Raw genomic sequence first — 57,671 nt, forward strand, 5'->3', positions numbered from 1 at the left:
CGGGCGAGGTCGTACCCGCCGGTGTGACGGGGAAGCCGGCGGGCGTGCGGGCACAGGCGCCTGCCCCCGAGTCGCTTCGCCTTGTCGTGCCCTGCATCGTTGCGGGCATAGGGTGCCGTCGCGGTGCGTGCGCCGAAGCGATCGGGGAGGCGCTTCTTCTCGCGTGCGGGCAGGCGGGCATCTCGCCTTCGGCCGTGCGCGAGGCGGCGACGATCGACGTGAAGGCGCACGAGGAGGGTCTGCTCGCCTTCTGCCGCGCGCGCAATATCCCGCTCGCGACGTATTCCGCAGAGGAGTTGTCGCAGGTCGAAGGCAGCGTTTCGCCATCTGATTTCGTGCGCGCGACGGTGGGGGTCGACAATGTGTGCGAGCGCGCGGCGCTCGCGGGCGGGGGCAAACTTATCTTCCCGAAGCTCGCTCACGGCGGCGTGACCGTCGCGTTTTCCAAGGTAACTATCGAACTTTCGTTTAAGGAGCGGTGATGGGAAAGCTCTTCGTGGTGGGGATCGGCCCGGGCGGCCCCGACGGCATGACGATTGCGGCTCGGCGCGCGCTCGAGGCGGCCGACATCGTTGTGGGGTACACGAAATACGTGGAGCTCGCGCTCGCCGCCGTGCCCGACGCGGCGCATCTCGCGACGCCGATGATGCGCGAGGTCGAACGGTGCCGCCTGGCGCTTTCGCGCGCGCAGAGCGGAGAAGCCGTGGCGCTTGTGTGCAGCGGTGACGCGGGCGTGTACGGCATGGCGAGCCCCGTGCTGGAGCTTGCGGAGGACTACCCCGATGTAGACGCGGAAGTTATCGCCGGGGCCACCGCGGCTCAGAGCGGGTCGGCGGTGCTCGGCGCCCCGCTTGCCCACGACTTCGCGGTCGTGTCGCTCTCCGACCTGCTCACGCCGTGGGAGGTCATCGAGCGCAGGCTCGCTGCCGTGGCGAGCGCCGACTTCTGCATCTGTTTGTACAACCCGCGCAGCAGAAAGCGCGCCGACAGGCTCTCGCGCGCGGCGAAGATTATGCTCGAATGGAAGGCCCCCGACACGCTCTGCGGCTGGGTACGCAACATCGGGCGCGAGGGGCAGCAGTCGGGCATGTGCAGGCTCTCCGAGCTGGTGGAGTTCGACGCCGACATGTTCACCACCGTGTTCGTCGGCAACGCGGACACGAAGCGCATAGGCGGCCGTATGGTCACGCCGCGCGGGTATCGGGAGATTCCATGCGAAAGGTAACGATCATCGGGGCGGGGCCCGGAAACCCCGACTTGCTCTCGCGTGCGGCGCTCGACGCGATCGACATCGCCGACGTGGTCATCGGCGCTCATCGCGCGCTTGTCGGCATCGACGTGCCGCCCGACGTGGTGAGATGCGAGCTCGTGAAGACGGCGGACATCGTCGCCGCGCTCACTGATGCGGCGTCGTGGCAGCGCGCCGTGGTCGTGATGACGGGCGATGTGGGGCTGTTCAGCGGCGCGCGCCGCCTGGTGGAGGCGCTCTCCGGCGACGCGCGGGTGGACGTGCGCGTCATTCCCGGCATAAGCTCAGCGTCGTATCTCGCCGCGCGCCTCGCGCGTCCATGGCAGGATTGGCGCTTCGCGAGCGCTCACGGCGTGGCGTGCGACATCGTGGCCGAGGCCGAGCGCGCAGGTGAGCTCTTCCTCGCCACGTCGGGCGGGGAAGACCCCTCGCGTCTTTCGGGCGAGCTTGTGCAGGCGGGCTTCGGGGACGCGCGCGTGACGGTGGCCGAGCGCCTGTCGTACCCCGACGAGCGCATCACCTGCGCGACCGCAAGTGAAATCGCAGGTCAGACGTTCGACGACTTGAACGTGATGCTTATCGAGTTCGCAGGCTGCGCCGGTTCGCCTGCGGGCTCTAGCGCAGCCTCCGAGGCGCCGGCCGGCGCGTCTGCGCCCGCGGCGGCTTCTTTCGCGGCGGACTCTGCGGGCGCATCCCGCGCCGCGAGCTCCCGCTGGCCGTACGCTTCCTCGGGCATTCCCGACGAGCTCTTCATCCGCGGCGACGTTCCCATGACCAAGCAGGAGGTGCGCGCCGTCGCGCTCGCGAAGCTGCGCCTTACCGCGACCGACACCGTGTGGGATGTCGGCGCCGGCACGGGGAGCGTTTCGATCGAGGCGGCGCTCGTCGCGCGAGCGGGGTCGGTATGGGCGGTCGAGCGCAACGCGGCCGGCGTGCGGCTCATCCGAGAGAACGCGGATGCATTCGGGTGCGGCAACGTGCATTCGGTCCCCGGTGTCGCCCCCGAAGCGCTCGCGAAACTGCCCGTCCCCGACGCCGTGTTCGTCGGCGGGAGCGCGGGCGAGCTTCCCTCCATCGTGGAGGCGGCGCTCGAGAAGAACTCGCAGGTTCGCCTGTGCGTGCCATGCGTCACCGTTGAGACGCTCACCGAGGCGTGCGCGCTCCTCTCGGGTTCGCGCTTTAAGGGGTTCGAGGCGTGCCAGGTGTCGGCCGCCCGCGCTGAGGCTGTAGGCTCGCACCATCTTATGAAGGCGCAAAACCCCGTGTTCCTCGTCAGTGCGCGCGGTGCGAGCGCGGATGCCGAGGAGCTTGCCGAAGTCGGCTCGCTTGCTGAGTCGCCTTTCGGGGAGGACCCCTCTGTCGAGGGGAACCCATCCGTTGAGGTGGTCTCGCTTGCTAACTGCAACGCCGCAGGTGGGGAAGGCGGTGCCCGGTGAGCACGTCCATCCCGCGCTTCATGGTCGCTGCGCCCTCGAGCGGGAGCGGCAAGACGGTCGTAACGTGCGCGCTCCTGCGCGCGCTCGCGCGCCGCGGCCTTGCATGCGCGGCCTTCAAATGCGGCCCCGACTACATTGACCCGCTCTTTCATCGCCGCGTCGTGGGTGCGTGCTCGGGCAACTTAGACGGCTTCTTCACTGACGCCCCGACGCTGCGCGCCCTGCTCGCACGCGGCGCCGCGGGCGCGGATGTCGCGGTGCTCGAGGGGGTCATGGGCTTCTACGACGGCATGGCGCCCGGCGTGGCCGACGCGAGCAGCTATCAGGTTGCGCGCGACACGGAAACGCCGGTCGTTTTAGTGGTGAACGGGCGCGGGGCGTCTTTATCGCTCGCCGCCGTAATCCGCGGCATCGCCGAGTTCCTGCCTTGTGCGAACGTGCGCGGCGTCGTGCTGAACAAGACGAGCGCCGCTGCCTGCGCCTACGCGGCGCCTGCGATCGAGAAGCACACGGGCGTCGCGGTTTTGGGGAATATCCCCGCCGACGAGGCTTTCTCGCTCGAAAGCCGGCATCTGGGGCTTGTGACCGCCGACGAGGTCGAGCAGCTCTCCGCGCGCATCGGCAAGATGGCCGAGCTGGTGGAAAAGAGCGTTGACGTCGACCGCTTGCTCGAAATGGCGGCGACGGCACCCGATATCCGCGAGGAACCTTACCGGTTGGAGCCGATCGCGGGAGCGCGGCCCATCGTCGCCGTCACACGTGACGAGGCGTTCTCGTTCTACTACGAGGAGAACCTGCGCGCGCTCGAGGATCTGGGTTGCGAGCTGGCCTTTTTCAGCCCCCTGTGTGATAGCGAGTTGCCCCGGGGGACAAGCGCCCTCTATCTGGGGGGCGGCTACCCGGAGCTCCATGCGCGGCAGCTCTCCGAGAACGCGCCGATGCGCGAGGCGGTGCGGCGCGCGGTGGAATCCGGCATGCCGACGGTCGCCGAATGCGGTGGGTTTCTGTACCTGCAGCGCGAAATCGCCGATAGCGAGGGGCGGCGCTGGCCTGTTGCGGGCGCCCTTGAGGGCGCAAGCGAGAACGGGGGAAGGCTGTCCCATTTCGGGTACGTGGAGCTCACTTCCCAACGCGACGGGCTTTACGGGCCGCGCGGCACACGCATCCGCGCGCACGAGTTCCACTACTGGCAGTCCACCTGCCCGGGCGGCGACTTTTGGGCGCAGAAGCCCCGGCGCGACAAGGGCTGGCCGTGCATGACGACCACCCCGTCCCTGGTGGCGGGCTTCCCGCATGTGTACTATCCTGCGAACCCCGACGTTGCGCGCGCGTTCGCGTCTGCCGCAGCGTCGTTCGCAGAGAGGAGGCGGCATGGCTGAAGCAACCGAAACCGCGCTTGCCTGCATCCGCGAGGAAGTCGAGCGCGCGTTCTCGTCGGCGCCGGGCGCCGTGCTCGAAGCCGCGCTTTCCCGGATCGCGCCCGCAGACGAGTGCGCCCGTGCCGCCGCGTACGCCGCGTGGGACTCCATCGCGCACCCCTTGGGGGGATTGGGCGACTTTGAAGACGCCGTCGCGTGTATCGCCGCAGCTCAGGGGAGCGCCGAGGTGGCCGAGTTTCCCCGTGCGCTCGCGGTATTCTTCTCCGACAACGGGGTCGTTGCCGAAGGCGTGTCGCAAAGCGGGCAAGATGTGACGCGAGCCGTCGCGCGCAACATGTGCGAGGGGGCCGCGAGCGCCTGCCGCATGGCGGCGTTCGCGAGTGCCGAGGTCGTGCCCGTCGACGTGGGTATGGCCCGGGGCATAGAAGACGCGCGCATGGTGCGCGCGAACGTGCGGCGGGGGAGCGGCAACATCGCTCTCGGCTCCGCTATGTCTCGCGATGGGGCCGTGCGCGCGATCGAGGTCGGAATCGCCGTCGCGTGCGGGCTTGCCCGCGCCGGCGTGCGCCTTCTCGCCGCGGGCGAGATGGGCATCGGCAACACGACCACCTCGGCGGCGGTGGCCGCAGTGCTCATCCGGGCGGACGCGCGGAGCCTTGTCGGGCGCGGCGCGGGGCTCTCGGACGCCTCGCTCGCGCGCAAGCGCGACGTGGTCGAGCGCGCTATCGACGCGAACTCGCCCGATCCCGCCGACCCGATCGACGTGCTCTCGAAGGTGGGCGGCTTCGACATCGCTGCGATGTGCGGCTTCTACCTGGGGGCCGCGGTCTCGAAGGCGCCGGCGCTCCTCGACGGGGTCATATCCTGCACGGCGGCCCTGTGCGCGGCGCGCCTGTGCCCCAACGCCTTGGGCTACCTCGTGGGCACCCACGCATCAAGCGAACCCGCAAGCCGGGAGCTCCTTCGCGAGCTCGGCATAAAGGCGCCCCTCGACGCAGGCATGCACTTGGGCGAGGGCGCGGGCGCCATGGCGTATCTGCCCCTTCTGGATTCGGCGCTGCGCGTGTACCGGGGTGGGAAGACGTTCACGGCGACTGGCATGGCTGCTTACGAGCATTTCGAGGCCGGGAAATGACGGTGACGCTCGTCATCGGCGCCGCCGCGAGCGGCAAGAGCGCCTACGCCGAGTCCCTGTGCCTCGGGCACGACGGCCCCCGCGTGTACCTGGCAACGATGGAGCCCTTTGGGGAAGAGGGCGCCCGCCGCATCGCGCGCCATCGGGCGCTGCGCGAGGGCAAGGGGTTTTCCACCCTCGAGCGCACGCGTGACGTGGGCGCCGCAGTGCCCGGGCTTCCGCGCGGCTGCACGCTTCTTTTGGAGGACGTGGGCAACCTGGTTGCGAACGAGCTTTTCGCGGAAGGCGGCTTGTCCCCACGTGACCCCGACGCTGCGGCGCGCGAGGTGCTCGGAGGCATCGAACGGCTCGCTCAGGCCGCTGCGTATACGGTGGTGGTCACCGTCGACGTGTTCGCCGATGGGATGCGCTACGATGAGGGGACCGAGGCATGGAGGCGCGCGCTCGCGCGCGTGAACGCGGGCGTGGCGGCGCTGGCCGACCGCGCAGTCGAAGTGGTATGCGGGATTCCCGTGTGGATGAAAGGTGAAGGACCTACAAGGTGAAGATGGTAGAGGCAATCGGCGCGGCGTTCGGAACGTTCTCGCGCATCCCCGTCCCGAAATCGGCCTGGACCGATTTCGGGTCAACCCATGCGCTTGCCGCGTTTCCCCTGGTGGGCCTGGCGGAGGGCTTCCTCATGACGGTGTGGGGGCATGTGGCGAACCTGCTCGACGTGCCTGCGACCATCGTCGCGGCCGTGCTCTTGGCGCTGCCTGTGGCGGTGACGGGAGGCATCCACCTAGACGGGCTCTGCGACACCTCCGATGCGCTTGCAAGTTGGGCCCCGCGCGAGCGAAAGCTCGAGATCATGCACGACCCGCGGGCGGGCGCCTTCGGGGTCATCGGTGTTGTTGTGTACCTTATTCTGCAGTTTTCCCTGTTCACCGCGCTGCCGCTTACGGCGGGGGCGTTCCTCGCGCTTCTGTGCTCGCTCGTGTTCTCCCGCTCGCTTTCGGGGCTCGCCGTTGAATGCTGGCCTGCCGCGCGGGCGGACGGCATGGCCGCGGGGCTCTCGCCTGCGAAGAAGCGCGCGGCGATCGTCGTGCCGCTTTGCGCTTTCGCTGCGGCTTCGGCTGCAGGGATGGTCGCGTGCGTTCAGGCCGTCGGCGCCCTTATGGCGGTGGCGGGGCTTTTGGCGCTCGCGTGGTACCGCCATGTTGCTCTGTCCCGCTTCGGCGGGGTGACGGGGGATTTGGCCGGATGGTTTCTGCAATGGGCCGAGCTCGCGATGCTTGCCATGCTGGTGGTGGGGGGCATGCTCCTATGATGCTCGTGGTAGGTGGCGCGCATTCGGGGAAGAGGACCTTCGTGCGCGAAAAGCTCGGGTTCGCGGCGGACGATTTCGTCGACGCGGCGCAGCTTGCGGAGGGCGGCGTGCCCGCGGCTTTTGCCGGCCGCGTCGCATACCATGCTGAGGAACTCGTACGCGCGCTCGACGCTGACCGGGCGCTCGAGCGGCTGATCGGCTTCGACGCAGTGATTCTGCCCTTGGTCGGCTCGGGGGTCGTCCCCATGCGTGCGGAAGACGCCCAATGGCGCGAGCGCGCGGGGCGCCTGGGATGCGCGCTCGCTGCGCGCGCTGACGTCGTCGTGCGCATGACGTGCGGGATTCCCCAGGTCATCAAAGGAAACCTTGCCGATGCGCCTCGAGGGACGCAGGGCGCGGGCGCGCCTTTGGAAGTCGTCTTCGTGCGCCATGGTGCCACGGCGGGCACGGAAGACCATCGCTACAGCGGGGCGGGCACCGACGAGCCCCTGTCGAGCGCGGGCGAGCGCGCTTTGCGCGACCTCGCGTGCTATCGTGACGCGTTCCGTGTTATCACGAGCGGCATGGCCCGCACCGACCAGACGGCGCGCATCCTCTTCCCGAACGCGGAGCTTATGGCGTGCCCCGGTCTGCGCGAGATGGATTTCGGCGACTTCGAGGGGCGAAGCGCTGCCGAGCTTAAAGAGGATGCGCGCTACCGCGCCTGGGTAGACTCCTGGTGCGAGACGCGCTGCCCGCATGGCGAGGGCAAGAGCGATTTCACCCGCCGCGTCGTCGCGGCGTTTCGGGAGGCGTGCAAATCGGAGCGCGCCCAGGGGAGGGGGCGCGCCGTCTTCGTCGTTCACGCGGGTACCGTGAAAGCGCTGCTCTCCGAGCTTGCTGTCCCGAAAATGGGATACTTCGACGTGCATACCGAGCCGGGCGGCGCATGGGCCGCCACCTGGGATGGGCGCCGCCTTCGCGACGTTCGCCCCGCTTCGGGGGGCGATGCCCGGTGATGACGATTCTTGCCGTCGCCGCCGGGTTCGCGGCCGACCTTGCCTTCGGCGACCCGCGCTGGCTTCCCCATCCCGTCGTCGCCATGGGGCGCGCGATCACGTGGGCCGAAGGCCGCCTGCGGGGCGCATTCCCGCAAACGTCCGCGGGCATGCGCGCCGCAGGGCTTGTGCTCGCCGTGGCGCTTCCGCTTGCGTGTGGGCTTTTGACCTGGGGAATCCTGCATGTTTGCGGCATGGTTCACTCCGGCTTGCGCTTCGTGGCCGAGGCATGGGCGAGCTATCAGATTCTCGCGGCATGCGAGCTGCGCCGCCAGAGCCTGGCCGTGGCCCGCGCGTTCTCGAAGGGCGGCCTTGTCGCGGCGCGCGAAGCCGTCGGGCTCATCGTGGGACGCGACACGTCTGTTCTCGACGAGCGGGGCGTCGCGCGCGCCGCCGTGGAAACGGTGGCGGAGAACGCGAGCGACGGCGTCATCGCGCCGCTTTTCTACCTTATGATCGGGGGTGCGCCCTTGGGCATGGCGTACAAGGCGGTGAACACGCTCGACAGCATGGTGGGCTACAAAAACGAGCGCTACATCGACTTCGGCTGCGCCTCGGCGCGCCTCGACGATGCGCTGAACTGGATTCCCTCGCGCTTATCGGCCCTGCTCATGATCGCCGCGTGCCCGATCGTCGGGCTCGACGCGCGCGGGGCGGCGCGCATCTGGCGCCGCGACAGGCGTCGCCATGCGAGCCCGAACGCGGCGCAGACCGAGTCGGCGTGCGCGGGCGCGCTCGGGCTGCGCCTGGCAGGACCCGCGGTGTATTTTGGCAAGCTCGTTGAGAAACCGACGATAGGCGACGCGTCCAGCGAAATCGAGTGGGGCGACATCGCCCGGGCGACAAGGCTCATGCTCGCCGCGTCCGTATGCGCGCTCGTCGTCTTCGGTGCCGCGCGCGCGGCGGTCGTGCTCGCCGTGGGGGCGATGGCATGAGGGAAGACCACGTCGCCCCCCGGGCTGCCGGGGGAATCCTGCGCGCCCGTACGCATGGGGGCAGCGCGCAATCGCTCGGCATCGCTTGCGAAGGGGGCGCCTCCGACCTCATTGACTTCTCGGTGAACGTGAATCCGGCAGGCCCCTCGCCGCGCGCCGTCGCCGCAGCTTGCAAGGCGCTTTCTCGAATCGACGCCTACCCCGATAGGGAAAGCCTCGCCCTCGTTCGCGCGCTAGCGCGCGACCAGGGCATTCCCGAAGATACTATCGTCTGCGGCGCGGGCGCGTCCGACATCATCTGGCGGCTCGCCGCGGCGGTGCGCCCGAAACGCATCGTCGTGTGCGCGCCGACGTTCTCTGAATATTCGGAGGCGGCATCGTACTACGGCGCATGCGTGCAGGAGTTCCCGCTCTCCGAAGCGGACGACTTCGACGTGCCCGCCTCCTTCGCCCGCGCGATCGAGGGGCCGGGAGACGTGGCGTACCTCTGCAATCCGAACAACCCGACGGGGCGCCTCGTCGACCCCAGCGTGATCGAGGCCGCGGCTTGCCGCTGCGAGCAGGCGGGCGCGCTGCTCGTCGTGGACGAGTGCTTCCTCGGATTTGCGCCCGACGCCCGCGAAAGGAGCGTGGCCGCACGCGCCGCGTGTTCGCGCCATGTGGCCGTGCTCTCCGCGTTCACCAAGCTCTACGGAATGGCGGGGTTGCGGTTGGGATATCTGATCAGCGGAAACGCCCAACTCATCGAGGGGATTCGCCGGGCGGGGCAGGCGTGGCCCGTCTCCTCGGTCGCCGAGGCCGCGGGTATCGCCGCCCTGGAAGACGTCGAATACGTCTCGCGCACGCGCGATGTATTGGAGGGCGAGCGAGCGTGGCTTTCCCACGAGCTCTCCTCGCTCGGGCTTTCCGTCGTGCCGTCGGATGCGAACTTCCTTTTAGTCCGCACGCCGGCGAAAGACATCCCCGAGCGCCTGTATGATCAGGGGGTTTTGGTCCGCACGTGCGACTCGTTTTCGGTACTGTCCCGTTTCTGGTGCCGCGTCGCGGTGCGCACGCGCAAGGAGAACGCCCGGCTTGCGATGGCGTTCAGCCGCGCGCTTCGGGCGGAAGGCGCATCGGGCGAAGGCGAACCCGACGAACGGGGCGGCGCTTCTTTCAGCGGCGCTATGGCGGGCGCGGATGGCCGAGGCTCGGCGAAGGAGGTCGATACCCGTGGGTAGGGCCAAGCCCATCATGATCCAGGGCACCATGTCGAACGCGGGGAAGAGCCTGCTCGCGGCGGGGCTGTGCCGCGTGCTTTCGCAGGACGGCCTGCGCGTGACTCCCTTCAAGAGCCAGAACATGGCACTCAACAGCGGCGTCACGGCCGACGGGCTCGAGATGGGGCGCGCCCAGATCATGCAGGCCGAGGCGTGCGGCATCGCGCCCGACGTGCGCATGAACCCCATCCTGCTCAAGCCCGAAAGCGGCCACCGAAGCCAGCTCATCGTGGCCGGCAAGGCGCAGGGAGCCTTCGCTGCGAGGGACTACTTCGCGCGAAAGAAGGCGCTCATGCCGCAGATTTTGGAGGCGTTCGATTCGCTCGCGGAGGAAAACGACGTCATCGTCATCGAGGGCGCCGGCAGCCCCGCCGAAATCAACCTTGCCGAAAACGACATCGTCAACATGGGGCTCGCGCGCGCCGTGTCCTCCCCCGTGCTGCTCGCGGGCGACATCGACCCGGGCGGGGTGTTTGCCCAGCTCTACGGCACGGTCGCGCTCCTTGCGCCCGAGGACCGCGCGCTTTTGCGGGGGCTTGTGGTGAACAAGTTCCGCGGCGATGTGGAAATCCTGCGCCCGGGTTTGGCCCCGCTCGAGAAGATGTGCGGGGTTCCCGTCGTGGGGGTCGTGCCGTATCTTACGCTCGACCTGGACGACGAGGACTCGCTCGCGCCGCGCCTATCTGCCCGCGAGGCGCGCGGCGTCATCGACGTCGCCGTCGTGCGCCTTCCGCATCTGTCGAACTTCACCGACTTCGACCCGCTTTCGCGCGTGTCCGGCGTGGGCGTGCGCTACGTTTCCTCGACGACCGATCTGGGCCGACCCGACCTGGTGGTGCTTCCCGGCTCGAAGACTACGCTCGACGACGCGCGCTGGCTTGCGGCTAGCGGCATCGGAGCCTGTGTACGCGCGCTTTCGGGCGCGGGCACGCCGGTGCTCGGCATATGCGGAGGCTACCAGCTTTTGGGAGACGAGCTTTCCGACCCGCACGGCAGGGAAGGCGCTGGCACCGCGCGCGGGCTCGGGCTCATCCCTGCAAGTACGGTGTTCAAGGAGGAAAAGCGCCTTGCCCAGTCGGAGCTGCGCATCACGGGCGCCCAAGGCGCGTTCTCGGCGTGGAACGGCATGACGGCGCGCGGGTACGAGATTCACGACGGCGAAACGACCGTCTCCTGCGCCCCTGCGGGCACGATTGGCGGCAAACCAGAAGGCGCGGCCTGCGGAAACGTGTTCGGAACCTATCTCCACGGCCTGTTCGACGAACCGGGGGTGGCGCTCGCCCTCGCTCGCTCGCTCGCGCGCATGCGCGGCCTGCCCGAGAGCGTCGTGGGTGCTGCGGGCGCGGCGTCCGCGGCCGATCACCGTGCGCGCGAGTTCGACCGCCTGGCCGACGTCGTGCGCGGGGCGCTCGACATGGAGTATGTCTACCGCATTATCGAGGAGGGCGTATGATCCACGTGTATCATGGCGACGGCAAAGGCAAGACCACGGCGGCGATGGGCCTCGCCCTTCGCATGCTCGCTGCAGGCCGCCGCGTCGTCGTCGTGCAGTTCCTGAAAGACGGCGATAGCGGGGAGGTGCGCCTGCTCGCCGAGCATTTCGGCGTGCCCGTGTTCGCGGGGAAGGCGTCGGACAAGTTTACCTGGTCGATGACGTCGGAAGAACTTGCCGCGACGTGCGAGCTGCACGATGGGAACCTCGCTTCCGCGCTCGCCGAGCTCGAGGGCGCGCAGGAGGGGCTGCTCGTGCTCGACGAGGCGCTCGACGCGCTTTCGAAGGGGCTTGTCGACGAGGCGCTCGTGGACCGCGCGCTCGATATGTCCGCGTGCGGCGTCGAAGTAGCGCTCACCGGGCGCGCGCCTTCCCGCAAGATCGTGGAGAAGGCCGACTACATAACCGAGATGCGGTGCGAGAAACACCCCTACGAGCAGGGGATATGTGCAAGGGAAGGAGTGGAGTACTAGATGGATTCCAAGGAGATGGCGCCCGGCGACATCGAGCGGCGCAGCTTCGAGATCATCACCGAAGAGCTCGGCGGCCGCACGTTCCCGCCGCTCGAAGAGCCCGTCGTGAAGCGCGTCATCCACACCACTGCAGACTTCTCGTACGCCGATTCCCTCGTGTTCACCCATGACGCCGCGCACTGTGCGCTCGACGCACTGCGCGCAGGGGCCACGGTGCTCACCGACACGAACATGGCGCTCGCAGGCATAAGCAAGCCCGCGCTCGAGAAGCTCGGCTGCAAGGCCGTGTGCTACATGGCCGACCCTGATGTCGCCGCGGCTGCGCGCGCCGCGGGCACGACTCGCGCCGTTGCGAGCATGGACAAAGCTTGCGACATCGAGGGTCCGCTCATCGTGGCCGTCGGCAACGCTCCCACAGCACTTCTGCGCCTCGCCGAGCTCATGGACGCGGGGAAGATCGCGCCCGCGCTCGTCGTTGGGGTGCCGGTCGGGTTTGTGAACGTGGTCGAGGCGAAAGAGGAGTTACTCGCGCGACGCGTGCCGGCCATCGTCGCGAGGGGTCGCAAGGGCGGCTCGACCGTGGCGGCCGCCATTATGAACGCGCTGCTCTACCAGATCACGCGCCCAGGCGGCCCGAAGTGACGGCGCCCGCATCCGCGCCGGCGCTGCGCATCTTCGCCGGCACCACCGAGGGCCGCCTTCTGTGCGAATGGGCGAGCGGGGCGGGCATCCCCGCCCGTGCCTACGCGGCAACCGAGTACGGAGGCGAGCTTTTGGGCGAGCTTCCGGGCATCGAGGTGCATGCGGGCAGGCTCGACGAGGCCGACATGGAGCGCGAGCTTTCCGGCGCGCGCATCGTCGTCGACGCCACGCACCCCTTCGCTACGCTCGCAAGCGGCAACATCCGGGCCGCTTCGCTCGCCGTGGGTGCACGATGCCTGCGCCTTGCGCGCCCGGCCGAGGCGCTGCCCAAAGGCGTCGTGTCGGTCGCGTCGATCGCCTGCGCGGCGCGCTTTCTCTCCGAGAACCCGGGTCGCGCGCTTCTCACGACGGGGAGCAAGGAGCTTGCTCCCTACACGCGCGTCGCCGATTTCGCGGAGCGCTTCTTCGTGCGTGTGCTCCCGCTGCCCGGTGCTATAACGAAGTGCATCGACGCGGGGTTTTCGCCGTCGCACGTCATCGGCATGCAGGGGCCCTTCACCCGCGAGCTCAACGAGGCGATGCTTCGGCAGGTGGGCGCCCAGTGGCTTGTGACCAAGGACTCGGGAACCGTAGGCGGCACGGCCGAGAAGATCGCCTCCGCGCGCGACGTGGGAGCGCGCTGCATCGTGGTCGCCCGTCCCGCCGAGGGAGGCGGGGCCCTTTCGCTTCGGGAAGTGGAAGACGCGCTCTTACGGGAGTTCGCGCGCTAGGCGCTTGCCGCGCCTAGCGCGCGAACTCCCGCCCGCGAGGAGGAGCGCCCCGAGCAAGCTCGACCCGTACAAGCCCGTCATCCATCAATAGCTCGAGGACGACGCCCAGAACTGGCGCAAACAGCTCTTCAATAAGTTGCGGTGAAATAGTGTCTGTTTTTGCTGCTAGATAGCATATTCAGTCCCTAATTCACCGCAACTTGTTGGTGGTGGCTTACTGGTAGCGTAGGCACTCCACCGGGTTGAGCTTTGCCGCGCGGCGAGCGGGGTAGAAGCCAAAGATTACGCCGATGCCGACGGAGACGGCGAAGGCCAGCAGCACCGTGGCGATTGAAAAGCTCGGTGTGATTTGCCCGCTGGCGCCGAGCTCGCTGAGAACCCCTGATCCTGCGGCAAACATCGCGAGGCCCCAGGCCAGCAGATAGCCAATCAGGACACCCAGCAGGCCACCGGTGACGCACAGTGCCGAGGATTCGGCCAAAAACTGAGAGGTGATATCACGTCGGCTTGCACCAAGCGCGCGGCGAATACCGATCTCGCGGATGCGCTCGGTCACGTTGGTGAGCATCATATTCATAATGCCAATACCGCCCACGAGCAGCGAAATGCCGGCAACCGCTCCCATGATGAGCGAGAAGGCGTCCATAAAGGAATTGAGGGAGTCGATAGCGCTTTTCATGGAGCTTACCGATACGCTATCGTACTCGTCGTCCTTCGAGATGCCCTTTATGCTACGCACCTTGGACTCGATGGTCTTGCAGAGCCTATCCATATCCGTGCCTTCGGCGGCGAGCGCCGTCACGCTCGGAAACGACGGATTGTCATCGCCGTAGAGCTCGGCGATCGCGGCCCGTGGCATGTACAGGTTCAGCGAACCCATGGATTCGTTGCCACCATCGATAACGCCGACAATTTGCACTTCTCCGCTCGACACCTTGATGGTCTTGCCGAGTGCGTCCTGTTCGTTACCGTACAGCTGCTCGGCACCGCCGCGGCCGATGAGCGCCACGCGCGCACCGGATTTTGACTCGATACCGTTGTAGGTGCGCCCTGCGACGATCTTGCTGGCGCCCACGGCATCGAGCATGTCGCTATCGACGCCGTGTGCCATGACGGTATAGCTTTTATCCCCGACCTTGTACTCGGAATAGGCGCTATCGACGATGCCGATCTGCTCAATCTGCGGCACCAGTTTGCGAAGCTTTTCCACATCCGAATCGGTGAGTTCTTGGGACGAATAGATCTCTACCATGCGGGCTGCATTGAGGCCCAGGCTGTTGACCAGGCTGTTTTGGATGCCGCCGATGAGCGAAGTCATGGCGATGACCGAGGCGATGCCAATGACGATGCCAAGGATGGTGAGCAGGCTGCGTCCCTTGTTGGCCTCGAGCGAGTGAAGGGCTTCTTGGACAAGATCGCGGGTGCTCATGCCTTCGCTCCTTTCGGCTGATTGGTGGTTGCAGAAATCGCGGGCAGGTTGTTGACGGCCCCTCGTAACGTATTCGGTGTATGCGCGACATATGCGCCGTCATGGATTCGCCCGTCACGGATGGTTACGGCTCGATCGGCCTCGGCGGCGATGCCGGGGTCATGCGTGATGAGTACGATGGTCTTGCCGCGTTTCTGGAGCTTGTGGAAGGTTTCCATGACGAGCGCTCCAGTGGCGGAGTCCAGGTTTCCCGTCGGCTCGTCAGCCAAAATGATAGGCGGATCGTTGACGAGGGCACGTGCGATGGCGACACGCTGCATCTGGCCGCCCGAGAGCTCGGATATGCGGTGGTCCCAGTGGTCGACGGGCAGCGTGACGGCCTGCAGCGCGTGCACGGCGCGCATTTCGCGCTGGCTACAGGGTACGTTGGTGTAGGCCAGCGGCAGCATGACGTTTTCGATAACCGACAGGCGCGGCAGCAGGTTGAAGCTCTGAAAGACAAAGCCGATGCTCAGGGCGCGGACTTCGGTGAGCTCGTCATCATCGAGCTCGGCCACGTTGAGCCCTTGCAGGTAGTAGTCGCCCGCCGTCGGCTTATCCAGGCAACCTAGGATGTTCATGAGCGTTGATTTGCCCGAGCCCGAGGGGCCGGTAATGGCGACGAACTCGCCGGGATCTACCGCCAGGCTCACGTTGTGCAAGATGTGGGCGCAACCCGCTTCGCTCTCAAAGATGCGGTGCACGTTGCGGATGTCGATGACGGGACGCATTACTTGCCCTCGTCGGCAGGCATGTTGTCGCCGCCGTCTGCCGTCATGCCTGTGCCGGTATCCGTCACGATGGTGTCGCCGTCGCGTAGCTTGGTAACCGGGACGTCTGGATTGATCTCGTTGCCCTGGTCGTCGCGCTTGACCTGCGTCTTACCGACAACAGCCTCGTTGTCGTTTTGCGTCACGACGGTCACCTTCACGCGGCGCGTCTTTTTACCCTCCGAATCGGTGGCCAAATTGACGTAATAGTGCTCGCCATCTTCGGTCATCAGCGCCATGGTCGGCACCATCACCACGTCGTCGAGCTTTTCGGTCACTACCGAGACCTCGGCAGTCATACCCGGCTTAAGGCGACTGTCAGGTGCTTCGATGAGGATGTCGACGTTAAAGGTCACGCTGCCGCCGCTCCCGGAGGAGGAGTCGGAGTTTGCCACCGAGGCGATAGCCGTGACGGTGCCCTGGCTCACGATATCGGGAAACGCGGGATAGGTCACGTTGGCGCTCTGGCCCACGGCGATCTTGGCGATATCCTTTTCGCCCACCTGAACCGTTACCTTCATCTTGGAGAGGTCGGCGATCTGCATGCACTGCTTGCCGCCGCTCGTATCGCTTTCGCCCATGATCATGCCGCCTGTTACCGTAGCGCCCACCTTGGCGTTGAGCTCCACGATGCTGCCCGAGCTCGGCGCCGTAACCGTGCGCCCGGCGGCCTTGGCGTTCGCCTGATCGAGGTTTGCCTGGGCCGATGCGAGGCTGCGCTGTGCGGCCGATACGGTGTTCGTGTCGGCGGACCCAGCGGAGGCGCCTGCCGCTGCGGCGGAAGCTCCATCGACGTCCGTCGTTGGGGTGGCCTGCGCGGAAGCTGCGGCTTTCTGAGCGTTGGCGAGGTCTTCTTGAGCGGCTGCTACTGCACGCTGCGCCTCGGCAACGTTGCGATCGAGCTCGTCGTTTTTAATGGTCATGAGCACGTCGCCCTCGTTGACGGATTGGCCTGCCTGCACGTTGATCGAATCGACCGTGCCGTCGACAGAAGGGGAGACCACTGAGGACGAAATGGGTTTGAGCTGGCCTTTCGCTTCGACCGTTGTGGTAAACGTGCCCTCGGTCACCATGTCGGTCACAGGCCCGCTGGCGCCCTGCGGCTGCGCATTGATAACCAGGGTTGCGACAATGGCAATGAGTGCGATGGCACCCACGACGCCGGCGGCAATACCGCGTCGAATCAGCTTTTTGCGCCGACGCTCGGCACGCTTTGCCTTGAGCTTTGCATAGGCTTCTTCATCGGAGATATCGGTCGAATCGTCGAGACTCGTTTGGGGCTGCTTGGTGTCTGCAGCGCTGATAATCGGCAGGGTCTCGGTGGCATCTTGGGGCATGCGAACGGAATCGTCAGGACCCGGATTGATCGTGGGGACCTTGGACATAGCGTCTCCTTTATCGATATGGCTCCGATAAGTATATACGCCCGTCGCGATAGGCGGGCGTATAGAAGTTGCGGATGACGGTACTGTAAGTTTTGTCGCCGTGCTGTTTACTTGTTGTAGACGTTAGCTGCGTTACGAGTGCACGACCACGCAGAGGCCGACTTTGATGCGCTCGTGGAGCGACTTGGCATCGGCCAGACGCAGGTTGATACAACCGTGGCTACCGCACCACTTGTACGATTCGGCGTTATCGAAGCTCTTGTCGTTTTGCCAGGTGGCGTCGTGGAATCCGACCATATTGCCCTCGAACGGCATCCAATAGCTGACCGGGCTCTCGTATTTGGGCTTGCCGGTCTCGGGGTCCTTGGCACCGATAAGCTTGCTGGCGCCATTGTTGCTGTTGATCTGCCATACGCCCTCGGGGGTGGCATCCTCTCCCGGCTTGCCAGAAATAAAGTTGGCCTCCCAAACGATATTACCGTTCTCGTCATAGTAGCGCGCGTGTTGCTCGGACAGATCGACGTCGATATACGCCTTCCAGTCGGGCTCTCCCTTTGCGGTAAAGGTGTCGGCCTTCTGGGAGTACTTGATCTCGATTTCGCCGGTCTGCTTGTTGTTAATGGCGTCCTCGACCTGCTTGGCGAGCGAGCTGCTGTCGATGGACCAACCAAAGTCACCGCCTTCAACGGCACACTGCTTGCCATCGGCGCGCGTCCACCAGCGAGTGGAGCCCACGGTATTAAAGCCGTTGGCGAGCTCGGCTGCCCAGCTGCTGATCTGCGACGTATCGAGCGTGGGGTTGGCCGGATCGGCAAAGCTGATCCACTGCAACACGGAGCTGCCATCAACCTTGCCGGCATCCTCGCCGTTGAGCTTGAGGGTCACGTTGACGCCCAAGAAGTTGTTGGCGGCATCGCATGCGGCCTGAATCTGATCATCGGTCAGCGTTCCATTGAGCGGCTCATAGGCATCGTTGCCGAGCTTGGAAAGATCTACGGTCTCGGCCAGCGAGGCAAGCTCGAGCTCGGCATACTTAATGACATGCTCGCGGTTGAGTTTTTCGTTGGAGCGCGCCTTCTCGACGGTAAACTTGCCGGCCTGCTCGTCATAGGAGCTATTGGCCTCGAACGCGCCCGAACGCCCCTCGTTAAACTCGTCGATGGCGGCGCCCAGATCCTTCTCAAACTGCTTTTGGTCAAAGGTGTCGGAGAGCATGGACAGGTCGACGTCTTGATCAAGATCGACTTCGTTGGAGCTAGCGGTTGTTTTGGTCTTGCCGCTTAAGGATTCTACAAGGCGAACCGGCCATACAATGGCTTCGTTGCGGCTGATAATCTCTTTTGCGGCAGCTTCGCCGTCGACAATGGGCTCATCGGACTCGGGCTGATAGGTCCAGCTAAAGTCATCGCCTGTCACGGTGAGCTTATAGTGCTTCCAAGCCGAGTTGACCTTGGTGGCGGCAGACGAAGCGTTGGAGAACGAGACATCGACGCCGGCGATAGTGGTGTTGGGGTAGGCTACCTGCGAAAACGCTACGACGCCTACGATATAGACAATGACGATAAGACCCAGGACGACAAAGAGCGTCGTCTTTTTGCCCGACTTATTGTTCTCGGCGGGTTTGCGTGCGGGGCCGCGATCGCCTCGAGCGTGCGTGGGGGGCTGCTTGGGCGCATTGCCATTTGCCTGGCGCTGCTGATGCTGCTTGTTCGGACGTTGGGAAACGTTTGCCGCACCTCGCTGCTGACCGCGGCTCGGCGCGATAGGACGCGGCGACTGAACGCCGCCTGTGTGCCTGCTCGGCTGCTGCGGATCGGGAATCAGTTGAGTTCGATCGTTTTGCGACATCGTATGCATATCCTTCGAATTTCGCCTTGCGGCTCATCGTGTTTTTACTGGGCTTGCATTATAGCGATTACCCAGTTGTTTGTGGTATGGAAACGGTGGCATTCAAAAGAGGTGGGACATTTGTCCCACCTTCGAGTCGTTCTTTGTCGCTATCCGCACACACCGCATTTTGCACAGGCCGAAAGTGCGGCCGGAGCCTGCGCGATGCCGCCCTTTGCCGTCTCGCGCAGCGTGACCGGCAACGCGTGGCCCACCGAAAGCATGACGTGTGCCATCTGGTCAAACGGCACCAGGCTCTTAATGCCGGCGAGGGCGAGTTGTGCGGAGCTAAAGGCGGCTGCCACGCCGATGGCGTTGCGGTTTTGGCAGGGCACCTCCACGAGGCCACCGACGGGGTCACAAACGAGGCCCAGCAGATTACTCAGCGCGATGGAACTGGCGTCGAGCGCCTGCTCGGGTGTGCCGCCGAGCATCTGCACTAGCGCGGCGGCGGCCATGGCGGCCGCACTTCCGACCTCGGCCTGACAGCCGCCCTCGGCGCCGGCAACGCAGGCGCTCGTGGTGAGGTTGAGGCCGATGGCGGCGGCGCAATAAAGGGCATCCATGACCTGCTCGTCGTCCAGCTGCAAATGGTCTGCGAGCGCCAGCACGCAGCCGGGCACAACGCCCGCGGATCCTGCCGTCGGAGCTGCGACAATCACGCCCATGGTGGCGGAGCGCTCGAGTACGGCCATGGCGCGGGCCACGGCGTCGGTCTGGACGGCGCCCATCAGGCTTATGCTCAGATCGTTTCGGCTGGTGGCATCGACAAGCTTTGCCTCGCCGCCGATGAGGCCGCCGAGCGAGCGCTGTGGATTGGAAATGGGGGCTGTGGTCTCTTCGCGCATGACGTCGAGTACGCGGCGCATGGCGGCGATAGCGTGTGCCTCGCCGGTCAGACGTGCCTCGCGCACGGCCATGACGGCGCCGATGTTGAGCCCCAGTTCTTCGCACGCATTGAGCAGCTGCTCGCCGTCGTCGAAGATTTCCTTTGCCGAGACGCCGGGGGAGAGCGACGAGGCAGAACCGGGGAGCTCGATAAAGGTCGCGTAATCGACATTGTCGAGCTTGCGGAGCATGGGGACGACGGTGTCGTCGGGGGCGCCGTCGGTCTCAAAGACGGAGTAGGCCTGGCCGCCCACTTCGGTGCGGTAGGTGCGGCAGAAGGCGATGTTCACATGGGCGTAGGCGAGCAGGTTGGTGAGCGCTGCGAGCACGCCGGGGACGTCCTGGTGCGCCACGAAGAGCGTGGAATACATGCCCGAGATGTCGACGCCGACGCCGTTAATGCGGCTGATGCGCATCTTGCCGCCGCCCAAGCTCTCGCCGCGGACCTGCGCCGTGGCGCCCGTGGCGTCGACCATATCGATGTCGACGGTGTTGGGGTGGATGGAGGCGTCGTCGCCCTTGATGTCAAAGTGATATTCGAGGCCCTGCTCACGTGCGAGGTCAAAGGCCTGCTTGATGTTCTCGTCATCGGTGTCGAGGCCCAGAATGCCCGCGACGAGCGCGCGGTCGGTGCCGTGGCCGCGGTAGGTGTGGGCGAAGGAGTTCCACAGGCCAAAGGTGACTTTGGTGATGCGGCCCTCGAGCAGGCTGGCGGCAACTTGGGCGCAGCGCAGGGCGCCGGCGGTGTGCGATGAGCTGGGGCCGACCATGACGGGCCCCAAAATCTCGAATGCCGAGGTCGTAGCTAGTGTTTGCGGCTTGCCTGCCATATGCGCTCCTGTTCTATCCCGTCGTCCCGAGGGACGGGGCATAAGGTCGCCTGCTCGGACAGTCCTGACTCGCACGGAGAGCACATTAAGTGCTCTCCGGCTCGTGCGGAACTCGCGATCGACCTTATGCCCCGCCCCTCGGGACTAAGGATACATGGTTGGAGTTGCTAGATGGCAAAATTCATTAGCTGGGGACGCAGCGTAGACTCATATCGAAGCATCTTCACCACCGGATTAATAAAAAAGAAGTACCGCTTGGGGGCGGTACTTCTTTTGAAAGCGTGTGCGTGTTGTGACCTTGGTGGTTCCCAATTACAGGCCACAGGCTGCTTTGAGTTCTTCGACTCGGTCGGTATTCTCCCAGGTGAAGTCGGCGTCTTCGCGGCCGAAGTGGCCGTAGGCTGCCGTCTTCTCGTAGATCGGTCGACGCAGGTCCAGGTCGCGGATGATCGCGCCCGGGCGCAGGTCGAAGGTCTTCTCGACGGCCTCGACGATCTTGTCCTCGGCAACATGCGCGGTACCGAAGGTGTCGACCATGATTGAGAGGGGCTTGGAAACGCCGATGGCGTAGGCAAGCTCGACTTCGCAGCGGTCGGCCAGACCGGCGGCGACCACGTTCTTGGCGACCCAGCGCGCGGCATACGCGGCGGAGCGGTCAACCTTGGTGCAGTCCTTGCCGCTAAAGGCGCCGCCGCCGTGACGGCCGTAGCCGCCGTAGGTGTCGACGATGATCTTGCGGCCGGTGAGGCCCGTGTCGCCCATGGGGCCGCCCACGACAAAGCGACCGGTGGGGTTCACGTAGATGTCCGCGTTGTCCCACGGCATGTTCTCGGCGGCCATGACCGGGGTGATGACGTGTTCGATGAGGTCGGCCTTGATCTTGCCCATGTCCTCAATCTCGGCGGCGTGCTGCGTGGAGATGACGATGGTCGTGACCTCCACGGGCTTACCTTCCTCGTAGCGCACCGTGACCTGGGTCTTGCCGTCGGGGCGCAGGTAGGGCAGGGTTCCGTCATGGCGCACGGCAGCCAGGCGCTCGGCCAGGCGGCTTGCCAGGTAGTGCGGCATGGGCATGAGGGTCTTGGTCTCGTTGGAGGCATAACCGAACATCATGCCCTGGTCGCCGGCGCCGATCAGGTCGATCGGGTCGGTGGTAGCGCCGGTCTGGGTCTCGAAGGACTCGTCAACGCCCTGGGCGATATCGGGCGACTGCTCGTGGATGAGGCTCATAACGCCGCAGGTGTCGCAGTCAAAACCGAACTTGGCGCGGTTGTAGCCAATGCGGCGGATGACGCCGCGGGCGATTTCCTGTACGTCGACGTAGGCCTGGGTGCGAATTTCGCCGGCAACGATGACGGTGCCGGTGGTCACGAGGGTCTCGCAGGCGCAGCGGACGTTCTCCACGTTGGCAGGAACGCCGTTGGGGGCGATGTAGCCCTGCTCCTGGAGCTCTATTTCTTTGGCGAGGATTGCGTCGAGGACGGCGTCGCTGATCTGGTCAGCGATCTTATCGGGATGACCTTCGGTCACCGACTCCGACGTAAAAACAAAGGACCCGTGTTGGGGTGGAATGGAACGAAGTTCTTCTGACATGATTGTCCTTTCAAAAACGTGTCCCGGCGACCGTTACCATTCCGCCGGGCTCTCTATGCAAGGGCACATCATAGCGCGTAAATCAAACATTCACACCCTTTCCGCACCCACTCATTGGGGACAGACTTAAATGACCAGTCGGGTGCTCATTGGGTAGTCATTTAAGTCTGTCCCCAATGAGTGGGTCGGTGCCCTTTGTGCGGAGGTTGCTTTGTTGCTTTATACTGATGCGGTTAGACATCCATCCTGCAATCGAGGAGATTTCCATGGCATCAGACGTTCGCGTCCGCTTTGCACCCTCACCGACGGGCAAGCTGCACATCGGCGGCGCCCGCACCGCTATCTATAACTGGGCTTTCGCCCGTGCTAACGGCGGCACGTTCATCCTGCGCATCGACGACACCGATCCCACCCGCTCCACCGACGAGAACACGCAGATCATCCTGCGCGCCATGCGTTGGCTGGGCCTGGACTGGGACGAGGGTCCCGAGGTAGGCGGCGACTTTGGCCCCTACGCCCAGACTGAGCGCCTGGACCTGTACAAGCAGGCCGCCCAGAAACTTTGGGACGAGGGCAAGGCCTATCCCTGCTTCTGCACCAAGGAGCAGCTCGACGCCGACCGCAAGGCCGCGCAGGAGCGCAAGGACCCCTTCCAGGGCTATCAGCGTCGTTGCCGCGATCTTGATCCCGAGGAGGCCCGCCGCCGCATCGAGGCCGGAGAGTCCTACGTCCTGCGCATCAAGGTGCCCGAGGACCGCGGCGACGTCGTCATCCACGACGCCGTTCACGGCGAGGTGACCTTCGACGCCAAGGAGCTCGACGACTTTGTCATCTTCCGCTCCGATGGCACGCCCACGTACAACTTTGCGACCGTCGTCGACGACGCCATGATGAAGATCACCCATGTCATCCGCGGCGACGACCACCTCTCCAACACCCCGCGCCAGGTCATGGTCTACGAGGCCCTCGGCGCGCCCGTGCCCACGTTCGCCCACATCTCCATGATTCTGGGCGCCGACGGCAAGAAGCTCTCCAAGCGCCATGGCGCCACCTCGGTGGAGGAGTACCGCGACGCCGGCTACCTGTCCGACGCTTTCGTCAACTATCTGGCGCTGCTCGGCTGGTCGCTTGACGGCGAGACCACGATCATCCCGCGCGATGTCCTGGCCAGCAAGTTCTCACTCGACCGCATCTCCAAGAACCCGGCGACCTTCGACCCCAAGAAGCTCGACTGGGTCAATGCCGAGTACATCAACGGCATGTCCGACGCCCAGTTTGCCGACGAGATCATGGTCCCCGAGCTGCACGAGGCGGGTCTCATCGAGGGTAATGTCGAGTACGGCGAGGACTGGATTGACGCGCTTGCCGCCATCGTCAAGCCGCGCACCAAGATGCCAGCCGACGCCGTGACCGTCGCCGCTCCCATCTTCGCTACGGCCGAGACGCTCGAGTATGACGAGAAATCCGTTAACAAGGGCCTGGCTAAGGAAGGCATGGGCGTCATTCTGGATGCCGCCAAGGCCGCGCTCGAGGGCGTGGACAAGTGGACTGCCGAGTCCATCGACGCCGCGCTTGAGCCGCTGCCCGAGCAGATGGACCTTAAGAAGCGCGTGGTGTTCCAGGCCGTGCGCGTCGCCGTCTGCGGCAACATGGTGAGCCCCCCGCTGGGCGAGACCATGGCGCTCGTCGGCCGCGACGACTGCCTGGCACGCATCGACCGCGCCCGCACGATGGCGCTATAGTAGACGCGTAAACGCATGTATCCGAGCCCCGTTCCCCCGAGCGGGGCTCTTGTTTCTGTACCGATGAGTGGGTTGCTGGGACAAAATAATCAGTAGTGTTTGTCCCATGTTCGAGTGACGCAACAAGCTCGACACTCGTATCGGCCATGGGACAAACTCTACTGATTATTTTGTCCCACCCCTTTCAGGTCCGTTCGTTAGAGGTGGTGTATGGCTCAACAACTGTCGCTGTTTGGTTCGCCGGAACCGGAGGAAGCTCCGGTGAAGCCCAAGCCTGCCGCTGCCTCGGCTCAGTCTAAGCCTGCGCCCGAGCCCCCTGCCGCCTACGCGAGCGTGGTCCTCGATATCCCCACCCGTGCGCTGTCGGAACCGTTTGCTTACGGCATCCCCGAGTCCCTTGCCAACGGGGTCCAGGTCGGATCGACAGTCCTGGTCCACTTTGGTAACCGTGCCGCCGCGGGCTATGTCGTCGACATTGCCCCTGAGCTGGGCGACCTGCAGGGCAACAACGCCCTCGACCCCGCACGCATTAAACCCATCGAGGCCATCCTCAGCAAACCGCTCTTTACCGCCGAGGCTGCCCGCATCGCACGCTGGATGAGCCGCGAGTATGTCGCGACGCTTTCCGAGTGCCTGCGCCTGTTTTTGCCCCCGGGCGGCAGCCCGCGTGTGGTCAAGGGCGACGACGATGCGTGGACTGTTGAACGGCCCGCCGTCAAGCCTATCCAAAATCGTTGGGTGATGCTTACGCCCGAAGGCTTTGACTATACGCCGCCCAAGACCGCGGTCCGTCAGCGCCAGCTCATCGAGGCGCTGCAGTGCGGCCCGGTTACGACTCGCGACCTTAATCTTCTCTATAACAGCATGTCGGCGACCATCAAAGCGCTCGAAAAGCGCGGCGTCGTGGTGGTGGAGGAGCGCCGCGCCTGGCGTGGCTGCAGCGAGCAGACCACGCTGTCCTCGGCAAGCGGCAAGGCGCCGGTCTCCCTTACCAACGGCCAGCAACGGGCACTCGCGCAGATTGAGCGCGCCCGTCTGGACGCTCATGGCGACGTGGTGTTGGTCGACGGCGTCACCGGCTCCGGCAAAACCGAGGTTTACCTCTCCGCCATCGAGCGGGTGCTCGCAGCCGGTCGCTCTGCCTGCGTGCTGGTGCCCGAGATCTCGCTGACGGCCCAGACCGTCGGCCGCTTTCGCTCGCGCTTTGGCGAGACGGTGGCCGTTTTCCATTCGCGTCTTTCTGCTGGCGAGCGTCTCGACCAGTGGGATATGGTCGCCAGCGGTGCGGCCCGCGTGGTGGTCGGCGCCCGCTCGGCGCTCTTTTGCCCGCTCAGCGACTTGGGCCTCATCATCATCGACGAGGAGCACGAGACTAGTTACAAGCAGGGCTCCAGTCCGCGCTACCACGCTCGCGAGGTGGCGGCCGAGATGGCGCGCCGCTACCGCTGCCCACTCGTGCTGGGCTCGGCCACGCCTTCTGCCGAAGCGCTCGACCGCTGCCGTCGCGGAACGTACGGCGGTGCCACGTGGACGCGCGTCGAGATGCCCGAACGCCCGGGGCACGCGGTCCTGCCCACGGTTCGCATTGCCGACCTGCGCCGCGAGTTTTCGCACGGCAGCCGCTCAATGTTCTCTAAACCGCTGATGGAAGGCCTGGAGCGCGTTGTAGAGCGGCGCGAGAAGGCCGTGTTGCTGCATAACCGTCGTGGCTTTGCGCCATTCCTGATGTGCCGCGAGTGCGGCTGCGTCCCCACCTGCAACCACTGCTCCACAGCGCTTACGTATCACGAGCGCACGCACACGCTGCAATGTCACACCTGCGGTTCGTCTTGGCGCGTGCAGCCGTATCCCGCGCCCACGAGCCGTTGCCCCAAATGTGGCAGTCGCTATCTGGCAAAAATGGGTCTGGGCACTCAGCAGATCGAGGACGCACTGCGCCAGATGCTTCCCGAGGACGTCGCCATTATTCGCATGGATGCCGATTCCACGCGCGGCAAGGATGCGCACAAAAAGCTGCTCGAGCAGTTCGATGCCTCCGATTGCGCGGTGCTGTTGGGTACCCAGATGATCGCCAAGGGCCTCGATTTTCCCGAAGTCACGCTCGTGGGCGTGGTCAATGCCGACTTCGCCCTCAAGCTGCCGGACTTCCGCGCAGGGGAGCGCGCCTACGATCTGCTGGAGCAGGTCGCGGGCCGTGCCGGTCGCGGCGATCGTCCCGGCGAGGTCATCATCCAGACCTACCTGCCCGAGGATCCGGTCATTCGCGCCGTCGCTAAGCACGACCGTTCGATCTTTACCGACTACGACCTGGACCAGCGCCGCGACGCCCTGTATCCACCGTTCGTGCGTCTGGTCAACATTTTGGTGTGGTCGGCGAACCGAGACGACGCGCAGGACTACATTGGGCGCATTGCAAAGCTCCTTAAGCGCCGCTGGCATGCCGCCGCGCTCGACTTTTTGCGGGCGGGGAGCGCCGTGCCGCAGGTGCTGGGCCCGGCTTCGTGTGTAATCGAGAGAGCCAAGGACCGTTACCGCTTCCATCTGCTTGTGAAGTCGCCGGTAGGGTACCATGTCTCTGATGATATCGACGCCTGCCTCAAAGAGGTAGGCTCCGTGCGCGGCGTGAGCGTGAGCGTTGACGTCGACGCCTATGATTTGATGTAACAACCCGAAAGGATGGCCATGGAAGCCAACGGAATCGTACTGTCGCCCGACCCTCGTCTGCGCCAGGAGTGCGCCGTCATCGAGGAGATCACCCCGGCGATCGAGGCGCTTGCCGAGAAGATGAAGAAGATGATGTTCGACAACGGCGGTTGCGGCCTGGCCGCCCCGCAGATCGGTGAACTCATCCAGCTCGTCACCATCGACTGCGACTACAGCGACAAGAACGACTACGATCCGTACGTGCTCATCAATCCCGTGATTGTGGAGCAGAGCGACCATCTCGTGCCGTTTAGCGAGGGCTGCCTGTCTATCCCCGGCATTAGCTGCGAGATCGAGCGTCCCGACCATGTCGTCGTCGAGGCGTACGACTTGGACGCAAACCTGATTCGCTATGAGGCTTCGGGCGATCTGTTCTGCGTGTGCCTGCAGCACGAGATTGATCACCTGCACGGCAACACCATGTTCGAGCGCCTTAAGCCCATGCAGAGGATCAAGGCAGTCAAGGAGTACCAGGACGCCCTGGCCCGCGGCGCTCGACCGGGCGAGACGGAGTAGGTTAATTGTCCGTCCCTGGGATGGGGCCCACACATATCATCCCGTGCTCAAACATTCTCGCTTTGCTGCGAAACTGCGCGCGGGACGATATGTGTGGGCCCCATCCCAGGGACTACGTTGTCGCTCTTCGTTTCGCCCGAGTGCCGTCGGGCCAGGGAGGGGCGTCTTCGCTGATAGGTGCTTTGTTGGGAGGGCTGCTTTTATGCGGCTCTTTCTTTGTTTTTGGGTATATTTATTTCTGTTGAACTATTCTTGCGGCTGGGCGCGCTTGCGACCAAGAACGCTTTTTTGTAGCCGTCTCGGCTCGTTATTGAGAGGAGACTAACTTTTATGCGTATTGTGTTTATGGGTACGCCTGATTTTGCTGTGCCTTCGCTGACTTCGCTTGTTGAGGCTGGGAATGAGATTGCGCTCGTAATTACTCGTCCCGATGCTGTTCGTGGGCGTGGTAAGAAGCTGGAGCCGTCTCCTGTTAAGGCTAAGGCGCTCGAGCTTGGTCTGCCTGTTGTTGAGGCTAATCGTATGACGCCTGAGGTTGTTGAGGTGCTCCAGGCTGCCCAGGCTGATATTTTCTGTGTGGCTGCCTATGGTTGCATTTTGCCCGATGAGGTGCTGCATATGGCGCCGCTTGGTATTGTGAATGTTCATGCGTCCTTGCTGCCTCGTTGGCGTGGGGCTGCTCCTATTCAGCGTGCCATTCTTGCTGGTGATGAGGTTGCTGGCGTTTCCATTATGCGCATTGGGCATGGCGTGGATACCGGCGCTTATTGCGCCCAGGCGTCTACGTCGGTTTCAGGCAAGCATGCCGAGACACTGACTACGGAGCTTGGCGAGCTGGGCGGCAAACTGCTTGCCGATACACTTCCTTCTCTTGCCGATGGCACCGCCGTGTGGACTGAACAGGATGAGGCGCTCGTTACCCATGCTGCCAAGATCTCCAAGCAAGAGATGCGTCTGGATCCGCAAATGGCGGCGCTTGATTGCGTGCGTCATGTGCTGGCTTCGTCCGATACCGCGCCTGCTCGTTGCGTGATTGCCGGCAAGACCGTGCGTGTGCTCGATGCTGCGGCGGCTGATGTGTTGCTTGGCGAGGGTCAGGTTCTCGTTAAGGCCAAGCGCGTTTACCTTGGCCTTTCCGATGGCTCGGTTGAGTTGCTTGAGGTTAAACCTGATGGCAAGCGTGCTATGGCCGCTTCTGCCTGGGCCGCCGGCCTGCAGTGCGCCGATCTTTCGTGGGGTGTTTTGTCATGAGCAAGCTGTCTCCTGCGCGCAAGCTTGCGCTCGATGTGCTGATGGAGGCCGATCGCCGCGGCATGTATGCGCGCGACGTGCTGTCCTCTCGCGCATCGGCCAAGGCTATTGACCAGCGCGATTCCGCTTTTGCCGCCCGCTTGGCGCTGGGTGTGGCCGCCACGCAGGGTATTTTGGACGAGCTGCTCGATCAGTTTCTTGATAAGCCTAAAAAGGTTGCGCCGCGTGTTCGCATGGCGCTTCGTATATCGGCCTTCGAGATGCTCTACCTGCATACGCCGGGCCGTGTTGCCGTAAGTCAGGGTGTTGAACTGGTTCGTTGCGGTGCTAAGTCCGCCGCCGGCTTGGCCAATGCTGTACTGCATAAGGTTGCGGACAATGTTGAGGACTTTGCTACTGCGTCCGATGTGGATGAGTCTGAGCGACGCTTGGTTCGTCTGTCGCGCCTGATGGGTCTTCCGCGCTGGCTGTGCGCTCGCATTATGGCGTCGTTTGACACGCCAGAGGGTGCGCTTAACTTTGCCGGCAATCTGGCCCCCGCGCCGCTGGCCCTGCATGAGAACGCTTTTGCTTCCAAGCCCGATCCGTATATCCTGCAGCTCGTCGCACCTGTCTTCCCGGGCTGCCATACCCCGGTTGATGCCCAGGTTACCGTTGCTTCGGGTGCGTTTGAGCGTGCTGCCGCGGTGGCATCTGATCTCAACGCGCAACTTATCGCCACAGCTGCCACGCGCCCTGGTAGCTGCCTTGAGATTGGTGCCGGTCGTGGCACCAAGACCTATGTGATGATGTGCCAGGCCAAGCGTACGGGCTATGAGCGTCAGCATACGGCGCTCGATCTGCATGATCGCAAGTGCGATCTGAATCTCGCTCGCCTGCATAAGGCCGGTATTCAGGGCGTTCGTACGGTTTCTGGTGATGCTTGCGAGCTTGATGAGGTGCTCACATCGTTTGATGCCATGCTTGGCGAGCCGGTTAAGTTCGACACAGTCTTTATCGATGCGCCGTGCTCTGGCACCGGAACCATGCGTCGTCATCCCGAGATCCCGTGGCGCCTGACCGAAAAGGATGTGACGGTTGAGCTGCCCAAGCTGCAGCTGACGATGCTCAAGGAAGCCGCTGCGCGCGTGGCTGCCGGCGGCGAGCTCATCTATGCCACCTGCTCGGTCTTTGAAGAGGAGAACGCGCAGGTCGTGGATGCCTTCCTGGCTTCTCCCGAGGGTGCCGGCTTTACCGTGGCGCCGCTCTCTGAAGCGCAGATTCTGCAACTCCCCGAGTTCGATCAGGCCAAGAAGCTCGTATCCGTACGCCAGAACGATCGAGGCCTCTTCCAAAGCGTGCCGGTAAACGCCGATTCCTACGACGGCCACTTCTGCGCCAGGCTGGTCCACAAGTAATTACTACGTTGCGGTGAAATAGGGATTGAATAGCGGCATCTACCCGCCAAAAAGTCCTTATTTCACCGCAACTCATAGAGCCACCTATAGCGCAAAGAATCAGCCCCGCGATCGATGTCGGTCGCGGGGCTGCTTGGTTTCTAGTGGCTGTGCGGGCAGTTGGCGCAGCAGCCGCTCGTGGCGCTGGTGCTGGAGCCGCCGCTTCGCTGGTCGGTGTTGTAGAAACCGCTGCCCTCAAATTTTATGCCGCTGGCTGAGAACGTCTTGGCCGCCGGGGCACCGCAGCTGGGGCACACGACCTCGGGGGTCTCGGACATGGGATGCTCAACCTCAAACACGTTGCCGCAGCTCGAGCACTTGTAATCGTAGCGCGCCATAATACTTCCTTTTCAGCACAAAGCGGGCAGATTACTCTGCCCGCAAAAATTCAAACGTCTGTAACTGTACCCTATATCGGGGGTTTTATCACGCTTCGCCCCAGAATCTATGGTTGTTGCGCAGGAGCCGCGCGGTTTTGCCCTCGGCGGCTGCAATGTCCGCCTCGTCAGCCTGCCAGGTCCAGTTGCCCGTGGTCACGCCCGGCACGTTCATGCGTGCGTCGTCGCCCAGTCCCAGCACGTCCTGCAGCGGCATCATCACCAGGGGAGCGTCGCTTGCCAGTGCGTCGCTCATCAGCTTGGCCGCCACCTCAACACCGCTCGGTTCATCGCCGCCCGCAAAAGAACGCGTACACCAGCCGGCGAGCGTCGACGTGTCGTGCGTCGAGGTGTACAGAATCTTGCCGGGCGTGGGATGCACACCGCAACGAACGTCGTAGTCGCTAAACTCCAGCACGTCCATGCCGGGGAAACCGCAGGTCGATGCCATGGCGCGAACACCGGGCGTCAGATAGCCCAAGTCCTCAGCGATAAAGTTGAGCGGACCCAGCTCGTCATAAGCGGTCTGGAACAGGTCCTTGCCCGGTCCCGCCAACCAGCGACCTTCGGCGCAAGCCTTGCCTGCGGGGATACTAAAGTAACTGTGGAATCCCAGGAAGTGATCCAGGCGCACGCGGTCGTAGAGCGAAAACGCACGACGCAGGCGATCCATCCACCAGCTATAGCCGTTCTGCTTCATGTGGTCCCAGCGGAACGTCGGGTTGCCCCACACCTGGCCCTCGGGCGCAAAGTTGTCGGGCGGCGCGCCGGAAATCTCGATTGCCTTGCCGGTATCGGACAGCCAGAAGTTCTCAGGTTCGCTCCACGCGTCTGCCGAATCGTCCGACACGTACATAGGAATATCGCCGATAACCTCGATGCCCTTCTTGTGCGCATAGTTCATGAGCTCGCACCAAGCCAAGTCAAAGCGGTACTGCATGTACGCCTGAAGCTCGGCCTCGTTGTGGAAGCGCTTGTCGTCGATCAGATGCTCGTTGTAGCGCGCGACATCTGCCGGCCAATCGTGGCGCGACTCGCCCTCAAAGTACTTTTTGACGGCCATATAGACGCAGTATTTCTCGAGCCAATCGGCATTGCGATGCTTAAACGCGGTGTACAGCGGGTCAGCATCCTCGCCGCCGCGGGCCTTCCAGGTCTCAAAGTCGGCTGCCAGCTCCTCGTGGCTCTCGGGTAGGAGGTCGATATTGCCTGCAAAGGCCGAAGGACCGGCGTAAGGGGAGCGGAAGAAGTCCGTGGGGTTGACGGGAAGAACCTGCCAGTAGCGCATGCCCATGGCGGCCAGATGGTCGATAAAGCGACGTGTGGGCGCACCGATCGTACCGGGTTTGCCGTCGTCGGTCGGCACCGATGTGATATGGCACACAACACCCGCACCGTGATCGAGCGGCTCCTGCAGGCGCTGCTCGGCGTGGTGATAGATGATCGACGAACCCAGTGGGTACAGGTCGAGCGTGACCGTACCGTTGTGGATCTCGCACTCGTGACCGCTAAGCACATCGCTCGCGCATTCGCCGAGCGCCGGAATCGTCACGCGGTGTGAATTGCGCAGGCTGCGGTTGATGATGACGGTCGCGGACTCGCCGTCTTTACCGGTACGGTTGTAGGCCAGCACCTCGTCATTGAGCGCGAAGGCCTTGATTTCACCGTCGATCATAAACGGCAGCGCGCGGCGCACAGCAGATGCGTTCTTGACGATCGCGAACGTATCGAAGTCGTGCAGGTCTTCCTTGGTCGGCATGGTGCGGCGATTACCCGGATCGGTGAGTCCCTCCAAGCCGTACTCGTCACCGTAATAGATTGAGGGAACGCCCGGGAACGTCATCTGCATGAGCGTCGCCAGCCAAAAGCGGCTCTTGGCCAGGCCCATGGAGTTCTCGTCCAGGCGCCATTTGCTGCGCTCGCACTCGGGCAGCTGCGACTCATCGGGGCCGCCGCCGAGCACCGAGATAATGCGCGGACGGTCGTGGCTCGAAAGCAGATTAAGTGCGCAGGACAGGGCCTCACGGGGATAGTTCTCGCGCAGGGTTTCGATATCCTCGGCTGCCTGGTAGGCGTTCTTGTAGCCCATCAAAAAACCGATGACCATGTCGCGGAAGGGATAATCCATGGCCGAGTCCAGCTCGGAGCCTTGCAGATAGCGGCGCAGATGGCCGTAGCTGATCTTGTTGGAGGCGTCTTCCCAGACTTCGCCGAGCAACAGTGCATCAGGCTTCTCGGCGAGCACGGCCTTTTTGATCTCGGCCAGGAAGTCATCGGAAAGCTCGTCGGCCACGTCTAGGCGCCAGCCATGAGCGCCGGCACGTAGCCATTTACGGATCACGCCGTCCTTGCCCAGGAGCCGCTCGCGTACCAGCTCAGAGCTCTCATTGATGGCGGGCATATTGCCCACGCCCCACCAGCAGTCGTATGAGCCGTCCTCATGGAAATAAAACGCATCGCGCCATGGAGAATCCTCGCTCTGCCACGCGCCCACGCCGGGGTAGTTGCCGTAGCGGTTGAAATAGATGGAGTCGTCACCCGTGTGGTTGAAGACGCCGTCCAGAATGATGGAGATGCCCAGCTTCTCGGCCGCCTGGCACAGCTCGGTAAAGTCCTGCTCGGTGCCTAGGATCGGGTCGATCTTGGTGTAGTCGGCCGTGTCGTAGCGGTGGTTGCTCGCGGCTTCAAAAATGGGGTTGAGGTAGATGGCTGTAAAGCCCAGCTCGGCGATGCGAGGCAGGTCTTCCTGGATGCCCTTGAGCGACCCGCCGTAGAAGTCCCAGGTTTTGATGGAGCCGTCTTCAGCGCGCTCGTACACGGGCGGCTCGTTCCAGTCCTCGACCATGCGGCGCTGGATTCCGTTGCGTGGTTTTTCGACCTCGGCCAGCGTGCGCTCGCGCCAGTTTTCGTCGCGGGCATAGCGATCGGGGAAGATCTGGTAGACCATGCCACGCTCGTACCACTCGGGACGCACTTCGCGGTGCTTATAGACGGTAATCTGGAAGGACGGCACCTCGGCGTAGTCGTAAGTTACGCCCTCGCCACCGGTGCGACCCTGCGGTGCGCCCAAGCGGACCTCGGGCTGGCCCTCGATATTGCAGATAAAGCTGTACCAGATAAGACAGGGCTCGGTGCACTCAAGCTCTACGGTAAATATGCCGTCGCCCTCGTGCGTCATGGGATACCGAGACTCACCGATCTCATCGACCCAGGTACGCAACGTAAGCGTTGCCTGGTTGGGATCGGCATCCTCCAGAATCACGGAGAGCGAAAGGGTAGTTCCTGTGGTCACAGCGCCAAACGGAGTGCGAAACTGCGGCAGACGGCTGTTGTGTATCAATCTCATAGTACGGTCCAGTTCAATAGAATCATGGCCAGCGGGCCATGGGTTTTACGCCTAAGATGTAAGTATATCTGTAGTACACAGGGTGTATAAACAACATCCGTTTACCATCGGCGAACGGTTGTCCTAGAAAATCGTTTTACCACTACCTACAGAGAAGGGGCACCCGGTTGGAGCGCCCCTTGCTTAGGGTTTGATGAGGTTTTGGATCGTCTGTGGGCTAGCGACGCTTGCGGGTGGCCGTTGCCTTGCGGACGGAGGTCTTCTTGGTCGGAGCCTTTTCCTCGGTCGAAGCGGCGGGGGAGACCGGGGCCTCCTTGGCGGGTTCGACCTTTGCCGTAGTCTTCGGAGCGGTCTTGACCTTAGCGGCCTTCGGTGCCGGCTTGGGCTTTGCCTCGGGCTTGGTCTCCTCTTTGACGGCGGCGGTCATAGCCTCTGCCTTAGGAGCGGCAGCCTTTGCCGTGGTCTTCTTGGCCGTCGTCGTTGCGCGCTTGCGCGTGGTGGTCTTGGCGGTCGGCTTGGCCTCGACAGCTGCTTCGGCCTTGGGCTCGGCAGGCGTCTCCTCGACCTTGACGGCGGGCTTTGCGGCAGCCTTCGGAGCGACCTTGGTCGCAGTAGCCTTGGCGGCCGTCGACTTCGTTGCCGTGGTCTTCTTGGCAGCTGTAGTCTTCTTGGCGGTCGCGGTTGTCTTCTTGGCAGCGGTCTTTGCCGGAGCCTTGGCGGCCGGTTTGGCCTCAGCGACCTCGGCCTTTACCTCGGGAGCAGCCTCGGCCTCGGCGGCCTTCTTGGCAGCGGCGGTCGTGCGCTTGCGCGTGGTCGTTGTCTTGGCAGCCGTTGTTTTAGTCGCGGCAGCTTTGGTCGTCGTAGCCTTCTTAGCGGTCGTCTTGCGGGTCGTGGTCTTCTTAGCTGCGGGCTTTGCAGCGGGCTTGACCTCGTCCTTTGCCTCAAGAGCAACCTCAGCCTTCACCTTAGGCTCGGCCTTTGCGGGCTCAGCCTCAGCAGGCTTCTCCTCGGCCTTGGGCTCCTCGGCGGCCACCGGTTCAGCAACAGCCTCAGGCTCGTCGACAACAGCCGCCGGCCTCTCAATCTCCGGATGCATAAAGAAGTACAGGTCCAGATACTTGTCGGCCGAGCGCGTCCAGCTAAAGTCCTGGCTCATGGCCTGCGTTACCAGCTGGTTCCAGGCAGCGCGGTTGTCCCAGAACAGGCGTGCCGCGCGGAACACGGCGTCGCCCATCTCGTCGCCGTTAAAGTTGCTAAACGAGAAGCCCGTGCCCTCGCCGGTAAACTCGTTATACGGAATCACAGTGTCCTTCAGACCACCGGTCTCGCGCACGATAGGCAGGGTGCCGTAGCGCATGGCAATGATCTGCGACAGGCCGCAGGGCTCAAACTTCGAAGGCATCAGGAACATATCGGCGGCGGCATACATGCGCTGCGACAGCGCCGGATCGAACTCGATGCGCGCGGCCATGGTGCCGGGGTACTTGTCCTGGAAGTAGCGTAGGCCGTCCTCGTAGTCGCGGTCGCCGGTGCCCAGCACCGCCACCTGCACGCCGCCGGCCAGGATGCGGTCGAGCGCGTACATGACCAGATCCAAGCCCTTCTGGCGCGTCAGACGCGTGACCATGACCATAAGCGGACGGTCGTCGCGAACCTCGAGCCCCAGCTCTTCCTGCAGCTTGGCCTTGCACACGGCCTTACCAGAACGGTCCTCCACGGTGTAGTTGGCGGCAATGCGCTTGTCGGTCGCCGGGTCAAAGCCCGCCACGTCAATGCCGTTGAGGATGCCCTGCAGCGCATAGGAGCGCTCGCGCAGCACGCCGTCCAGGCCCTCGCCAAACTCGGGTGTCTGGATCTCGTTGGCATAGGTGGGGCTCACCGTAGTGATGGCGTCGGCATAGCGCAGGGCGCCCAGCATGTAGTTGATGCTGCAGGCGTCGCAACGCAGCTGCGAGGCGGCCGCGGGAATGTGCGCCACGCCCAGGATGTCCTCCATCACGGTGTCGCTAAACTGGCCCTGGAACGCCACGTTGTGGATCGAGAACACGGTCTTGACGCGGTCATACAGCGGCAGGCCCTGGTAGAACTCGCGCAAGAACACGGGCGCCAGTGCCGTCTGCCAGTCATTGCAGTGCAGGATGTCACACTCAAAGCCGGCCGGCAGGTGCTGCAGGCTCTCGGTGATGGCCTTGGAGAAAAACGCGAAGCGCTCGCCGTCGTCAAAGAAGCCGTACGGATAGTCGCGCGCAAAGTAGCGCTCGTTGTCGATGAACATATAGGTGACGCCGTCGTGCTCGAGCTTCTCGAGCCCGCAGTACTCATTGCGCCAGCCCAAGCTCACGTAAAAGTCGGAGAAGTGCTCCATCTGCGCCTTGTACTCATCCTTGATGGTGGCGTACTTAGGCACCATCACGATGACTTCGGCGCCGGCGCGCACAAGCGCCGCGGGCAGCGAGCCCGCCACGTCGCCCAGGCCACCGGTCTTCACAAACGGTGCGCACTCGGCCGAGGCAAACACGATCTGCATCTTTTTGCTGGAATCTGCCATATTGTCTCCCATGTTGCAATTCGAGAATAGCCGCCTGGCGCTAACCGGGCGGCTATTCTACATGTTACGAGCGATGTTGCGGTGCCAACGTTAACGTACGATGGTGGTGTCGGAAGTTAACGGAGCCTTGCCCAGCACCAGGATGTTCTCGGGCGTGCCGCGAAGCTCGGTGTTGTTGGGAACCACGTTGTTCTTGTCCAGGATGGCGTTCTCGACGCGTGCGCCGCTCTTGATGATGCAGCTCTGGTTGATGATCGAGTTGGTCACCGATGCGCCTTCCTCAACCACAACGCCGCGCGACAGGATCGAATTGCGCACGGTGCCCTTGATGATGCAACCGGCCGAGATGATCGAGTTGCAGGCGTGACTACCGGTCGCGTAGCGCGAAGGCGGCACGTCGTGAGCCTTGGTCAGGATCGGGCGCTCGGGGTCAAAGAGCTGATCGGCCACGGTCTGGTCGAGCAGGTCCATGCTGCGGCGATACAGCGACTTCTCGCTAAACACGCCCACGACCTCGCCCTTGTACTCGTAGCTGCACACGTCGATGTTGCCAAAGTCGCCCTGGAGTGCCTCGAGCAGGTCCAGATAGTCGGCGGCCTGGTAGTGGTCGATGATCTCGAGCAGCGTCTCGCGGTTGACGATGCAGCAGTCCATAGAGGCGTTGTCGCCGTACGCGACGCCGGCGCTCACGCCCGTCAGGCGACCGTTCTCGTTAATCTCGAGCTTGGTCTCGTCATTGACGTTGCGCGTGGCCTTGCAGTACACCACGGTCATCTGGGCACCGGAGTTCTCGTGCGCCTCGATGATGGTGTTGAGGTCCATGTTAAAGATGATGTTAGTGCCCATCATCACGACATAGGGCTTCTGCGAGCGCTGGAACAGCGTCTTGTTGGAGATGATGTCGCGCAGCAGGAAGCGCATGCCGCCCTTGGTGGTGCCATACGCGTTGCCGGGCACCATGAACAGGCCGCCCTTCTTGCGGTCCAGGCCCCAGTCCTTGCCAGAGCCCACGTGGTCGATCAGCGAGCGGTAGTTGCCCGGCATGACGACGCCGACGGTCTTAATGCCGGCATTCATCATGTTGGACAGCGGGAAGTCGATCAGGCGGTAGCGGCCCAAAAACGGAACGGACGCGATGGGGCGGTCCTTGAGCAGCACGCTGCCGTAGGTCGAAGAGTAGTTAGCGGTGATATAACCGATGGCCTTGCGATTGATCATCGGATCATTCCCCCTTCCCGATAACGACGTCATTTCCAACGACGGCCGTATCCTTGGTGGTATCGACAGAGCCGAGCTTCACGCCCTCTTCGACCGTGGAGTTCTCGCCCAAAATAGCGCGGCAGATGTGCGCGCCGCTCTTAACGTGCGCACCCGGCAGCAGCACGGAGTCCTCGACCACGGCGCGCTCCTCGATGATGACATCGGTCGAAAGGATCGAGTGGCGAGCGGTGCCGTAGATCTTGCAGCCATTGGAGACCAGGCAGTCGTCTAGGCGGCCGTCCGGGCCAATGTAGTGCGGCGGACGCGTGGTGATGTTGGACATGATGGGGAAGTTCTTGTCGAACAGATCGAACTCGGGGTTGTTACCCAGCAGGTCCATCGAGGTCTCATGGAAGCTGGCGATGGTGCCGACGTCCTTCCAGAAGCCGTGGAACTCGTAGCTGTACAGGCGCTTGTTCTCACCGAGCAGCTTGGGGATGATGTCCTTGCCAAAGTCGTGGCTCGAGCGCTGGTCCAGAGCGTCCTCCTCGAGCGCCTCGATCAGCACGTCGGCCGAGAAGATGTAGATGCCCATGGACGCGAGGTTCGAATCGGGCTTCTCGGGCTTCTCGGTGAACTTGGTGATGCGGCCGTCCTCGGGGTCGGTGGTCAGGATGCCAAAGCGGCTGGCCTCCTCCCACGGCACGGGCATAACGCTCACCGTGAGGTCGGCGTTGTTCTCAATGTGCGTCTTGAGCATCTTGCGGTAGTCCATGCGATACAGGTGATCGCCCGAAAGAATCAGGACGTACTTGGGGTCGTTGGCCTTGATGTAGTCGAGGTTCTGCGTAATGGCGTCGGCCGTGCCCGCATACCAGGCGCCACCGGTCTGCGTCTCGTACGGCGGCAGGATCGACACGCCGCCGTCGCGGCTGTCCAGATCCCAAGCCTCGCCGGAGCCCACATAGGCATGCAGCAGGTAGGGACGGTACTGCGTCAGAACGCCCACCGTGTCGATGCCCGAGTTGGAGCAGTTGGAGAGCGAAAAGTCGATAATGCGGAACTTACCACCAAAGCTAACCGCCGGCTTAGCGATCTTTTGGGTGAGTGCCCCCAATCGGCTGCCCTGTCCTCCTGCGAGGAGCATCGCGATGCATTCTTTCTTACTCATCGATTTCTCCTTCTGTCATCGATGTTCCTAAACCCATTTGCGACGGGCGCGGCGCTCGGTCGCGCCCGTCGAATAATACCGTGCGGCAAAGGGAGCTCGCGCGCCTTTACGCGTGCCAGATCTCGTCGCGATACTCGCGAATGGTGCGGTCGGACGAGAACCAGCCACTCGAGGCGGTGTTGAGCAGGGCCTTGCGGTTCCAGGTCTCCTGGTCGCCGTAGCTGCCCGTGAGGTTCTCCCATGCATCCACGTAGCTGCGGAAGTCCGCCATGACCAGGTCGGGGTCGTTGTTGTTCATGAGCTCGTTGTAGATGCTCTCGAAGTTGCCCGAAAGACCCGCAAAGGTGTTGTCCTTGAGCTCGTCCATCACGCGGCCCAGACGCTCGCGGTCGCCGTTGAGCGTATCCCACGCAAAGTAGCTGTTCGATGCCCAGAGCTGCTCGACCTCGGGGGCAGTCAGGCCAAAGATGGCCTCGTTCTCGCGGCCGGCCAGGTCGGCGATCTCGATGTTGGCGCCGTCGAGGGTGCCCAGCGTAATGGCGCCGTTCATCATGAGCTTCATGTTGGACGTGCCCGAGGCCTCCTTGCCGGCCGTGGAGATCTGCTCCGAGATCTCGGCGGCTGGGTAGATGAGCTGAGCGTTGCTCACACGGAAGTTGGGGATAAAGCAGACCTTCATGACCTCGTTGACGCGGGCGTCGTTGTTGATGACGTCGGCCACGGAGTTAATGAGGCGGATGGTCTCCTTGGCAAAGGTGTAGCTCGAGGCAGCCTTGCCGCTAAAGATGAAGGTTGTCGGCGTCACGTGGAAGTTGGGATCGGCGATGCGACGGTTGTAGATGTCCATCACCTTCATGATGTTCATGAGCTGGCGCTTGTAGGCATGGAAGCGCTTTACCTGGACATCGAAGACGGTGTTGGGGTCAATAACCAGACCGGTCTCGGCCTTGACGTAGGCGGCCAGACGCTCCTTGTTGGCGCGCTTGGAGGCACCCACGGCCTTCAGGAACTCGGTGTCGTCCTTAAACTCCTTGAGTTTCTCAAGCTCAAAGGCGTCTTTGAGCCAGCCATCGCCAATGGCCTCGGTCACGAGCCTGGCGTAGGTGGGGTTGGCCTCGGCAAAGAAGCGACGGTGCGAGATGCCGTTGGTCTTGTTGTTGAACTTCTCGGGCGTCAGGGCATAGAAGTCCTTGAGCACGATGTTCTTGATGATGTCGGAATGGATCTTGGCCACGCCGTTGACGCTGTGGCTGCAGATCACAGACAGGTTGGCCATGCGAATCTCGCCGTCCCACAGGATGGCGGTCTGGCGCAGACGCTCCTGCCAGCCCTCCTGCGTGGTGTCGAAAGACTCGTGCCAACGACGGCTGATCTCGTCGATGATCTGGTACACGCGGGGGAGGAGCTTGGAGAACGTGCCGATTGGCCACTTCTCCAGGGCCTCGGGCAGGATGGTGTGGTTGGTGTAGCTCACGACCTGCGTCACGATGTTCCAGGCGTCATCCCACTCGAGCTTCTTCTCGTCGATGAGGATACGCATGAGCTCGGGGCCGCACATGGCGGGGTGGGTATCGTTGGTGTGGATGGCTACAAACTGCGGCAGCAGCTCCCAGTTCGCGCCGTGCTCCTTCTCAAAGGTGTCGAGCAGGCTGTAGATACCGGCCGAAACAAACAGGTACTCCTGCTTCAGGCGCAGCAGACGGCCGTGCTCGCCGGCGTCGTTAGGGTAGAGGATGGCGCTGATGGCCTCGGCCTCAGCGCGCTCGGCATCGGCCTGGGCATAGTCGCCGCGGTTGAAGGCCTCCAGATCAAAGTGCTCCTCGACCGGCTCGGCGGCCCAGACGCGCAGCTTGTTGACGGTTTCGCCGGCATAGCCCACGACGGGGATGTCATAAGGGACGGCCAGGATGTCCTGCGTGTCTACCGTGCGGTAGAACGTGCGGCCGTTCTCCTCAAAGCCCTCGACGCGGCCGCCAAACTTAATGGTCACGGCCTTATCCTGACGACGGACCTCCCAGGGATAGCCGTGGGTGAGCCACTCGTCGGTGGCCTCGACCTGGCTGCCGTTGACGATCTCCTGCTTAAACAGACCGTAACGGTAGCGCATGCCGTTGCCGTAGCCGGCGATGCCCTCGGCTGCCATGGAATCCAAGAAGCATGCGGCCAGGCGGCCCAAGCCACCGTTGCCCAGCGCCGGATCGGGCTCCTGGTTCTCGATGACGGACAGATCAAAGCCCATGTCGTCGAGCGCCTCGGCGACCATGTCGCGCACGCCAAAGTTGAGCAGGTAGTTGTCGAGCAGGCGGCCGATCAAAAACTCGATCGAGAAGTAGTACACGCGCTTTTTGCCCTCGGCGGTGACGCGGGCGTCACTCTTGGTGGCAACGGTGCGCGCCTTCTCGGCCACGAGCTTGGCCAGGGCGTTAAAGCGGTCGAGGTCGCTGGCGGCCTCGACGCTCTTGCCGCTGATGCTCATGACGGCATCGCGATAGAGCTCGGTAAACTCCTGCTTGTTGTCGAAGATCTTATTCATACGTTCCTTTCCCCCGGGGATGTTTCTCCCGGAACGGTTATGACATGTATCCTACGCCCCCGCGGGGCGGGTAATTACAGTGGTAACGCCTTTGTTACGCTTTCTTAGCAGGAGCCTTAACGGCAGCTGCCTTAGCCTTGGGAGCGGCCTTTTTGGTGGCTGCCTTTTTGGCCGTGGTGGACTTGGCCGAAGCCTTGGCAGCGGGCTTGTTAGCCTTCGCCTTAGCAGGAGCCTTCTTGGCGGCCGCAGGCTTGGGCTTCACCGAGGACGTGCGCTTTTTGGGCGCAGCCTTGGGAGCCTCCACCACGGGCGGCTTATAGCTGCTGGGACCGCGGCGCTTAAGCACCACGCCTGCCAGACCGGGCACCTTAATCTCAATGGAGTCCATCTGCCCGTTCCAGGGATAGGGCTCGCTCGAGCAGGTGTAGGGCTCTTCGCCGGCATAACCGCTGCCGCCGAACTCGGGACGGTCGGAATCGAAGATGACCTCCCAGTCACCCTCGCGCGGCACGCCTACGCGGAAGCTCTCGTAGCTCGCCGGGTCAAAGTTGATCAAGATCACCAGGTCGTCATCGACATCCTCGCCCTGACGCACAAAGCTCACGATGGACTGCTTGGAGTTGTCCGCGTCGATCCAGGTAAAGCCGTCGTCGGTATAGCCGCGCTCGTACAGGGCGGGCTCGGCGATGTACAGGTGATTGAGCGCCTTGATAAACGCCTGATGGTGCGCATGGGTCTCATACTCCTCGGTCAGGAACCACTGGATGGACTCGTAGTAGCGCCACTCAATAAACTGGCCGATCTCGTTGCCCATAAAGTTGAGCTTGGCGCCGGGGTGCGTCATCTGGTAGAAAGCCAGCGTGCGCAGGCCGGCAAACTGGCGCCACCAGTCGCCCGGCATGCGGCCGATCAGCGAGCACTTGCCGTGGACGACCTCGTCGTGGCTCAGCGGGCAAATAAAGTTCTCGGTAAAGGCGTACATGATGGAGAACGTGAGCAGCCCGTGGTTGCCGGGGCGCCACGGAAAATCGGTCTGCATGTAATGCAGGGTGTCGTTCATCCAGCCCATGTCCCACTTGTAGTGGAAGCCCAGGCCGCCGTCCTGCGGCGGATAGGTCACGAGCGGCCACGCGGTGGACTCCTCGGCCATCATCATCACGTCGGGGTAGTGTGCCTCCACGGCGCAGTTGACCTGGCGGATAAATGCGCTGGCGTCCAGGTCCTCCTCGGTACCGTACTTGTTGAACTTCTTTTGCCCCGGATCGTCGATGCCAAAGTTGAGGTACAGCATACTGGACACGCCGTCCATACGAATGCCGTCAACGTGGAAGTTCTCGAGCCAGTACAGCACGTTGGAGACCAGGAAGGAGCGGACCTCGCCACGGGCGAAGTCGAACTTGTGCGTGCCCCAGTTGGGGTGAATCTCGTGCTCAAACAGCATATGGCCGTTAAAGGTAGCAAGGCCGTGGGAGTCGGCACAAAAACCGCCGGGCACCCAGTCCATGATTACGCCAATGCCCGCCTTGTGACACGCATCGATAAAGTGCATGAGCTGCTGCGGGTCGCCATAGCGCGACGTGGCGGCATAGTAGCCGGTCGTCTGGTAGCCCCAGGAGCCATCGAAGGGATGCTCCATAAGCGGCATGACCTCGATATGCGTGTAGCCCATGTCGTGCACGTAGTCCACGAGCTCGACCGACAGGCCGTCGTAGGTGTAGAACTCGCCGCGCTGCGCGGGGAAGGGGTCCATGGGACCGGGGTAGTTGCCGTACTCGTCCGGCTCGCCCTGTGGCGCGTCGCCGTGGCGCTTCCACGAGCCAATATGCACCTCGTAGATGTTAAGGGGCTGCGACATGTGGTTATGACTGGCGCGGCGCTTGAGCCATGCGGCGTCGTTCCACTTGTAGCCATCGAGGGTCCACAGCACGCTGGCGGTACCCGGAGGGCACTCGGCCTTAAAGGCATACGGATCGGCCTTATAGAGCTTTTCGCCCTCGTTGGTCTCGATGAGATACTTATAGAGCTGACCTTGTTCTGCGCCAGGAATAAAGCCTTCCCAGATAGCGCTCGTATGCACGGGCACCAGCGGGTTGGCTTCTTCATTCCAGTCGTTAAATTCGCCAATGACATGCACGCTCTTTACATCGGGCGCCCAAACGCAAAAGCGCCAGCCGCGCGTACGGTTCTGCGTGTCGGGGTGCGCGCCCATCTTTTCCCAGCTGCGCTCCCACGTGCCGATGCCAAATAGATAGACATCGTCCTTGGTGAGCTCCGGTGCGTGCGGGGCGGCTTTACGGGTTGCGGGCTTTTTAGCCGTTGGCTTTAGCTTTGTATCGCTCACGTTTGATCCCATCATGACGCGGCAGCGTGTTGCCTTGGTGACTAGATGCGAAAGGTCCAAGGCTGCACGAATCGAAGGGACGGCGATAGTTCTATGATTCGTTCCACCTCGCGTGCTCGGTGGAACTTTCGGCAGAAACTACGATAACACCTGTACGTTACTTTTATGAAGGAAAGTGGTTTTAGGGCGGCGTTTAATCGGTAAGCGCCATGTTTAGACCACTGGCAGAATTGCCGTGGTAAAACTCTTGACAGTTTTACCAATTAGGGTTTCAAGATTGTTAGTTTGACGTTTGGTAAAACGTTTTTAGCAGGATGTTTACCATTTGACATCGAAAGGTTCGTTTATGTCCCAGACCGCCGCCCCCAACGTTGCTTTTATTTTCGATTGCGACGGCACACTGGTTAATAGCACCCCCGTTTGGGCCTATGCCCAGCCCGAGCTGCTGCGCCGGCACGGCGTTGAGGTGACGGTCGACGACTTTGCCCAGTTTGAGCATCTTTCGCTCGAGGACGAGTGCCAGGCCTACCACGACACGTGGGGCATTGGCGCGAATGGCGAGGAGCTGTATCGCGAGCTGGGCGAGATTTTGATCGATGGGTACTCCAAGGTGCCGCCGCGTGAGGGGCTCCTGGCATTTTTGGAGCAGGCGAAGGCGGCGGGCATTGCCATGTGCGTTGCCACGTCTACGCCAGCCGAGCTGGTTAAGTCTGCGCTTGCGGGAGCCGGGCTCGATGCCTACATGGAGTTTGTTACCACGACGGGTGAGGCAGGACGCTCCAAACAGTTCCCCGACGTATACGAGTTGGCGCTGCGCCGTCTGGAGGGGCGCCATGGGCATAAGTTTGACCGCGCATGGGTGTTTGAGGACGCCGTCTTTGGCCTTAAGAGCTCTGGAACCGCCGGCTTTAAGCGCGTGGGCATCTATGACCCGCACGGCCGTATGGAGCGCGACGAGGTGCGTGCCAACTGCGACATCTTTATCGACAGCTATGAAGAGCTGGACCTTGACCGTGTGCTTTCGTTTGAGGGCTAGGTGAGGCCCGTGGCTTGCAAGGTATTAGTGGTCTGCGGCTCGCCCGTGGTAGCGAGTGCGGATCTGTTGCGTAGGCTAGCAGGGGAGTGCGACCACGTTGTCGCCGTGGACCGCGGACTCGACGCGCTGCTGGGCGCCGGCCTGGGCTGCGACGACTATGTGGGGGATGCCGACACGGTGAGCGATGCGGGTCGCGCGCTAGTCGATGCCGCCGAAGCCTTTGAGGTAGAACGCCACGACCCCTACAAGGACTATACCGATCTGGCACTGGCGCTCGATTCCGTCCGCCGTCGCTGGCCGGGTGCCGAAGTAGTTGCGACATGCGCCACCGGTGGCCGTCCGGATATGGCGCTTTCCGTACTGGGGCTGCTCGCTGGCTACGATGACGCCCCGGTCTGGATTGCCGAAAACGAGACCACGGCCCGCATTCTGCACGGAGGCGAATCGTGGACCATCGAAGGCGCCGAGGACAAGACGTTCTCCATCATCGCCATTGCCCCCAATACAGAGGTAAGCGAACACGGCCTAGAATGGGAACTAGATCACGCCCCGCTGGGCTTGTTGGCCGACACGGGCATTAGCAACGTCGTCAGGTCAACAGCCACGATCCAAGTCCACACCGGCACCGCCATCGCTTACCTATATCAATAGGCATTTAGAATCTGACCCAAAAAAGTCCTTGCATCAAAGAAAGTCTTCCCCTATAGTATCTCCTCGTCACGGGGGCGTAGCTCAGCTGGGAGAGCGCTTGACTGGCAGTCAAGAGGTCAGGGGTTCGATTCCCCTCGTCTCCACCATCGTGAATGCAAAGGCCTTCGGAATTCCGAAGGCCTTTTTTCATGCCTAAATACCTCGCGCCACAAATCCATACCCACATCAACAAAAAGTTGCACAATTTATTTCCCATGTCTGTACATAGTTTGTTATCCAAACGCAATTACCAGTGTAGCTCGCTGCTCCAGTTGGGCTTCAGGAACGCTCCCAATTATTGCCAGCGCCCCAATAACCTGCGCCAACGTGAACAACATCCCCAAAACAACCACCTTAAGCACGTCAAATGAACGATATGTTGTCCAACGCAACCCAAATCAGTTTCGCTATCAGCTTGTGCTAAGATACCTAACGTTACATGAGTTCAACTGCGCTCACGGCTTCAGCAAGTCATAAAGCGCAGGGTCGATCAGCATCCGGCCGTAACGGCGGTGCCAGAAACACCACGAGCTCCAATAAAGAAGTCATGCGACGTTATTTATTTGCATTGAAGTAATTCAAAGATGTAAATAGGTTTTTTGCATGCTAAAGCGTAGCAGTTCTGCAGCTGTTTACGTACAGTCCAGTCTTGTACCCGCTTGACTGGATTTCACGTAGCCAGCTGAGGTTGTTGGTGTATTTGCGATACACCAACAACCTCAGCGCTGCTTCTATACATACCGTTCACGGTGGGGCAGAGCCACGTGCTTGTCTAACTGGGCTCAGGGTTTGAATATGGAGCGCCTTCGCGCACAAGCGCCCTGGCGAAGCCATACCCAAACCCCGTGAGCCACACGTAAGACAGCAAGGGGGTGGTGCTCGTGTGGTATGTGATCCAGGTCATTAACGGACGCGAAGACGTAATGCGCGAGCGCATCGAGCGTATGGTGCCGGCGGGCGCCATGCAAGAACTCTTTTATCCCCAATATCAAACCGAGATTAAGGTACACGGCGAATGGGTCAAAACGACCAAGCCGCTCTTTCCCGGTTATCTCATCTGCGATACGGCAGACCCCCGTACCGTGCAACAGTATCTGCTACGCATGGACGACTTTGCCCGGGTGCTTGCCCAGGACGGTCAGTTTGTGCCGCTGGCAAAAGAAGAGGTCCAGCTTATTGGCAGCTTTACGCATAGGGGAGACCGCGTGGTGCCCATGAGCGAAGCCCTTAAAGACGGTGACCAGGTCGTAGTTACGGCAGGCCCGCTGCTGGGTCACGAAGGCCTTATCAAAACCATTAACAGACGCAAGAGCACTGCTTATTTGGAGCTCGATCTGTGTGGCCGACGCGTAACCACCCGCGTTGGCCTCGCGGTACTTTCAGCCGAGCAGCGTGCAATGCAAAACCTTAAAAAGGCGATCGCCTAGCTGCTGGCGATTGTCGCTCAAACCAAGGAGGACCTTCGGGTCGGGGACGTAGCGTTGGAAGAGAACGTGTCAGATAAAACAGAATATGTAAAGGATGTGCCCGTGGATGCGGCATTGATTGGTCAAGTTGGGGATTGGCGGGCAGACTCTCAGACTCCTGTTGCTACGGAATTTCCTCTCCCCGTGGAGAATCCTGCTCCGGCGCAAGGTTGCGTGGCGACAGGAAGTTATAGGGCGCCTGCTGCCGATCCCAACGCTGCTGCCCCCAAGAAAGGTGGGTCAGTCTACTTTGCCTTCAAGCGAGCCTTCGACATTGTGTTTTCTGCTGGTGTCTGTGCGGTGTTGGCCGTCCCTGTCGTAGCTGCATGCGTCGCCATTGAGATTGACTCTCCTGGAAAGCCGTTCTTCCGTCAAAAACGAGTCGGTAAGGGCGGCAAGCCTATCTATATCTTCAAACTCCGAACCATGGTCTCTGACGCTCACGAGCATCCTGAGAAGTACATGACTCCCGAGCAGTTGGCGCAATGGCAGCGCGAACAAAAGGTTGACGATGACCCACGCATTACGCGCGTTGGTCGTTTTCTACGTCACACTTCACTCGACGAATTGCCGCAGTTCATCAACGTTCTTATAGGGGATTTATCCGTTATTGGACCAAGGCCTGTGACGCTCGAAGAAACCTACGAGTACGGTGACGCTCGCGACGAAGTTCTTGCTTGTAAGCCGGGCATTACTGGCTGGTGGGCCGCAACGGATCGTAATGACTCGACTTGGGGAAGTGGTCAGCGACAGGCCCGTGAACTCTTCTATGTTCGTCATCAGTCGCTTGGTCTTGATGCTCGCGTATTTGTTAAGACCTTCAAAGCAATGAGGAGGGGGAAATGACGACCCCTTCCTTGAGCGTAGTAATTCCCACATTGAACGCAGCAGACGAAATAGACAGCCTATTGGACATCATTGAGGCTCAGAGTCTGCAGCCTTTAGATATCTTAGTGGTTGATTCGTCCTCCGATGACGGTACCGTAGGCGAGGTTGCTAAGCATCCCTGCGTTAACCTTGTCCGCATAGAGCGTAAGGAATTCAATCACGGCTCAACCCGCGACATGGCTCTGAGGCGTAGCGCTGGCGAGTTCGTTTGCTTTCTCACGCAGGATGCGGTACCTGCTTCTAATCGCTACCTGGAGAGGCTCGTCGCGCCTTTCTTGGCCGATGATTCAATCGCGCTCGTGACTGGTAGGCAACTTCCCAAGGCGGATGCAAGGCGTTACGAGCAACTCGTGCGCAATTATAACTATCCCAACGCTCCCTCGGTGCGCAGCAAGTCTGACCTCCCTAAATACGGCATCAAAACGTTCTTTGCATCTGACACCTGTTCTGCCTATCGACGGACCGCATATCTCGAATGCGGTGGATTCGATCATGTCAACACCAACGAGGACATGCTTATGGCCGCCAGGTTCGTAGCGTCGGGCCTGAAGGTCGCATATGAGCCGGACGCCGAGGTTTATCACTCCCACAATCTGACTCCCAGTCAGCAGTTCGCGCGCAATCGTGCTGTAGGTATGTTCCTGGAGTTGCACTCAGACGACCTTATGCACGCGAGCGAGATAGGCGAGGGCGGTCGACTCGTTAAGGCGGTCTCCTCGCAACTTCTTCGGGAAGGGAGACTGACAGAGTTCATCGCCTTCGGAGTCGACTGCTGCGCCCGTCTTCTCGGAAACCGTGCCGGCCGCAGGGCCGTAAGAAAGGAAAGGCTATAACCAATGAAGGGCATCATCCTCGCCGGCGGGTCCGGCACGCGCCTGTACCCGCTCACGCTCGTGACCTCAAAGCAGCTGCTGCCGGTCTACGACAAGCCCATGATCTACTACCCGCTGTCCACCCTCATGCTGGCGGGCATCCGGGACATCCTGGTCATCTCCACGCCGACGGACCTGCCCAACTTCGAGCGACTGCTCGGGGACGGCTCTCGCTACGGCGTGAACCTCTCCTACGCCGAGCAGCCGAGCCCGGACGGCCTCGCGCAGGCCTTCACCATCGGCGAGGACTTCATCGCCGGCGAGCCGTGCGCCCTGGTGCTCGGCGACAACATCTTCTACGGCAACGGCCTGTCGCGCCACCTGACGCGCGCCGTGCAGAACGCAGAGTCGGGGAGGGCCACGGTCTTCGGCTACCACGTGGACGACCCCGAGCGCTTCGGCGTCGTGGAGTTCGACGGCGAGGGCAGGGCCGTCTCCATCGAGGAGAAGCCCGCCGAGCCCAAGAGCTCCTACGCCGTCACCGGCCTGTACTTCTACCCGGGCGACGTCGCCGCCAAGGCCCATAGGGTGGAGCCCTCGGCCCGCGGCGAGCTGGAGATCACGACGCTCAACCAGATGTACCTGGAGGAGGGGACGCTGTCCGTGGTCACCCTCGGCCGCGGCTACGCGTGGCTGGACACCGGCACCATGGAGAGCCTGCACGAGGCCGCGGAGTTCGTCCGCGCCGTGGAGCACTCCCAGGACCTGCCCGTGTCCGTCCCCGAGGAGATCGCCTGGGAGAACGGCTGGATCACGACCGCCGGGCTCGAGGAGGCCGCGAAGGCCTACGGCAAGTCGGTCTACGGGCAGCACCTGAAGAAGGTCGCCGCCGGCGAGATCGTCAACAGCCCGCGCGAGTATTAAGAGCAAACAGGAGAACTCCCCATGTCTGAGATTTTCGAACCGAAGAACATCATCGTCACGGGCGGCTGCGGCTTCATCGGCAGCAACTTCGTGCACTGCGTGGTCAACAACCACCCCGACGTCCACGTGACCGTCCTGGACAAGCTGACCTACGCCGGCAACCCCGAGAACATCGCCGGGCTGCCCTCCGACCGCGTGGAGCTCGTCGTGGGCGACATCTGCGACGCGGAGCTGCTCGACAGGCTCGTCCCCGGCCACGACGCCATCGTCCACTACGCCGCCGAGAGCCACAACGACAACTCCATCGCCGACCCGGAGCCGTTCCTGCGCACCAACGTGGAGGGCACCTTCCGCCTGCTGGAGGCCGTGAGGAAGTACGGCGTCCGCTACCACCACGTCTCCACCGACGAGGTCTACGGCGACCTGGCGCTCGACGATCCCGCCAAGTTCACCGAGGAGACGCCCTACCACCCGAGCTCGCCCTACAGCTCCACCAAGGCTTCCTCCGACATGCTCGTGCGCGCCTGGACCCGCACCTACGGCCTGCGGACCACGATCTCCAACTGCTCCAACAACTACGGCCCCTACCAGCACGTGGAGAAGTTCATCCCCAGGCAGATCACGAACATCATCGACGGCGTCCGCCCCAGGCTCTACGGCCGCGGCGAGAACGTCCGCGACTGGATCCACACCGAGGACCACTCCTCGGCCGTCTGGGACATCCTGACCAAGGGCCGCACGGGGGAGACCTACCTCATCGGCGCCAATGGGGAGAAGGACAACATCACCGTGCTGCGCATGATCCTGGAGGCCATGGGGCGCGACCCCGAGGACTTCGACTGGGTCGCCGACCGCCCCGGGCACGACCGCCGCTACGCCATCGACAGCACGAAGCTCCAGCGCGAGCTGGGCTGGAGGCCGGCCCACACCGACTTCGCCGGGGGCCTGAGGGCCACCATCGACTGGTACGTCGCCAACGAGGCCTGGTGGCGCCCGGCCAAGGAGGCCACCGAGGCGCGCTACCGCGCACAGGGGCAGTAGGAGGGGAGGGAGACATGGCAGACATCGCATTCGAGAAGGACCTCTCCGTGGCGGAGACCGGCATCGAGGGCCTGAAGGTCGTCGACCTTGCCGTCCACGGCGACTCGCGCGGCTGGTTCAAGGAGAACTGGCAGCGCGCCAAGATGACCGCCCTGGGTATCCCGGACCTCCGCGTCGTCCAGAACAACATCTCCTACAACGACAGCCGCGGCGTCACGCGCGGCATCCACGCCGAGCCCTGGGACAAGTTCATCTCCGTGGCCCGCGGCTCGGTCTTCGGCGCCTGGGTGGACCTTCGCGAGGGCAGCGCCACCTACGGCAAGGTGTTCACCTGCACGCTCGACCCGAGCAAGGCCATCTACGTCCCGCGCGGCGTGGGCAACTCCTTCCAGGCGCTGGAGGACGGCACCGCCTACACCTACCTGGTGGACGCCCACTGGTCGCTGGAGCTCAAGAGGACCTACACCTTCGTGAACCTCGCCGACCCCGAGCTCGCCATCGAGTGGCCGATCCCCCTCGACGAGGCCACCGTCTCCGATGCCGACCTCAACCACCCGATGCTCAGGGACGTCGTCCCCATGGCACCCAGGAGGACGCTCGTCACCGGCTGCAACGGCCAGCTGGGCCGCGCGGTGCGCGCGCTGGCCGAGGGGCGCGGCGTGGCCAAGGACTTCGACTTCTGCGACATCGACACCTTCGACATGTCCGACCCGGAGGCCTATTCGCAGTACGACTGGTCGCTCTACGGCACCGTCATCAACTGCGGCGCCTACACGGCCGTGGATAAGGCGGAGACCCCCGAGGGCCGCGTGACCGCCTGGAAGGCCAACGCGACCGGCCCCGCCCTGCTCGCCCGCACCTGCGCCGGGCACGGCATCACGCTCGTCCACGTGTCCTCCGACTACGTCTTCGACGGCACGGCCGAGGTCCACACCGAGGACGAGCCGTTCAGCCCGCTGTCCGTCTACGGCCAGACCAAGGCCGCCGGCGACATCGCCGTGGCCGGGTGCCCCCGCCACTACATCATGCGCAGCTCCTGGGTCATCGGCGAGGGACACAACTTCGTCAAGACCATGAAGGCGCTGTCCGACCGCGTCGCCGACCCGGACGACAAACTGGACAAGATCACCGTCGTGGACGACCAGCTGGGCCGCCTGACCTTCACCCGCGATATGGCCGAGGCCATCTTCCACGTGCTGGGGACGCACGCCCCCTACGGTACCTACGACTGCACGGGCTCCGGCGCCGTCAGGTCCTGGGCCGACATCGCCCGCGCTGTCTTCGAGGCCGCGAACGGCAACAGTGCGAAGGTCGTGCCGGTCAGCACCGCCGACTACTACGCCGAGGCCTCCGGCCCCATCGCCCCGCGCCCGGTCCACTCCGCGCTCGACCTTTCCAAGCTCGAGTCGGTCGGGTTCCACATGCCCGACTGGGAGAAAGAACTTGATTGCTATTTATCCCTAAATGCTGGCGGAAATGAGGCACTGCAATTTTGAATATAGTGTATTTTAGTCTCTCGGTTGCATGTTTTGTTTTAGGCTGGCTTTCACGAGGTAAATTATTTAATCCACTTTCTGCGTTCAGCGCAATATGGATACTTGTTGTTGCATTAAGTAATTTAATGTTATCTGGTTGGCAAAGGCCGATTAACAATTCAACCTATATGGTTTTGATTGCAATGCAAATATCTTTTGCAATCCTGTTTTTTTTTGGCAATGGCTTAAGACTTAAAGAAATTACCAAACCAGTTCTGAGACTTTCGGTTTCGCCAGAACAACTTAATTCTTTGTTCAAGATTTGGTTGGCTATCGAAATTATTGAGATTCTTTATTCAGGAGGACTTCCGATTGTCTGGCATTTACTCGGTACTGGAAAAACGTATTTTGACTTTGGAATTCCGAGTGTGCATGGGTTAATGAACTCCCTAGGGCTAGTTATCCTATTAATCGCATCACTATTGATTCTCGATGGTAAGGACGAGAACCATCATTTTAGACGTATATGTATATTCATCTTTCTGTTTTATCTTTGTCTGGTTACAAGACAGGTAATAGTTAGTGCGGGAATAGAGCTCATTATTGTTATTTATTTGCGTAAGCCGCAATTAATTATCCATAAGGTAGTGCCAGTTGCATTATTGTCCGTAATTCTATTTGGAGTTGTTGGTAATTTACGTACAGGTTATGAAGCCTTTATGTACGTTTCGCTAATCAGAAGTGATATCCCCGAGTTATTTGTCGGTTTTTACTGGGTCTATATGTATCTATCCATGACCATTACCAACATTAATAACCTTGTAGCTATGAATTTAGATCCCATCGGAATGAACGCATTAAGCGGCTTTATTCCAACTGTATTCGCTCCTTTATTTGGCATAGACACAGGGTTCTTCACCGCTGATTATTTGGTGACTAGTGCATTTAATGTTTCGGGATTTTTTGTATATTTCTACCAAGGTTTTTCAATTCTGGGCGTTATCGTTATTTCTGCTGCCTATGGGCTTATCGGGGGTATTTCATATCGAAAATTTAGCGAAGACCCCTGCGAACGAAACATCCTGCTGTTAGCGATTGCAATGCAAATCGTTTTGCTGTCATTTTTTGACAACATGCTTCTTTATTTGCCAAGTTCATTCCAGTTTGTAGTGGTTTTACTGCTTTATCGTAGAAAGAGCATCGATGCTCTTGAAAGGATTAATTACCTCTCTAAGAAGACGGATGGCGATTAATTATGAACAATGAAATATTGGTTTCGATTTTAAGTATTACTTACAACCAAGTTAAATATGTTAAAGAAATGCTTGATGGCTTTTTGAACCAAGAAACAGATTTTGGTTTCGAGATCCTAATTCATGATGATGCGTCAACCGATGGAACAATTGACATTTTAAGGGAATATGAGGCAAAGAATTCGTGCGTTCATATTTTTACCGAAAAGAGCAATCGTTTTAGCGAAGGAATAAACTACATAAACGAGTTTTTGCTCCCTAACGCAAAAGGTAAGTATATTGCCATTTGTGAAGGGGATGACTATTGGTGTGCTCGAGATAAACTTCAAAAACAAGTTGACTACATGGAGAGCCATCCGAGCTGTTCATTATGTACTCACTCGGCATATGTGATATCTGGTAATGATGGTTTATTGCTGGGAACGATGGGTGCCGGCTCAGCTGATCGAAGTTTAAATGCGCTTGATTTGGCAAAAGAATGGCACTTTCCAACTGCTAGTTTTTTATTCAAACGAAGTGATGCACTTAGTTATGCAGAGAAATGGAGTTTTAAAACTCCTGTCGGAGATTTTCCACGTGCATTTTATCTAGCGACCGTAGGGGACGTATTTTTTCTTGCTGAAGAGATGAGTGTCTACAGATTTGGCACCCCTGGATCATGGACTTCTTTAAATAAAGAGGATGAGCGTCGACTCATTCATGGAGGGTTATCTTGGCTCACCATGTTGGACAATATCAATAAGGTTACTGATCGACAGTTTGAAAATGAGTTGATTGAAAATGGGAAAAGTAAAGTAATTCGGTTGCGCGGTCGTGGTAATACCGAATTTAAAAAAAGATATATAGGCAATTTGGCTTTTAGTGGCCTATCAATAATGCAACGAATCAAATATTTGATTTTGAATTTATGTTGGACGTTAGGGTTTGATTTCCAGCGACAAGCTTGGAGCGGAAATCGGCAATGGCGTATTGTGAGGCGCAATTCCAAATGAGTCTAAAAAATTCGACAATTTCATCACTCTTTTGGAAACTGCTCGAAAGAGGGGGACGAGCCACCGTAGAGCTTATAGTCCAAATCATTCTCGCACGTCTTTTATCCCCCGAGGAATTTGGCTCCTTAGCGATAATGCTGGTCTTCATAAATATTGGCAATGTGATTGTACAATCAGGTCTCAATACGGCACTTGTACAGGCTCAAAATATTGATTCAGTTGATCTTTCAACTGTATTTTGGCTGAGTTTTTTTGTATCCGCAGGCATGTTTGCAATCGTTTATATCGTTGCCCCATCTGTTGCCACTTTTTATGACATGCCATACATAGTTTGGCCGCTACGAGCTCTTAGCCTAGTATTCCTAATTACTTCGTTTAACTCTGTGCAAGTCGCTATCGTTCAGCGTGTTTTGCAGCTTCGGAAAGTATTCTTTGCGACCATTTCCGCCGCTCTAATTTCAGGAATCATTGGCATTGGTAGTGCCGTTTTAGGAGCCGGTCTATGGGCCCTTGTTCTACAGCAACTTGTCTTCCAGTTTACCAACTGCTTAGTGTTAGGCATTCAGGTAAGATGGTTTCCAAGTAAAATGTTTGACCGTGTAAAGGCTCGAAAGCATCTTAACTATGGATGGAAGTTACTTGTTTCTGGCTTGTTAGACCAAGGTTATCAGTCAATTTCGGACCTAATTATTGGAAAACAGTTCAGCACTAATAGCCTTGGACTTATTTCACAAGGAAAGAAGTATCCTCAAGCTTTAGGTTCCATGCTGGATGGTGCTATTCAACCCGTAATGCTCTCAGCTGTAGCACATTTGCAAACCGACGTATCACTTGTAAAGAGTTTGATCCGACGGGCACTCAAGTCTTCAACCTTTTTAATCGTTCCATCAATGACACTATTCGCGGTGGTAGCGAAACCAGTGGTTTTTATCCTTTTGGGCGATAAGTGGTTGCCTTGTGTCCCATTCCTTCAAATGTACTGCTTCGTTTACGCTCTTCTGCCCATCCATACCACCAATTTACAGGCCCTCAACGGCATGGGTCGATCTGATTTGTTTTTAAAACTTGAACTGATAAAAAAAGCTTATGGTATATGTTTCATTTTATTCGCAGCGTTTGTAATGCGCGACGTTTACTTAATGGTTGCCATGTATATGATTACCGGCATCATCTCAACATTTGTTAACGCTTATCCCAACAAACGGGTTATCGGATACTCCTATTCTGAGCAAATACGCGATATCGCTCCTGCATTTGTGATTTCAGCAATAGCAGGAGGACTTGCGCTGTTTTGCGGTTCATTTGTCGCCTCGCCTGGACTTCAAATTCTTGTCGAAGTTGCCGTAATGGCAATTACCTATTTTGGTATCGCAGGCATTTTTAAACTCGAAGCCTTTGAATACCTCATCAATACCGCCAGGGATTTTTTGGGTGCAAAACGTCGTTAAAGACGTTGTATCAATACTGTAACCGTTTTAGTCATCGTTCTTTGAAAGCTGCATAGCGAAGGGAAGGTACCTGATATGGGTAACCGCATTCTTGTCACACGATCCTCCATGCCTCCCATGGAGGAATACTTTGAAGAGGTCGCACCTCTTTGGGAAAGCCACTGGCTTACCAATATGGGTGTTGAGCATAAGAAGCTCGAGGCAGACCTCAAGGAGCGTTTGGGGATCGACAACCTTGCTCTGTTCACGAATGGTCATAATGCTCTAGAGTGCATCCTTGAGGCTATGGCTCTTCCGACCGGCGGAGAGGTCATCACTACACCGTTCACCTTTGCCTCGACCACTCACGCTATCGTGCGAAAGGGACTTACTCCCGTATTTGCCGACGTGAATCCCGCGAACCTAACGTTGGATCCCGAGAGCATTGAACGATTAATCACCCCGCGCACCTGCGCTATCGTGCCTGTGCATGTTTACGGCAATCTTTGCGATGTCGACGCCATCCAGGAGATTGCTGAACGTCACGGCCTGAAAGTCATCTATGATGCCGCCCATGCCTTCGGCGTCGAGCGCGTGAATGAAGACGGAAGCAGCGATAGCGCTGCGACTTTCGGCGATGCGGCCATGTTCAGCTTCCATGCAACCAAGGTATTCAACACCATCGAAGGTGGTTGCGTCTGCTTCAAGGACGAAGATCTGTATCCATTGCTCAACCAATGGAAGAACTTCGGCATCACGGGACCCGAGGACGTCGAGTACGTCGGTGGCAATGCCAAGATGAATGAGTTCTGCGCGGCTATGGGCGTCTGCAATCTTCGTCATCTGGACGCCGAGATCGGCAAGCGCAAGGCCGTTGCCGAGCGTTATTGGGATAACCTTGAAGGCACAGCCGGCGTGACCGTTTTCCGTCCCGCTAAGAACATCCGCCACAACTATGCGTACCTTCCCGTGCTGTTCGATCCGAGCGTCTTCGGCGCCACGCGCGATGACGTTTTCGATGCCCTGGACAAGGCTGGCGTCGGCGCACGCAAATACTTCTATCCGCTGGTCAACGATTACGCATGCTATCGAAGCGTGTACTCAAGCGACCGCACGCCAGTGGCAAAGAAGGCGGCATCCCAGGTGATCACGCTTCCCATGTACGCCGATTTGACGTTGGAAGACGTTGACCGAATCTGCAATACGGTTCTGAATGCAGGAAAGGAAAACCGATGAGTAAGACACTTCTCCTTCTTGGTGGGGCACGTTATGCACTGCCAGTTATTAAGGCAGCGCACGAGTTGGGTGCGAAGGTCGTTACTTGCGATTATTTACCGCATAACTATGCGCACGCTTTCTCGGATGATTACATCAATGCGAGCATCATCGATAACGAGGCTGTGCTTGCCGCCGCTAAACAATGCAAGGCGGACGGCATTATGTCATTCGCTGCCGACCCTGGTGTTGTGTCTGCGTCCTATGCTGCCGAGAAACTGGGGTTGCCGTTCCAGGGAAGCTATGAGGCGGTTAGCATTCTTCAAGATAAAGAGCGCTACCGCGCCTTCCTTCGTGATAATGGCTTTAATTGTCCCGAGCTTCATATCTACCGCTCTGCCGACGAGGCCATGAAAGAAGCTGATTCGATTGCTTATCCCGTGATTGCCAAACCGGTTGATTCGGCTGGATCGAAGGGTTGCTCACGCGTGGATGGTCCCGAGGGTCTTAAGGCAGCGGTTGAGTACGCTCTCGAGTTTTCGCGTGATGGGCGCTGTATCGTCGAGCAGTTTTTGGAGAAGGAGGGAGACTCCTCCGATGCCGATGGATTCGTTAGCGGCGGAAAGTTTTCATGCGTGAGCTTTACCTCGCAGCTGTTCGATCCCTCCGTTCCAAATCCCTACACGCCCGCTGCGTATGCAATGCCGGCAGCTCTGCCGACTTGGGCTCAAAAAGAACTGGTTGCTGAGTTGCAGCGCCTGTCCGATCTGTTGGGGCTTCGTGACGGTGTATTCAACATTGAGACCCGCGTGGCAACCGATGGCAGGGCTTACATTATGGAAAGCTCTCCGCGCGGCGGCGGTAACCGACTGTGCGAGATGCTCAAATATGCCACCGACGGCAAGACCGATCTTGTCATGGCGGCGGTGAAGGCCGCTCTCGGCGAACCCGTTGGCAATCTTTCGATGCCTGCTTATGACGGTTTCTGGTATCAGCAGATGCTTCACTCTGATCGCGATGGGGTGTTCACAGGTATGGAGTATGCAGCTGATTTCGCCGTCTCTCATCTTGCCGAAGAGCAGCTGTGGATTGAGCCCGGCGCCAAAGTCGAGGCGTTCACGGCAGCAAATCATGCATTTGGATCGGTATTCCTTAGGTTCGACACACAAGCCGAGCTTGATGCATTTCGCGCCGAGCCGAGTGAGTTCATGAGGGCGAAGGTGAGCTAACCGTGAAAAAGATAATTGTCGTAATCGGTGCAACCGGCAACACCGGTGCATACCTTACCGAAGATCTAGTAAATCACCTGCCTGCAGATGAATATGAAGTGTTTGCCGCCGGTCATAGAGAG

At 61.1% G+C, this 57,671-nt stretch carries 46 protein-coding genes and 1 tRNA gene (1 of these 47 running past the window's edge); 34 read left to right on the plus strand and 13 right to left on the minus strand.

Annotated features, from left to right (window positions below):
• The 14 genes from ACESSC_RS08685 to cobK all read left to right on the plus strand — a co-directional run.
• Positions 1 to 482, plus strand: a 482-nt coding sequence (locus ACESSC_RS08685) for a cobalamin biosynthesis protein (protein WP_373162511.1), incomplete at its 5' end; no start/stop codon positions are given.
• A complete protein-coding gene (gene cobJ, locus ACESSC_RS08690; RefSeq protein ID WP_373162513.1) occupies positions 482 to 1,225 on the plus strand; it encodes a precorrin-3B C(17)-methyltransferase in 744 nt (247 codons plus the stop codon). The genes ACESSC_RS08685 and cobJ, both read left to right, overlap by 1 nt.
• Positions 1,213 to 2,685, plus strand: a complete 1,473-nt coding sequence (cbiE, locus tag ACESSC_RS08695; RefSeq protein ID WP_373162515.1) for a precorrin-6y C5,15-methyltransferase (decarboxylating) subunit CbiE — start codon at positions 1,213 to 1,215, stop codon at positions 2,683 to 2,685. The genes cobJ and cbiE overlap by 13 nt, the downstream gene beginning before the upstream one ends.
• Entirely contained in the window at positions 2,682 to 4,064 is a 1,383-nt protein-coding gene (locus ACESSC_RS08700; protein ID WP_373162517.1) for a cobyrinic acid a,c-diamide synthase CobB, read from the plus strand. Before cbiE ends, ACESSC_RS08700 begins: the two co-directional genes overlap by 4 nt.
• The gene (locus tag ACESSC_RS08705; RefSeq protein WP_373162519.1) at positions 4,057 to 5,199 is read left to right on the plus strand and encodes a nicotinate-nucleotide--dimethylbenzimidazole phosphoribosyltransferase; all 1,143 of its coding nucleotides are present in this window, start codon (positions 4,057 to 4,059) and stop codon (positions 5,197 to 5,199) included. Before ACESSC_RS08700 ends, ACESSC_RS08705 begins: the two co-directional genes overlap by 8 nt.
• The gene (locus ACESSC_RS08710; protein WP_055250409.1) at positions 5,196 to 5,744 is read left to right on the plus strand and encodes a bifunctional adenosylcobinamide kinase/adenosylcobinamide-phosphate guanylyltransferase; all 549 of its coding nucleotides are present in this window, start codon (positions 5,196 to 5,198) and stop codon (positions 5,742 to 5,744) included. The genes ACESSC_RS08705 and ACESSC_RS08710 overlap by 4 nt, the downstream gene beginning before the upstream one ends.
• A gap of 2 nt (positions 5,745 to 5,746) precedes the next feature.
• A complete protein-coding gene (gene cobS / locus ACESSC_RS08715; protein WP_373162521.1) occupies positions 5,747 to 6,508 on the plus strand; it encodes an adenosylcobinamide-GDP ribazoletransferase in 762 nt (253 codons plus the stop codon).
• 41 nt (positions 6,509 to 6,549) lie between these two features.
• Positions 6,550 to 7,506 carry a histidine phosphatase family protein gene (locus ACESSC_RS08720; protein WP_373162523.1) on the plus strand — a complete coding sequence of 319 codons (957 nt, stop codon included), beginning with the start codon at positions 6,550 to 6,552 and terminating at the stop codon, positions 7,504 to 7,506.
• Positions 7,506 to 8,480: an adenosylcobinamide-phosphate synthase CbiB gene (gene cbiB / locus ACESSC_RS08725; RefSeq protein WP_373162575.1), complete on the plus strand. Its 975-nt coding sequence runs from the start codon at positions 7,506 to 7,508 to the stop codon at positions 8,478 to 8,480. The genes ACESSC_RS08720 and cbiB overlap by 1 nt, the downstream gene beginning before the upstream one ends.
• Positions 8,477 to 9,700: a pyridoxal phosphate-dependent aminotransferase gene (locus ACESSC_RS08730; protein ID WP_373162525.1), complete on the plus strand. Its 1,224-nt coding sequence runs from the start codon at positions 8,477 to 8,479 to the stop codon at positions 9,698 to 9,700. The genes cbiB and ACESSC_RS08730 overlap by 4 nt, the downstream gene beginning before the upstream one ends.
• Positions 9,693 to 11,192, plus strand: coding sequence for a cobyric acid synthase (locus tag ACESSC_RS08735; RefSeq protein ID WP_373162526.1), 1,500 nt, complete (start codon positions 9,693 to 9,695; stop codon positions 11,190 to 11,192). The genes ACESSC_RS08730 and ACESSC_RS08735 overlap by 8 nt, the downstream gene beginning before the upstream one ends.
• The gene (locus tag ACESSC_RS08740) at positions 11,189 to 11,704 is read left to right on the plus strand and encodes a cob(I)yrinic acid a,c-diamide adenosyltransferase (RefSeq protein ID WP_373162527.1); all 516 of its coding nucleotides are present in this window, start codon (positions 11,189 to 11,191) and stop codon (positions 11,702 to 11,704) included. The genes ACESSC_RS08735 and ACESSC_RS08740 overlap by 4 nt, the downstream gene beginning before the upstream one ends.
• Positions 11,705 to 12,346: a precorrin-8X methylmutase gene (locus tag ACESSC_RS08745; RefSeq protein ID WP_373162529.1), complete on the plus strand. Its 642-nt coding sequence runs from the start codon at positions 11,705 to 11,707 to the stop codon at positions 12,344 to 12,346.
• Positions 12,343 to 13,116 (plus strand): precorrin-6A reductase, encoded by a 774-nt coding sequence (gene cobK / locus ACESSC_RS08750; protein ID WP_373162530.1) that lies wholly within the window; start codon positions 12,343 to 12,345, stop codon positions 13,114 to 13,116. The genes ACESSC_RS08745 and cobK overlap by 4 nt, the downstream gene beginning before the upstream one ends.
• A gap of 214 nt (positions 13,117 to 13,330) precedes the next feature.
• Here the strand turns inward: cobK and ACESSC_RS08755 are convergent, their stop codons facing one another.
• The 6 genes from ACESSC_RS08755 to metK all read right to left on the minus strand — a co-directional run bounded on the left by ACESSC_RS08755 (position 13,331) and on the right by metK (position 21,937).
• Positions 13,331 to 14,545: an ABC transporter permease gene (locus tag ACESSC_RS08755; protein ID WP_373162531.1), complete on the minus strand. Its 1,215-nt coding sequence runs from the start codon at positions 14,543 to 14,545 to the stop codon at positions 13,331 to 13,333.
• Positions 14,542 to 15,315 (minus strand): ABC transporter ATP-binding protein, encoded by a 774-nt coding sequence (locus tag ACESSC_RS08760; RefSeq protein ID WP_373162532.1) that lies wholly within the window; start codon positions 15,313 to 15,315, stop codon positions 14,542 to 14,544. The genes ACESSC_RS08755 and ACESSC_RS08760 overlap by 4 nt, the downstream gene beginning before the upstream one ends.
• Positions 15,315 to 16,739 (minus strand): efflux RND transporter periplasmic adaptor subunit, encoded by a 1,425-nt coding sequence (locus ACESSC_RS08765; protein ID WP_373162534.1) that lies wholly within the window; start codon positions 16,737 to 16,739, stop codon positions 15,315 to 15,317. The genes ACESSC_RS08760 and ACESSC_RS08765 overlap by 1 nt, the downstream gene beginning before the upstream one ends.
• A gap of 132 nt (positions 16,740 to 16,871) precedes the next feature.
• Positions 16,872 to 18,596 (minus strand): L,D-transpeptidase, encoded by a 1,725-nt coding sequence (locus tag ACESSC_RS08770; RefSeq protein ID WP_373162535.1) that lies wholly within the window; start codon positions 18,594 to 18,596, stop codon positions 16,872 to 16,874.
• A 140-nt stretch (positions 18,597 to 18,736) separates the two neighbouring features.
• On the minus strand, positions 18,737 to 20,344 hold the full coding sequence (sdaAA, locus tag ACESSC_RS08775) for an L-serine ammonia-lyase, iron-sulfur-dependent, subunit alpha (RefSeq protein WP_373162536.1): 1,608 nt from the start codon (positions 20,342 to 20,344) through the stop codon (positions 18,737 to 18,739).
• Between the two features lie 312 nt (positions 20,345 to 20,656).
• Positions 20,657 to 21,937: a methionine adenosyltransferase gene (gene metK / locus ACESSC_RS08780; protein ID WP_118449357.1), complete on the minus strand. Its 1,281-nt coding sequence runs from the start codon at positions 21,935 to 21,937 to the stop codon at positions 20,657 to 20,659.
• 266 nt (positions 21,938 to 22,203) lie between these two features.
• Here metK and gltX point away from each other — a divergent pair, with 266 nt between their 5' ends.
• From gltX to ACESSC_RS08805, 5 genes are all read left to right on the plus strand, one after another.
• Positions 22,204 to 23,679 carry a glutamate--tRNA ligase gene (gene gltX, locus ACESSC_RS08785; RefSeq protein WP_373162537.1) on the plus strand — a complete coding sequence of 492 codons (1,476 nt, stop codon included), beginning with the start codon at positions 22,204 to 22,206 and terminating at the stop codon, positions 23,677 to 23,679.
• Positions 23,680 to 23,889: 210 nt separating this feature from the next.
• Positions 23,890 to 26,343 (plus strand): replication restart helicase PriA, encoded by a 2,454-nt coding sequence (priA, locus tag ACESSC_RS08790; RefSeq protein ID WP_373162538.1) that lies wholly within the window; start codon positions 23,890 to 23,892, stop codon positions 26,341 to 26,343.
• An 18-nt stretch (positions 26,344 to 26,361) separates the two neighbouring features.
• On the plus strand, positions 26,362 to 26,898 hold the full coding sequence (def, locus tag ACESSC_RS08795; RefSeq protein WP_117635192.1) for a peptide deformylase: 537 nt from the start codon (positions 26,362 to 26,364) through the stop codon (positions 26,896 to 26,898).
• 330 nt (positions 26,899 to 27,228) lie between these two features.
• Positions 27,229 to 28,149 (plus strand): methionyl-tRNA formyltransferase, encoded by a 921-nt coding sequence (gene fmt / locus ACESSC_RS08800; RefSeq protein ID WP_373162540.1) that lies wholly within the window; start codon positions 27,229 to 27,231, stop codon positions 28,147 to 28,149.
• Entirely contained in the window at positions 28,146 to 29,546 is a 1,401-nt protein-coding gene (locus tag ACESSC_RS08805) for an RsmB/NOP family class I SAM-dependent RNA methyltransferase (RefSeq protein ID WP_373162542.1), read from the plus strand. The genes fmt and ACESSC_RS08805 overlap by 4 nt, the downstream gene beginning before the upstream one ends.
• A 140-nt stretch (positions 29,547 to 29,686) precedes the next feature.
• Here the strand turns inward: ACESSC_RS08805 and ACESSC_RS08810 are convergent, their stop codons facing one another.
• The 7 genes from ACESSC_RS08810 to glgB all read right to left on the minus strand — a co-directional run bounded on the left by ACESSC_RS08810 (position 29,687) and on the right by glgB (position 43,116).
• A complete protein-coding gene (locus ACESSC_RS08810) occupies positions 29,687 to 29,923 on the minus strand; it encodes an FmdB family zinc ribbon protein (protein WP_055310612.1) in 237 nt (78 codons plus the stop codon).
• Positions 29,924 to 30,011: 88 nt separating this feature from the next.
• Positions 30,012 to 33,308 carry a 4-alpha-glucanotransferase gene (locus ACESSC_RS08815; protein WP_373162544.1) on the minus strand — a complete coding sequence of 1,099 codons (3,297 nt, stop codon included), beginning with the start codon at positions 33,306 to 33,308 and terminating at the stop codon, positions 30,012 to 30,014.
• 217 nt (positions 33,309 to 33,525) lie between these two features.
• Positions 33,526 to 35,856 carry a glycogen synthase GlgA gene (glgA, locus tag ACESSC_RS08820; protein ID WP_373162546.1) on the minus strand — a complete coding sequence of 777 codons (2,331 nt, stop codon included), beginning with the start codon at positions 35,854 to 35,856 and terminating at the stop codon, positions 33,526 to 33,528.
• A 90-nt stretch (positions 35,857 to 35,946) separates the two neighbouring features.
• A complete protein-coding gene (gene glgD, locus ACESSC_RS08825) occupies positions 35,947 to 37,074 on the minus strand; it encodes a glucose-1-phosphate adenylyltransferase subunit GlgD (protein ID WP_373162547.1) in 1,128 nt (375 codons plus the stop codon).
• A 4-nt stretch (positions 37,075 to 37,078) separates the two neighbouring features.
• The gene (locus ACESSC_RS08830; RefSeq protein ID WP_035138263.1) at positions 37,079 to 38,227 is read right to left on the minus strand and encodes a glucose-1-phosphate adenylyltransferase; all 1,149 of its coding nucleotides are present in this window, start codon (positions 38,225 to 38,227) and stop codon (positions 37,079 to 37,081) included.
• A 106-nt stretch (positions 38,228 to 38,333) separates the two neighbouring features.
• Positions 38,334 to 40,760: a glycogen/starch/alpha-glucan phosphorylase gene (locus tag ACESSC_RS08835; protein WP_373162548.1), complete on the minus strand. Its 2,427-nt coding sequence runs from the start codon at positions 40,758 to 40,760 to the stop codon at positions 38,334 to 38,336.
• 94 nt (positions 40,761 to 40,854) lie between these two features.
• A complete protein-coding gene (gene glgB / locus ACESSC_RS08840) occupies positions 40,855 to 43,116 on the minus strand; it encodes a 1,4-alpha-glucan branching protein GlgB (protein WP_373162549.1) in 2,262 nt (753 codons plus the stop codon).
• 331 nt (positions 43,117 to 43,447) lie between these two features.
• On the opposite strand from glgB, the gene ACESSC_RS08845 reads away from it, so the two are divergent.
• The 15 genes from ACESSC_RS08845 to ACESSC_RS08915 form a co-directional block, all read left to right on the plus strand.
• Complete coding sequence (locus ACESSC_RS08845) at positions 43,448 to 44,137, plus strand: HAD family hydrolase (protein WP_373162550.1); 690 nt, start codon at positions 43,448 to 43,450, stop codon at positions 44,135 to 44,137.
• Between the two features lie 27 nt (positions 44,138 to 44,164).
• Positions 44,165 to 44,788 carry a thiamine diphosphokinase gene (locus ACESSC_RS08850; RefSeq protein WP_373162577.1) on the plus strand — a complete coding sequence of 208 codons (624 nt, stop codon included), beginning with the start codon at positions 44,165 to 44,167 and terminating at the stop codon, positions 44,786 to 44,788.
• 70 nt (positions 44,789 to 44,858) lie between these two features.
• A tRNA-Ala gene (locus ACESSC_RS08855) sits at positions 44,859 to 44,934 on the plus strand.
• A 768-nt stretch (positions 44,935 to 45,702) separates the two neighbouring features.
• On the plus strand, positions 45,703 to 46,254 hold the full coding sequence (gene loaP / locus ACESSC_RS08860; protein WP_373162551.1) for an antiterminator LoaP: 552 nt from the start codon (positions 45,703 to 45,705) through the stop codon (positions 46,252 to 46,254).
• A gap of 66 nt (positions 46,255 to 46,320) precedes the next feature.
• On the plus strand, positions 46,321 to 47,139 hold the full coding sequence (locus ACESSC_RS08865; RefSeq protein WP_373162552.1) for a sugar transferase: 819 nt from the start codon (positions 46,321 to 46,323) through the stop codon (positions 47,137 to 47,139).
• The gene (locus ACESSC_RS08870) at positions 47,136 to 48,014 is read left to right on the plus strand and encodes a glycosyltransferase family 2 protein (protein ID WP_373162553.1); all 879 of its coding nucleotides are present in this window, start codon (positions 47,136 to 47,138) and stop codon (positions 48,012 to 48,014) included. The genes ACESSC_RS08865 and ACESSC_RS08870 overlap by 4 nt, the downstream gene beginning before the upstream one ends.
• Before the next feature lie 3 nt (positions 48,015 to 48,017).
• Positions 48,018 to 48,917: a glucose-1-phosphate thymidylyltransferase RfbA gene (rfbA, locus tag ACESSC_RS08875; protein WP_373162555.1), complete on the plus strand. Its 900-nt coding sequence runs from the start codon at positions 48,018 to 48,020 to the stop codon at positions 48,915 to 48,917.
• Between the two features lie 21 nt (positions 48,918 to 48,938).
• Positions 48,939 to 49,958, plus strand: a complete 1,020-nt coding sequence (gene rfbB, locus ACESSC_RS08880) for a dTDP-glucose 4,6-dehydratase (protein WP_373162556.1) — start codon at positions 48,939 to 48,941, stop codon at positions 49,956 to 49,958.
• 14 nt (positions 49,959 to 49,972) lie between these two features.
• On the plus strand, positions 49,973 to 51,454 hold the full coding sequence (locus ACESSC_RS08885) for a sugar nucleotide-binding protein (RefSeq protein WP_373162557.1): 1,482 nt from the start codon (positions 49,973 to 49,975) through the stop codon (positions 51,452 to 51,454).
• A gap of 5 nt (positions 51,455 to 51,459) precedes the next feature.
• Positions 51,460 to 52,686, plus strand: a complete 1,227-nt coding sequence (locus tag ACESSC_RS08890) for an O-antigen polymerase (protein ID WP_373162579.1) — start codon at positions 51,460 to 51,462, stop codon at positions 52,684 to 52,686.
• 2 nt (positions 52,687 to 52,688) lie between these two features.
• A complete protein-coding gene (locus ACESSC_RS08895; RefSeq protein ID WP_373162559.1) occupies positions 52,689 to 53,678 on the plus strand; it encodes a glycosyltransferase family 2 protein in 990 nt (329 codons plus the stop codon).
• The gene (locus ACESSC_RS08900; RefSeq protein ID WP_373162560.1) at positions 53,648 to 55,126 is read left to right on the plus strand and encodes a lipopolysaccharide biosynthesis protein; all 1,479 of its coding nucleotides are present in this window, start codon (positions 53,648 to 53,650) and stop codon (positions 55,124 to 55,126) included. Before ACESSC_RS08895 ends, ACESSC_RS08900 begins: the two co-directional genes overlap by 31 nt.
• 75 nt (positions 55,127 to 55,201) lie before the next feature.
• Positions 55,202 to 56,341: a DegT/DnrJ/EryC1/StrS family aminotransferase gene (locus ACESSC_RS08905; RefSeq protein ID WP_373162561.1), complete on the plus strand. Its 1,140-nt coding sequence runs from the start codon at positions 55,202 to 55,204 to the stop codon at positions 56,339 to 56,341.
• Positions 56,338 to 57,549 carry an ATP-grasp domain-containing protein gene (locus ACESSC_RS08910; RefSeq protein ID WP_373162563.1) on the plus strand — a complete coding sequence of 404 codons (1,212 nt, stop codon included), beginning with the start codon at positions 56,338 to 56,340 and terminating at the stop codon, positions 57,547 to 57,549. Before ACESSC_RS08905 ends, ACESSC_RS08910 begins: the two co-directional genes overlap by 4 nt.
• A 2-nt stretch (positions 57,550 to 57,551) precedes the next feature.
• On the plus strand, positions 57,552 to 57,671 hold the 5' end (the start) of the coding sequence (locus ACESSC_RS08915; RefSeq protein ID WP_373162564.1) for an NAD-dependent epimerase/dehydratase family protein. The gene runs 879 nt beyond the window's last position; 120 of the gene's 999 nt are visible here — the first part of the coding sequence; its start codon is at positions 57,552 to 57,554; its stop codon lies off the right edge, out of view.

It is taken from the genome of Collinsella aerofaciens, from assembly GCF_964243765.1.
GTDB lineage: Bacteria > Actinomycetota > Coriobacteriia > Coriobacteriales > Coriobacteriaceae > Collinsella > Collinsella aerofaciens_BU.

Bases quoted from the DNA above. Each gene is read 5' to 3' on its own strand.
- ACESSC_RS08805 (WP_373162542.1), top strand. From the start codon at position 28,146: ATGAGCAAGCTGTCTCCTGCGCGCAAGCTTGCGCTCGATGTGCTGATG.
- cobJ (WP_373162513.1), top strand. From the start codon at position 482: ATGGGAAAGCTCTTCGTGGTGGGGATCGGCCCGGGCGGCCCCGACGGC.
- ACESSC_RS08755 (WP_373162531.1), bottom strand. From the start codon at position 14,545: ATGAGCACCCGCGATCTTGTCCAAGAAGCCCTTCACTCGCTCGAGGCC.
- ACESSC_RS08870 (WP_373162553.1), top strand. From the start codon at position 47,136: ATGACGACCCCTTCCTTGAGCGTAGTAATTCCCACATTGAACGCAGCA.
- ACESSC_RS08710 (WP_055250409.1), top strand. From the start codon at position 5,196: ATGACGGTGACGCTCGTCATCGGCGCCGCCGCGAGCGGCAAGAGCGCC.
- ACESSC_RS08895 (WP_373162559.1), top strand. From the start codon at position 52,689: ATGAACAATGAAATATTGGTTTCGATTTTAAGTATTACTTACAACCAA.
- cbiE (WP_373162515.1), top strand. From the start codon at position 1,213: ATGCGAAAGGTAACGATCATCGGGGCGGGGCCCGGAAACCCCGACTTG.
- priA (WP_373162538.1), top strand. From the start codon at position 23,890: ATGGCTCAACAACTGTCGCTGTTTGGTTCGCCGGAACCGGAGGAAGCT.
- ACESSC_RS08815 (WP_373162544.1), bottom strand. From the start codon at position 33,308: ATGAGATTGATACACAACAGCCGTCTGCCGCAGTTTCGCACTCCGTTT.
- def (WP_117635192.1), top strand. From the start codon at position 26,362: ATGGAAGCCAACGGAATCGTACTGTCGCCCGACCCTCGTCTGCGCCAG.
- ACESSC_RS08885 (WP_373162557.1), top strand. From the start codon at position 49,973: ATGGCAGACATCGCATTCGAGAAGGACCTCTCCGTGGCGGAGACCGGC.
- ACESSC_RS08830 (WP_035138263.1), bottom strand. From the start codon at position 38,227: ATGAGTAAGAAAGAATGCATCGCGATGCTCCTCGCAGGAGGACAGGGC.
- glgB (WP_373162549.1), bottom strand. From the start codon at position 43,116: ATGATGGGATCAAACGTGAGCGATACAAAGCTAAAGCCAACGGCTAAA.
- ACESSC_RS08745 (WP_373162529.1), top strand. From the start codon at position 11,705: ATGGATTCCAAGGAGATGGCGCCCGGCGACATCGAGCGGCGCAGCTTC.
- rfbA (WP_373162555.1), top strand. From the start codon at position 48,018: ATGAAGGGCATCATCCTCGCCGGCGGGTCCGGCACGCGCCTGTACCCG.
- cbiB (WP_373162575.1), top strand. From the start codon at position 7,506: ATGACGATTCTTGCCGTCGCCGCCGGGTTCGCGGCCGACCTTGCCTTC.
- cobS (WP_373162521.1), top strand. From the start codon at position 5,747: ATGGTAGAGGCAATCGGCGCGGCGTTCGGAACGTTCTCGCGCATCCCC.
- rfbB (WP_373162556.1), top strand. From the start codon at position 48,939: ATGTCTGAGATTTTCGAACCGAAGAACATCATCGTCACGGGCGGCTGC.
- ACESSC_RS08705 (WP_373162519.1), top strand. From the start codon at position 4,057: ATGGCTGAAGCAACCGAAACCGCGCTTGCCTGCATCCGCGAGGAAGTC.
- ACESSC_RS08900 (WP_373162560.1), top strand. From the start codon at position 53,648: ATGGCGTATTGTGAGGCGCAATTCCAAATGAGTCTAAAAAATTCGACA.
- ACESSC_RS08810 (WP_055310612.1), bottom strand. From the start codon at position 29,923: ATGGCGCGCTACGATTACAAGTGCTCGAGCTGCGGCAACGTGTTTGAG.
- ACESSC_RS08740 (WP_373162527.1), top strand. From the start codon at position 11,189: ATGATCCACGTGTATCATGGCGACGGCAAAGGCAAGACCACGGCGGCG.
- ACESSC_RS08835 (WP_373162548.1), bottom strand. From the start codon at position 40,760: ATGAATAAGATCTTCGACAACAAGCAGGAGTTTACCGAGCTCTATCGC.
- ACESSC_RS08765 (WP_373162534.1), bottom strand. From the start codon at position 16,739: ATGTCCAAGGTCCCCACGATCAATCCGGGTCCTGACGATTCCGTTCGC.
- metK (WP_118449357.1), bottom strand. From the start codon at position 21,937: ATGTCAGAAGAACTTCGTTCCATTCCACCCCAACACGGGTCCTTTGTT.
- ACESSC_RS08760 (WP_373162532.1), bottom strand. From the start codon at position 15,315: ATGCGTCCCGTCATCGACATCCGCAACGTGCACCGCATCTTTGAGAGC.
- glgA (WP_373162546.1), bottom strand. From the start codon at position 35,856: ATGGCAGATTCCAGCAAAAAGATGCAGATCGTGTTTGCCTCGGCCGAG.
- gltX (WP_373162537.1), top strand. From the start codon at position 22,204: ATGGCATCAGACGTTCGCGTCCGCTTTGCACCCTCACCGACGGGCAAG.
- fmt (WP_373162540.1), top strand. From the start codon at position 27,229: ATGCGTATTGTGTTTATGGGTACGCCTGATTTTGCTGTGCCTTCGCTG.
- ACESSC_RS08845 (WP_373162550.1), top strand. From the start codon at position 43,448: ATGTCCCAGACCGCCGCCCCCAACGTTGCTTTTATTTTCGATTGCGAC.
- ACESSC_RS08910 (WP_373162563.1), top strand. From the start codon at position 56,338: ATGAGTAAGACACTTCTCCTTCTTGGTGGGGCACGTTATGCACTGCCA.
- ACESSC_RS08905 (WP_373162561.1), top strand. From the start codon at position 55,202: ATGGGTAACCGCATTCTTGTCACACGATCCTCCATGCCTCCCATGGAG.
- ACESSC_RS08770 (WP_373162535.1), bottom strand. From the start codon at position 18,596: ATGCATACGATGTCGCAAAACGATCGAACTCAACTGATTCCCGATCCG.
- sdaAA (WP_373162536.1), bottom strand. From the start codon at position 20,344: ATGGCAGGCAAGCCGCAAACACTAGCTACGACCTCGGCATTCGAGATT.
- glgD (WP_373162547.1), bottom strand. From the start codon at position 37,074: ATGATCAATCGCAAGGCCATCGGTTATATCACCGCTAACTACTCTTCG.
- ACESSC_RS08730 (WP_373162525.1), top strand. From the start codon at position 8,477: ATGAGGGAAGACCACGTCGCCCCCCGGGCTGCCGGGGGAATCCTGCGC.